This is a genomic window from Edaphovirga cremea, assembly GCF_003332275.1.
Classification (GTDB): Bacteria; Pseudomonadota; Gammaproteobacteria; order Enterobacterales; family Enterobacteriaceae; genus Edaphovirga; species Edaphovirga cremea.
This window is the reverse complement of record NZ_QOVA01000006.1, coordinates 1-57,671: the sequence shown is the minus strand read 5'-3', so window position 1 is coordinate 57,671 and position 57,671 is coordinate 1. Positions and strand designations below refer to the sequence as shown.

The following is a 57,671-nucleotide window of genomic DNA, read 5'->3' as shown; positions in this document are numbered from 1 at the left end:
GACTCCGGCTGGAATGGCCCATTAACTCGATGAGTTTATCCAGCCGGGTCTGCAAGAGTCTTTTGATTTCAGACTCGTTCTCCAAAACACCTCTAAGTGTCAACCGAATCGTCTCCTGCACCCTCACGGACATATCTGTTGAGAGCGGTAACCGTGCCGTAGCCTCGACCATTTTGGCATAGCTGACTTCCTGCTCTACCAACTCATCCCAACGTTCTTCCCGCGCAATCACGAGCATTTGCTCACTCAAACCGAGGATCAACTGATATTCTGTAATAAGGTACTGGTGACGATCCATTATTGCGGGTCCTGAGAGGGTTGATAGTTAGGGCCGATTTGCCGCCAGGCATCGGCTATATTATTCAGCAGTACCTCAACTTCCGTAATGGCCTCAAGGTCGTTATGTAAGTTGGCATGCAATAAACGGCGAGACATATATTCATAGAGCGTTTCCAGATTCCCGGCCAGCTCACCACCTTGTTCCATATTCAGCCCCGCCCGCAAACCGCTATCAATAATATTGATAGCTTTGGACAGCGCATTTCCCTTGCCAGCTATGTCACCTTGCTCCATTAGGATTTTGGCGCGAAGCAGGGCGCTTTGCGCCCCATCGAACAACATGACGATCAGTTGGTGCGGGCTGGCGCCCATGACCGCGCTTTCCAGACCTATCTGTGCGTAGGCTTGTACACCCGAACGGTTATACATGGTCCATCCTTATCAGGAACTCAGCGCGTTGAATTGCTGGGTCAAATATGTTGCCGTGTTATTCAGCTTGGACATCAAGGTATCAAGTTGCGTGAACTGCGCTTTGTAGCGCGCAATATTGGCGGTGATACTGGTTGTAACGGCTGCTGACTGATCGGTGAGTTTTTTTATGGTGCTATTGATACCATTCGTGGCGCTGACAATAGCGCCTTTGTCCGTATCCAGCATTTTGGTCAACAGCGTGTTGTATTGTGTGGCAAAGCCCGTCTCTTTACCGTCACCCGCAAAGAATTCAGTTACGCTGGCGGGCTTTTCATCCAGTGCTTTATTCAGCTTGGTGGTGTCGATTTGCAATTTGCCCTTGATGTCCTGGGTAATACCCAGACTGGCCAATGTCCCATAGTCGCTGACGGCCTGCACATTCGAAAGCTGGGAGCGTAACTGGGTCTGGATAGTGCGCAATGTGCCATCACCCAGTAAAGCCCCGTTGCTGCTCGACTGGTCATCACTGCCTTTGTCGACAGCGGTATACGTGGTTTGCGATGCAATGGTGGTTTGCAGTGAGTTATAGGCATCCACCCAGGCTTTAATGGCGGTGACTGTCGCGGTGCTGTCTTTCCCAATGGTGAGCTGTTCTGGTGCATCTGCCTTGGTTTCGGCTTTTAAATTCAGCGTGACCCCATTGGGTGCATCGGTAATCGTATTGCTGCTGCGTGAGATGGCGACATTATTTACTGTGAGTTGTGCATCTTTTGCTGCAACTTTCTGGGTCATGCCATTGCTGGTATCCGTGGCATCACCGTTGAAACCCATGATCCCCTGCAACGCATCATCACCCGTAACGCTGATGGACATTGCCGATGACACGCCGGTATCACGCGACGTCAACGACAGGTAATAGCTGTTATCGTCGCCCTTGATAATGCTGGCGTTGACATTGCCTTGCTGTTTGTTGATGGCATCACGAATCCCGGTCAGTGAGGTCTGATCGTCGGTTAGCGTCACCGTCAACGGCTTTTTTTGACTGTCTTGCGTAATGGTCAGGGTGCGTGAACCTGTGCCATCCGTTGTTGCGCCAATTTTATCGCTGCTGCTGGCGACTTTTTGTGACAGTAGCGACTGGGACTTTGCCAACTGGGTCACCGCAATGGTGTAACTGCCTGTTGCCGCGGTGCTGTCAATCGTTGCCGTGAATGCGGTGTTAGTGCTGGTCACCGACGTTTTTGCAATGCTGTCCGCTTTCTGCAAGGCAGCCGCAGCAGTCTGAACTTTTTCCAGGGCGCTTTTTACGATGCCAAATGAGGTTAGTTTTGCTTTGTTTGCCGTCTGCTGCGCAGTAATTGGCGTCAAACGCTCCTGTTCGCTGGCACTTAACTGATCCAACAGATTGCTGAGACCGAGATTTGAGCCGACGCCGAGAGCACTGATACTTGCCATTATCTTTCCTTATATTCAAGTGTCACTACGGGGTTTATCGGCAGTCATGGCAGGAAGTTTATACCCGAGTAAAAAAGTTGATCGCCAGAATAGCCTGCCTGGAGGGGGTCTATTTGGGATTTCAGTAAAAGTGATCAGTGAGGAGCGGCGGGCTGGAGAAAATAATTCGCATTCGGACTAAAGGTATTGGGTTTGCCTCCGATACTAGCTTGGACGGTGATGACGCCGTGGGCAGAAAGCCCGAAACCATAAACCAGCGAATTAAGGAATTTATACTATGGCGGTAATTAACACTAACAGCTTGTCTCTGCTGACTCAGAACAACCTGAACAAATCCCAGTCATCCCTGGGCACTGCTATCGAGCGTCTGTCTTCTGGTCTGCGTATCAACAGCGCGAAAGATGACGCTGCCGGCCAGGCGATTGCCAACCGTTTTACCTCCAATATCAATGGCCTGACCGTTGCGGCCCGTAATGCCAACGACGGTATCTCCCTGTCGCAGACTGCTGAAGGCGCGCTGAGCGAAATCAACAACAACTTGCAGCGCGTTCGTGACCTGACCGTCCAGGCACAAAACAGCTCCAACTCTGCTTCTGACATCGACTCCATCCAGTCTGAAGTCAACCAGCGTATGGAAGAGATCAACCGCGTTACCAAGCAAACTGATTTTAACGGCATCAAAGTTCTCGACAACCGTACTGGCGATGCATCTACCTACAAATTCCAGATCGGTTCGCAAGATGGCCAGACTATCGGTATTGATATCGGCGCAAGCGCTGGCTGGAACCTGGCAACTGCCGGTGCCAATGATACTTCCAGCGAAGTTATCAATAACGGCAAGGTCATTGCCACTGCTCAGACTGACTATAATACAGCCGTTTCTGTGGTCAAAAATGCTGCCTTAACCGCTATACCGGCGGCTGCAACAGGCGCGGAAGTCACAACTTCTATCGGAGCATACAAGACGGCCGTTGGCGCTGCGGGTGTGACTGCGGACGACATTAAAACCGCCAACGCGGACCTGCTTACAGCAGCGAAACTGGATGCCAATACCGATATCAGCGCCAGCAGTGATTTAGGCAAAGCGTTGGCCGCATACCAGACTGCATTTGCGGATGGTGCCACTGACATTCCCGCACAAACAGCGGCCAATACTGCATTGGACACGGCTTTAAACGCGGCTGGAACTGCGCAACATGACAAAGCCGTCAAAGACATTGATAGTTCAGCACCCGTACTTGCGGCTAAAACAGCGGCAGAGAAAGTGGCTACTGAAGCTGGTGCAATGGTCAACGGCAACTTCCGTAAGGTTGAAGCTGAGGGTTTTGACGTACTGAAAGGCAAAGTTGATGGCACTACGGGGGTTGCTACGGGCAAACCACTGGAAGTTATCGATGCGGCACTGAAAGCTGTTGATACCCAACGTAGCTCACTGGGTGCATCGCAGAACCGTTTTGAGTCCACCATCACCAACCTGAATAACACCACCAACAACCTGACGTCTGCACGTAGCCGTATTCAGGATGCTGATTATTCAACCGAAGTGTCCAACATGAGCCGAGCACAGATCCTGCAACAAGCAGGTACGTCTGTTCTGTCCCAGGCTAATCAGGTTCCACAGACCGTTCTGTCCCTGCTGCGTTAATTCGCGCTTCTGGTATGGCCTCAACCCTGCTTCGGCGGGGTTTTTTACATCAACTGCCGTTATTCAGGTCACATCTACGCGATTAACCCTGCGGTGGGGTAAATAAGGGCTGTTTTGCACCACTGTTCTACCGATTGCCACCTCAGCGCCCGGCCATAATAGTGCAGACTCTCAAACTGCCAGGTTCAAACTGTGAGTGATCTGTATACCGCCGAAGGCGTAATCGACAAGAATTCCCTGTGGCAACGCTATGTCCCGCTGGTGCGCCATGAAGCTCTGCGCCTGCAGGTCAGGCTCCCGGCCAGTGTGGAACTCGATGATCTGCTACAGGCGGGGGGCATTGGCTTACTGAATGCGGTTGAGCGCTACGATGCGTTGCAAGGGACGGCATTTACCACCTATGCCGTGCAGCGTATTCGCGGGGCGATGCTCGATGAGTTGCGCAGCCGGGATTGGGCACCGCGCAGTGTCCGGCGCAATGCGCGGGAAGTGTCCTACGCCATGCAGCAGACTGAACAGCAGTTGGGACGTCCACCCAGCGAAACCGAAATTGCCCAAACGTTGGCCATCCCGCTGGAAGAGTATCGGCAGATCCTGCTGGATACCAACAATAGCCAACTGTTCTCCTACGACGAATGGCGAGAGGAGCATGGCGACAGCGCGGAAGCGCTGATGGAAGGGCATGAAGAGAGTAATCCATTGCATCATTTGCTGGCAGGTAACTTGCGCCAGAGAGTGATGGACGCCATTGATGCGCTGCCAGAGCGCGAAAAAATGGTATTGACGCTGTACTACCAGGAAGAGCTGAACCTGAAGGAGATCGGGGCGGTACTCAACGTCGGGGAATCCCGCGTGAGCCAACTGCATAGTCAGGCCATCAAGCGCTTACGGGCCAAACTAAATAACGATCATTAAGAGCCCGTCTGATGAGGCTGTGTCCAGCCGCGCATGAATCAGTCAGGTTTTCGAGTCAGTCTGCGTAGCCAGACGCTCATATTCCCCCAGCGTTCCGCCTTGTTTAATTCTAATTTGCGGATCTTTTATCATGCCAGGATTAAGTATGAAAAAGCGGCCTCTGAGCCGTTATCTCAAAGACTACAAACACAGCCAGACCCACTGTTCCCAATGTGCCAAAGAACTTGATCGCATGGCATTGGTATTTCGTGGACAGATCATCAATAAAGAGGCCATTGCGAAAATGGATCAGCTTATTGACGATCAGGTATGGATGAAGTTGCAGAGTGAATTATTGGCTTTGTGCCGTTTTTGCAGCGAAATTTCGTGTAATAGCCATTCCGAATATTTTGATATACAGGCGTTTAAGCAGTATCTGTTTGAACAGACAGAGATGAGCCACAGCACCGTGCGCGAATATGTGGTCCGTCTGCGCAGACTGGACGAAATGTTGGCCGCCTGCAATTATCCCCATGAAAAGATTGAGGGTAATAACATCCATGACCAAATCATTAACGATTTGCCAACGGCTGCGCATAATAACTATCGCATCGCCTTGCGCAAATATGACCAATATTTAGCCTGGCAAAAAAACTGATATTACGTTTTACCCCACCGATTGCGTCTCCCTCGGGTTTTCGAGGGAGATAACTTCATCTGAAAATGCATCAAATATTCTTCTGGCTGATGATTATTTTCATCATATCTGCTAAATCTATAAATATACCCGTCATAATTTCAAATCCCTGAGGATGTCCGGTGAGCAGGCAATACGACTATTTACAGCAGCAACTGGCGCGCCACGATCGTTTGGATCTGGTGGGAACCACGACACCCCTTGAACATCTTTCCCGGCTTTCTGACTACCTTGGTCGCGATATCTACATCAAACGTGACGATCTCACCCCGATGGCGATGGGCGGAAATAAACTGCGGAAACTGGAATTTCTTGCTGCCGATGCCTTGCGTCAGGGAGCGGATACGCTGGTGACCGCAGGGGCAATTCAGTCAAATCATGTGCGTCAGACTGCCGCTGTGGCAGCGAAACTGGGCTTGCATTGCGTGGCGTTGTTGGAAAATCCTATTGGCACTCGACAGGAAAACTATCTCACCAATGGCAATCGCCTGCTGCTGGATCTGTTTAATGTGGAAGTGGTGATGTGTGATGCGTTGCACGATCCCATTACGCAGTTGAACGAACAGGCTGAACGTCTCGAAGCTCAGGGATTTCGCCCTTACGTTGTACCCGTTGGCGGATCGAATTCTCTGGGTGCGTTGGGCTATGTGCAATGCGCGCTGGAAATTGCGCAACAAAGTGACGCAGGTAAAGTGGACTTCAGTTCTGTTGTTGTGGCGTCTGGCAGTGCGGGCACACATGCGGGTTTGGCCGTTGGGTTGCAACAACTCTTGCCTGATACTTTATTGATTGGTGTGACCGTATCGAGAAAAATAGCCGATCAATTGCCGAAAGTAGCAGCACTTCAGCAGCAACTTGCGCGAGACCTTAATTTGACGGACTCCCCGCAGGCCATCACGCTGTGGGACGACTATTTTGCGCCGGAGTACGGTATGCCGAACGAAGAAGGGATGGCAGCCATTCATCTTCTGGCATCGCGGGAGTCTATCTTGCTCGATCCGGTTTATACCGGTAAAGCCATGGCCGGATTACTGGATGGGATAGAACGCGATCGGTTCCCGGATAAAGGCCCGATACTGTTTATTCACACCGGCGGCGCACCCGCTTTATTTGCCTATCATCCTCACGTATAACGGTTTGATGGTTGTTATTCTTTTTGGGTCTATAGTTATTGATTTATATTCCTTTATGATGTTTTTTTGAGCTGTTAACGTACTGATATCACAAGATTAATCAAACTTCTGGAGTGTCTATGAGTTTCTCATTGGTTCGTCGCCGCCTATTAATGGGGGTAATGGCTGTTGCGCTGGTCGCTGGTGCTACAACGCCTTCTTTTGCTACAGAGAATCTGTTGGCTAAAGTCAAAGAACGCGGAACCCTGATTGTAGGATTGGAAGGAACCTATCCACCCTTCAGTTTCCAGGGTGAAGACGGCAAGTTGACGGGGTTCGAAGTTGAATTTGCAGATTCATTGGCCCAACACATGGGCGTAAAAGCCAAACTGACCCCAACCAAATGGGACGGGATGTTGGCGTCGCTGGAATCCAAACGCATTGATGTGGCGATCAATCAGGTGACCATCTCTGATGAACGCAAAAAGAAATATGACTTCTCTACGCCGTATACCATCTCCGGTATTCAGGTTCTGACAAAAAAAGGCAATGAGTCACAATTCACCAAGCCAGACGATCTGAAAGGTAAAAAAGTCGGTGTTGGTCTGGGAAGCAACTACGAACAGTGGCTGCGCGAAAATCAGCCGGGCGTGGATATCCGTACCTATGATGATGACCCAACCAAATATCAGGATCTGCGCGTAGGCCGTATCGACGCTATTTTGGTTGACCGTCTGGCGGCGTTGGATCTGGTCAAGAAAACAGGTGATACCCTGGCCGTTGCGGGTGATGCCTTTGCTCGTCAGGAATCGGGTGTCGCATTACGTAAAGATAATCCTGAACTGCTGGCTGCTATTAATCAGGCGATCGCAGAAATGCAAAAAGACGGTTCTCTGGCCAAAATCTCTGAAAAATGGTTTGGCACTGACGTCAGCAAATAACGCAAAGGCAGTTCTTAATGCAAGAAAGTATTCAACTGGTGCTGGATTCAGCACCATTTTTATTGAAAGGGGCGCTGTTCACTCTCCAGTTAAGTCTGGGAGGAATGGCATTTGGTTTATTGCTTGGTTTTATGCTGGCGCTGATGCGCCTTTCGCGTTTTTGGCCGCTCTCGTGGCTTTCCCGTTTTTATGTCTCTATTTTTCGTGGAACGCCGCTCATTGCCCAACTTTTCATGATTTATTACGGCTTACCGCAATTTGGCATTGAACTCGATCCTATTCCTGCGGCCATGATTGGTCTGTCATTAAATACGGCAGCCTATACGTCCGAAACATTACGCGCGGCAATATCATCGATTGAAAAAGGGCAATGGGAAGCGGCGGCCAGTATTGGCATGACGCCATGGCAGACCATGCGGCGCGTAATCCTGCCACAGGCCGCACGTACCGCATTACCGCCATTGGGTAACAGTTTTATTGGATTGGTAAAAGACACCTCGCTGGCCGCCACGATTCAGGTTCCCGAACTGTTCCGTCAGGCGCAACTGGTGACGTCGCGTACATTGGAAGTCTTCACCATGTATCTGGCCGCCTCTCTGATCTATTGGGTGATGGCGACACTGTTGTCTGCTTTGCAAAATCGGCTGGAAGCCCATGTCAATCGACAGGATCAGGAGTAACGAATGAGTGCCATTGAAGTCAAAAAGCTGGTCAAAAAATTCAAGGGGCAGACCGTTCTCCATGGTATCGATCTGGAGGTCAACTCCGGGGAAGTGGTGGCGATCATCGGGCCAAGTGGTTCAGGTAAAACGACCCTGCTGCGCAGTATCAATCTGCTGGAAGAGCCAGATTCTGGCACGATCAGCGTGGGAAATATTGTCATTGATGGCAGCAAGTCGATCAATAGCCAGAAAAACAGTGTGCGGGCTTTACGCCAACAAGTCGGTTTCGTCTTTCAGAGCTTTAACTTATTCCCCCACAGGTCAGTGCTGGAGAATATAATTGAAGGGCCGGTCATCGTGAAAGGTGAAAAGCGCAGCGAGGCGATCGCCCGCGCCCGTGAGTTGCTGACCAAAGTGGGATTGAGTGGCAAAGAAGATGCTTATCCGCGCCGTCTTTCCGGCGGACAGCAGCAACGTGTGGCGATTGCCCGGGCGTTGGCGATGCGCCCCGAAGTGATTTTGTTTGATGAGCCGACCTCAGCCCTCGACCCGGAGTTGGTTGGCGAAGTGTTGAGCACCATCCGTGCGCTGGCGGAAGAGCGCCGCACGATGGTGATCGTCACCCACGAGATGAGTTTTGCCCGTGACGTGGCAGATCGGGCGATTTTTATGGATCATGGGCGTATTGTCGAACAGGGGCCAGCAAAAGATCTGTTCTCCAATCCACAGCACTCACGCACCCAGCAATTCCTGGAAAAATTCCTCACTCATTGATTTTAATTTATAAAACGAAAGAGGGCACGTTTGTGTGCCCTCTGAATATCAATCTTTATGTGGAAATACGCTATAAATCGTCAGTGAATTTAAGTTTATGTTCAAAACCTTGCTGAGTTTTAACCACGGCTGATGCGGTGGTCTCCGCCACTGTCTGGACTCTTTTTATCCCTATCGATTTACAATAATCCAGAAATATCCGCGTTGCCTGACTACCCGCACCGCGCATCGAGATGGTTGTATAAGGAGTTACCACATTTTGTGGTGCACTCACGATGGCGTGAAGATAGGCAATTTGTTGTTGGGGATCGACTCTGCCCATTAATATCGCTTCGGGTGCTCCTTCGTAAAAAACTTCCACCAAAACCACCCCTGCATTGGCATAAGGCAATGCAATTTGCATATCGTGTGACAATGATGCACCGACACTGGCAAGGCTGTAAGTGGAGGAAGGGTTGGATGCATTGGCCGGTGGTGTACTGCTGCTATCAAAATAGTTACCGTAGGTTGTCTCCCAGGATCGTAGCGTTTGTGTGACATTGAGCGCATGCAACTGGATTTCAAGTGGGGTTGTTGCGATGCTATAAATATAATCCGTTGACGCGGGTTCCCAGGCTGCACCATTCCATTTTCTTGGATTTGCCGGGGTCCCGCCGACATAGTTCGCCATATTAAGTTCGTACTTCCCAATGTTTGCGGTGGTTGACGCTGGCCCCACTACGCCCGCGCTTGAAGTGGAAGGAAAAGAGTCGGGAACAATTTCTTGGTCAAGTGAACTACTGTTGGCAATGCGGTAGGACGTATTGGCTACATGCAGGGCATTGAGGGTGCGCGCTGATTCTCCTGCTTGCTGGGCTTTCTTAATCAAGGCAATAAATGCCTGTTCCATTACCGGATCGCTCACGGCATAGCCGGTCGAATTCGTCGTAATGATATTATTTATGATGGTGTTGAAATGGTCACCGTCCAGAAAAGACTCCCCAAATAGCACAATATACAAATTGATAATTTCTGATGTGTCATAAATACAGTCATTTTCCGTACCGGGTGAACGAATTCTTCTTGGTGAAAGGATGTCATCAATGCTAACGCCACATATTCCACTGGCGGCAATAATGGCCAATGGATTTTCTTGTTTTAGGCTAATAATTCTTTCCAACACTAACGTTGCAGGAATATTTTCTGGCGACGCTGATAGTTTGATTCCCTGGCTGAATTTCCCCGCGACATGAAGCAGGGATTTATTATTGCCATCCCATTGCGCTATACGCTGAACCAATTGTGGCTCGGTACAATTACTGTTCAGAAAATAGTTTATAACAGCAAGCAAGGGGGTGTTCCAGCAACTGGTGGAACGGTTGGGTCTCGGTATCTCAGGTGCGGCAGCAATCGCCGTTGCTGTTAAGTATATAGAAGAGGATTCTGGTTGTTCTTTCCGTACTTCGGCAATTAAATTTTGGTCATCAACGGGAACTGCGAATTGAAGAATTGTCGTTGCTGCGACTAATTGCTTACTGCGATCAGTTTCGATAACCTGAAACAAAACATTACCATTTGCATGCTCTTCAAAGGCCAGCGTGAAGTTTGTGGTTGTATCTTCCAGGGCGGTAGATAATACACTAATTCCTGAATAGATTTGTCCTTCCATGCCCATGACAGTTATTCTATTTGGGTAGGAAAAAGCAATTTTGATATATAACCCATAAGAGAAGGAAAAAAAATTACCTTCTGTTCGTTCGAATGTAAAATGGAAGGTTTTATTCGTATACGTCGCGGGAAGTTGTGTATCTGTCAATGCCCGACTGAAGGTTGTGCCTAAATTCCATGTTCGTGATGATGTTATCGTGCAATTGGAAACACAACGATTCATGGCGATGAGATTAGCCATAAAGTTGTTAAGATTCTCATTGGTACTCTCGCTGGATGAAATATTGCTTGGAGTATTGGTTCCCCTCACGAACTCTTTTGGTTTGGCTGATGCCTGGTTAAACAGACCAGACAAGAGGATCATTGCAAAAACAATCGCTTTCCTCACGTTAAGGTTTTTCATTTTATCTCCATAACCTATTTTATTGATTCTATTTGGCATAATTAAAGAGGGCACGTTTGTGTGCCCTCTGAATATCAATCTTTATGTGAGAATATGCTATAAATCGTCAGTGAATTTAAGTTTATGTTCAAAACCTTGCTGAGTTTTAACCACGGCTGATGCGGTGGTCTCCGCCACTGTCTGGACTCTTTTTATCCCTATCGATTTACAATAATCCAGGAATATCCGCGTTGCCTGACTGCCTGCACCGCGCATGGAGATGGTTGTATAAGGGGTTAATACATTTTGCGGTGCACTCACGATGGCGTAAAGATAGGCAATTTGTTGTTGGGGATCGACTCTGCCCATTAATATCGCTTCGGGTGCTCCTTCGTAAAAAACTTCCACCAAAACCACCCCTGCATTGGCATAAGGCAATGCAATTTGCATATCGTGTGACAATGATGCACCGACACTGGCAAGGCTGTAAGTGGAGGAAGGGTTGGATGCATTGGCCGGTGGTGTACTGCTGCTATCAAAATAGTTACCGTAGGTTGTCTCCCAGGATTGTAGCGTTCGCGTGACATTGATAGCATGCAGCTGGATTTCGAGTGGGTTTGTTGCGATCCTATAAATATAATCCGTTGATGCGGGTTCCCAGGCTGCACCATTCCATTTTCTTGGATTTGCCGGGGCCCCGCCGACATAGTTCGCCATATTAAGTTCGTACTTCCCAATATTTGCGGTGGTTGACGCTGGCCCCACTACGCCCGCGCTTGAAGTGGAAGGAAAAGAGTCGGGAACAATTTCCTGGTCAAGTGAACTACTGTTGGCAATGCGGTAGGACGCATTGGCTACATGCAAGGCGTTGAGGGTGCGCGCTGATTGCCCTGCTTGCTGGGCTTTCTTAATCAAGGCAATAAATGCCTGTTCCATTACCGGATCGCTCACGGCATAGCCGGTCGAATTCGTCGTAATGATATTATTTATGATGGTATTGAAATGGTCACCGTCCAGAAAAGACTCCCCAAATAGCGCAATATACAAATTGATAATTTCTGTTGTGTCATAAATACAGTCATTTTCCGTACCGGGTGAACGAACTCTTCTTGGTGAAAGGATGCTGTCGATGCTAACGCCACATATTCCACTGGCGGCAATAATGGCTAATGGATTTTTTTGTTTTATGGTAATAATTCTCTCCAACACTAATGTTGCAGGAATATTTTCTGGTGACGTTGTTAATTTAATTCCCTGATTGAATTTTCCCGCGACATGAAGCAGGGATTTATTATTGCCATCCCATTGCGCTATACGCTGAACCAATTGTGGTTCGGTACAATTACTGTTCAAAAAACAATTTATAACAGCAAGCAGGGGGGTGCTCCAGCAACTGGTGGAACGGTTGGGTCTCGGTATCGTAGGTGCGGCAGCAATCGCCATTGCTGTTAAGTAGACCGGAGAGGCATCTGGCAGTTCTTTCCGTACTTCGGCAATTAAGTTTTGGTCATCAATGGGAACGGAGAATTGAAGAATTGTTGTTGCTGCGACTAATTGCTTACTACTGTCAGTTTCGATAATCTGAAACAAAACATTACCATTCCCATGCTCCTCAAAAGCCAGCGTGAAGTGTGTGGTGGCATTCTCCAGGTCGGTAGATAATATACTGACATCTGAGTATAGTGGCCCTTCCATACCCATGACAGTTATTCTATTTGGATAGCTAAAAACAACTTTAATATATAGCCCATAAGAGAAGGAAAAAAAATTACCTTCTGTTCGTTCAAATGTAAAATGGAAGGTTTTATTCTTATACACTGCGGGTAACTGTGTATCTGCCAGTACTCGGTCGAAAGTGGCACCTAAATTCCATGTTCGTAATGACGTTATCGTGCAATTGGAAACACAACGATTCATGGCGATGAGATTAGCCATAAAGTTGTTAAGTTGCTCATTGGTACTCTCGCTGGATGAAATATTGCTGGGCGAGTTGGTTTCCCTCACGAACTCTTTTGGTTTGGCTGATGCCTGGTTAAACAGACCAGACAAGAGGATCATTGCAAAAAAAATCGCTTTCCTCACGTTAATGTTTTTCATTTTCTCTCCATAACTTATTTAATTGATTCTATTTGGCATAAGGGCAGAGGGTACATTTGTGTACCCTCTGAATACCCATTTTTTCTGCGGAAATACGACTATAAGTCGTCAGTGAATTTAAATTTGTGTTCAAAACCTTGCTGGGTTTTAACCACGGCTGATGCGGTGGTCTCCGCCACTGTCTGGACAGTTTTTATCCCTAGCGATTTACAATAATCCAGGAATATCCGCGTTGCCTGACTGCCCGCACCGCGCATCGAAATGGTTGTATAAGGGGTCATCACATTTTGTGGTGCACTCACGATGGCGTTAAGATAGGCAATTTGTTGTTGGGGATCGACTCTGCCCATTAATATCGCCTCGGGTGCTCCTTCGTAAAAAACTTCCACCAAAACCATCCCTGTATTGGCTTGAGGCAATGCAATTCGCATATCGCGTGATAAAGATGCACCGACACTGGCAAGGCTGTAAGTGGAGGCAGGGTTGGACGCATTGGCCGGTGGTGTACTGCTGCTATCAAAATAGTTACCGTAGGTCGTCTCCCAGGATTGTAGCGTTTGTGTGACATTCAGAGCATGCAGTTGGATTTCAAGTGGGGTTGTTGCGATACTATAAATATAATTCGTTGATGCGGGTTGCCAGGCTGCACCATTCCATTTTCTTGGATTTGCCGGGGCCCTGCTGACATAGTTCGCCATATTAAGTTCATACTTCCCAATATTCGCAACGGTTGACGCTGGCCCTACTGCGCCCGCGCTTGAGGTAGAAGGAAAAGAATCGGGAACAATTTCCTGGTCAAGTGAACTACCGTTGGCAGTGCGATAGGCCCTATTGGTTAAATGCAGCGCATTCAGGGTGCGTGCTGATTGTCCTTCCTGTTGCGTTTTCTTGATCAAGTCAATAAATACCTGTTCCATTATCGGATCGCTCACGGCATAGCCGGTCGAGTTCGTTGTAATGATATTATTTATGATGGTGTTGAAATGGTCACCGTCCAGAAAAGACTCCCCAAATAATGCAATATACAAACTGATAATTTCTGTTGTGTCATAAATACAGTTATTTACATCACCGGGTGAACGTACTCTTCTTGGTGAAAGAATTTCATCGACGGTAACGTGACATACTCCGCTGGCAGCAATAATGGCCAATGGATTTTTTTGTTTTACGGCAATAATTCTTTCCAACACTAACGTTGCAGGATTATCTTCTGACGGCGCTGTGAGTTTAATGCCCTGGTTGAATTTTCCCGCGACATGCAGCAGGGATTTATTATTACCATCCCATTGCGCTATATGCTGAACCAGTTGTGGCTCGGTACAATTACTGTTCAGGAAATAGTTTATAACAGCAAGCAGGGGGGTGTTCCAGCAACTCGTTGAACGGCTGGGTCTCGATATCTCAGGGGCGGCAGCAATCGCCATTGCTGACAAGTAGACAGGAGAGGCATCTGGTATTTCTTTCTGTACGTAGGCAATTAAACTTTGATCATCAATAGGCGCTGAGAATTGAACAATTGTCGTCGCTGCGACTAATTGTTTGGCACTGTCAGTTTCAATAATCTGAAACAAAGTATTACCATCTTCATGCTCCTCAAAGGCAATCGTGTACTCTGTGGTTTCGTCCTCCAGGTCGAGATAAAATACGCTGATGCCTGATTCTATGCCTCCTTCCAGACCCAGAACGGTGATTGTATTAGGAGCGGTGACGGCAACTTTAAGATAAAGACCATAAGAGAGAGAGAAATAACTATTTGGTACTCGTTTGAAAGTAAAATGGAAGGTTTTATTCTTATATGTTGCGGGTAGTTGTGTATCTGCAAGTGCCCGGCTGAAGGTTGTGCCTAAATTCCATGTTCGTGATGAAGTTATCGTGCAATTGAAAATACAACGATTCATGGCGATGAGATTAGCAATAAAATTGTTAAGATGCTCATTGGTACTCTCAGTGGATAAAATGTTGCTGGGCAGGGGGGTTCCCCGGGTGAACTCTTTTGGCTTGGCTGATGCCTGGTTAAACAGACCAAACAAGAGGATCATTGCGAAAACAATCGCTTTCCTCACGTCAATTATTTTCATTTTTTCTCCATAACCTAATAGGTTTAATACTACAGATGTATTCAAATTGTGATTTGAACAGTTGTCTTGGATTATTTTGATGATGATTTTATTTGCGCATAAATAATGCACAGCTATCCTAGCAGGAGATAAAAGACAATCTATTGGTAATAAAAGGCGATTCGGGATTCAATAATTAAATGAGGGGATGTAATCAGTGGGGCGGAATATATTGAGGAGGCGCATTGCCTCCTCTGGTGAATTATTATAGGTTCAACCGATCGTCATCAAACTGGCGTTCCCACCCGCCGCTGCGGTATTTATGCTGAGCGAACGCTCAAGCAGCAGGCGTTCCAACGCAATAGCCGTTTCTCCGCGGGTGAATCCCTGCACAGAAACTATCGCACCATTACGCTGGGCGATATGTTCACACAGTTCACGCAACTGATCGGAATCACCGTGATAAATCACGGCATCAAACTCAGTCGTTTCAGCACGCCAATCACGGGTAAAATCAATTTGCGTTTGAACGACTGCGGGTAAACGGCGGTGCAGGGCACGATGAGTTTCGGTTTCAGGCCACAAGACCCGGCTACCCACGGCGCTGACGGCTGCCAATTGAACCAGGATATCCTGTTCATTATCCGCCAGGCAAAGCACTCTTTCGCGAGGCAGCAGCGTATAGCAATTGCGCTCCCCGGTAGGGCCCGGCAACAGACGCAATGTTCCACCCTGCGCCCATTCAACAAAGTGTGGGTTTAATGTCGCAAGTACCGTCATTTTTTGCTCGGTTGCCCACTGCTGTAATGCCTGATTGGCGGCGATCAGCGGGAGTCGCGCCTGGGAATCCAGGGGTTGCTCCTGGTCCTGACGGGTCAGTGTTTTTAATACGGCATCATCAGGACGGGTCGCCAGCAAACGGTAAAGATACAGCGGTCCACCGGCTTTCGGGCCGGTACCGGAGAGACCTTCGCCACCGAAAGGTTGTACCCCAACAACCGCGCCAACCATATTACGGTTAACGTATAAATTACCCACTTTTGCCCGCGCAGTGACACGACCGATCGTCTCATCAATTCGGGTGTGGATACCCAGTGTAAGGCCATAACCCGCAGCATTAATGTGCTCGATCAAGGCATCCAGATTCTGGCGTTGATAGCGCACTACGTGCAGAACCGGACCGAAAATCTCTTTTTGCAACTCATCAACGCTGTCGAGTTCAATCAGGGTCGGCTTGATAAACGTGCCTTTGATCCACTCTTGTTCATCCTGAGGATGATTTTTTGCTGCCTGAAAGACTTTGTGTCCCTTGGCCCGCAGGGTTGTAATGTGCTGTTCGATACCCGCTTTGGCGTCACTGTCGATAACCGGGCCGATATCTGTTGAGAGGCGTTCCGGATTACCCATCCGGCATTCGGCCATGGCGCCGCGCAGCATTTGCAGCGTATGTTCAGCGACATCTTCCTGAATGCACAAGAGTCGCAGGGCAGAGCAGCGTTGGCCGGCACTGTCAAATGCCGAGGCAACAACGTCAGTCACGACTTGTTCGGTTAACGCCGAAGAGTCGACGATCATGGCATTGAGGCCGCCAGTCTCAGCGATCAGTGGCGTAGGACGTCCCTGTGGATCAAGGCGTCCGGCAATCGTGCGCTGGAGAATCCCCGCCACGGCGGTTGAGCCCGTAAACATCACGCCCCGTACGCGGGGATCATTGACCAGTTTTGCCCCAACCGTTTCACCTGCACCCGGCAATAATTGGAGCACGCCAGGTGGTACACCTGCTTCAAGCAGGATGCGTACAGCTTGCGCCGCGATTAACGGGGTTTGCTCCGCCGGTTTGGCAAGCACGCTGTTACCGGCGGCCAATGCTGCTGCAATTTGGCCGGTGAAGATAGCCAGCGGGAAATTCCAGGGGCTGATACAGACCACCGGGCCCAGCGGGCGATGCGTGTCATTGGCAAAATCTTCGCGGATTTGGCCGGCGTAATAGTGTAGGAAGTCGACAGCTTCCCGGACTTCGGCAATCGCATTATTGAAGGTTTTGCCTGCTTCCCGAACCAGAATCCCCAGCAGACTTTGCAACTGGCTTTCCATCAACTCCGCTGCGCGCTGCAAAATGGCCGCCCGTTCTTCTGGAGGCGTGGCGAACCAGATTGAACCGGCGTTGATAGAGGCACTCAGTGCCCGGTCAATTTCAGCGTCAGTGGCCTGACGTACATAGCCCACTACATCACCCGGCTCTGCCGGATTGATTACGGGCTGCCGTTCGCCATCGTCGGTGTCGGCATCAATGATGGGTTCAGCCTGCCATGCGTGCGCCGCCCCGCCAAGAAGGGCGCTGGAAAGCGAGGCCAACCGCTGTTCGTTTGAAAGATCCAATCCACTGGAGTTACTGCGTTTTTCACCGTACAGATCGCGCGGTAGCGCAATGCGTGGATGCGGCAACCCAAGCGCACCTTCCTGTGCGGCTAAACGTTCAACCGCACTGACCGGATCGGCAACCAATTCATCCAGCGGCAGGGTTGCATCAGCAATACGGTTAACAAAGGACGTATTGGCGCCATTCTCAAGCAAGCGGCGTACCAGATAGGCCAGCAGCGTTTCGTGCGTCCCCACTGGCGCATAAATCCGGCAAGGGCGGTTTAGTTTGCCGTCGGCGACTTTGCCGACAACCTGATCGTAAAGGGGTTCACCCATACCGTGCAGGCACTGGAATTCATATTGTCCCGGATAGTAGTTATTGCCCGCCAGATGATAAATAGCCGCCAACGTATGTGCGTTGTGTGTCGCAAATTGCGGATAGATCAGATTGGGTACAGTGAGCAATTTACGTGCGCAGGCGAGATAAGAGACGTCGGTATACACTTTGCGCGTGTACACCGGATAACCCTCAAGTCCGTCCACTTGCGCGCGTTTGATTTCGCTGTCCCAATAAGCGCCTTTGACCAGACGAATCATCAATCGGCGGCGGCTACGCTGGGCGAGTTCGATCAAGGAATCAATGACAAACGGGCAACGCTTTTGGTAGGCCTGAATAACGAAACCGATGCCATTCCACCCCGCCAGTTGCGGTTCGAAGCACAGTTTTTCCAGCAGATCGAGGGAGATCTCCAGACGATCGGCCTCTTCGGCATCAATATTAATCCCGATATCATATTTGCGTGCCAGCAACGTCAATGACAGCAAACGCGGGTAGAGCTCGTGCATCACGCGTTCGTACTGCGCCCGGCTGTAACGCGGATGCAAGGCGGATAATTTGATGGAAATTCCGGGGCCTTCGTAGATTCCACGGCCATTCGAGGCTTTGCCAATCGCGTTAATCGCCTGTTGATAGGAGAGCAGGTAAGCCTGGGCATCCGCTTCGGTCAGGGCGGCTTCGCCGAGCATATCGTAAGAGTAGCGGAACCCTTTCTCTTCCAGTTTTCGGGCGTTGGCCAGTGCTTCAGAGATGGTTTCTCCGGTCACAAACTGTTCACCCATCAGGCGCATGGCCATATCGACGCCTTTACGGATCAGCGGTTCCCCGCTCTTGCCGATGATACGGTTCAGGGAATGCGACAGATTGGCTTCGTTGTGGGTGGCGACCAGCCGACCGGTAAACAGCAAACCCCAGGTCGCAGCGTTTACAAACAGGGAAGGGCTGCGGCCGAGATGGGAATGCCAGTTGCCGTTGCTGATTTTGTCGCGGATGAGTGCGTCGCGCGTTGCTTTGTCTGGAATGCGCAACAGGGCTTCAGCCAGACACATTAGCGCCACGCCTTCCTGTGATGATAAAGAGAACTCTTGCAGCAACCCCTGAACCATCCCGGCGCGACCGCTGGCACTCTTTTGGTTGCGCAACTTTTCAGCAATGCCATACGCCAATTTATGGGTGGCTTCGGCGAGCGGCGCGGGTAAGCGGGCTTGTTCCAGCAACATGGGAACGGCGTCTGTCTCGGGTCGCCGATAGGCAGCGGTAATGGCCGCCCGATTTACCGATTGCGGCAAAATCTGTTCGGCAAAATCGAGAAACGGCTGGTGTACCTCGATGACGGCGGGCGGTACTATTTCGTCGGTATCTGCTATCAGGCTAGTGCCCTGGCCGGGGATTTCCGGCAGCTCATCACCGTTTTCCAACCTTTCAAGATAATTGAAAATGGCCTGCTTGATTAACCAGTGTGGCGTGCGATCAATGTTATGCGCTGCGCTTTTGATTCGATCACGCGTTGCTTCATCAAGCTTCACGCCCATCGTGGTAGTGCCCATGCCGTCAGACTCCTGTTGTAATAGAAATAGGCTACTCATTTCGCCACTATGTAACATGTTGCAACTTTGTGCAACCTTGTTAAAAAATGCCGATTTCAGGTCGTGATCAAACTCAGGTTTTTTAACAATTTGCGCAAAATCAAGTCTGAAATTCCTCCTGTTTATGTCGAGGATGCCCGTAGTTTTATTACATCAATAAGTGATTTGCATCACGCTAGTCCCTTGCTTATGAAGGGTTTTCCAATGGAGATCACAGTAGGGGGGTTTTTGTACCAAGTGCAACCAGAAAAGGAAGGTGCAAGTACAACCTTTGCAAGGTGTAAATGTGATGGAGCGTGAATTTTGTGTAGCTTGTTTGTTAAAACCATTGACCTGCCCGGTGCGCTAAATCAGTATCCCGTCGTCGTTATAATAATTTTTTCAATATGAAATGAATAAATTGGCCTGATTAATGCCCCGTTCCGGCATTTGGCAAAGTGAAAACAGCGCTTCTGACGCATCGTGATTCTTCCCTCAGAAGGCGATAAAAATAATGATTACGGAGAATTTGCATGACAATGAATACCCCTATGGTGGTGACATTCCTGGTTTATATCCTGGGAATGATCATTATCGGACTGATGGCCTACCGCGCCACCAATAATTTTGATGACTATATTCTTGGCGGACGGAGTCTGGGCAGCGTCGTTACTGCGCTTTCCGCAGGCGCTTCCGACATGAGTGGCTGGTTGCTGATGGGGTTACCCGGCGCTATTTTTCTCTCTGGGATCTCAGAAAGCTGGATCGCCATCGGCCTCACGCTGGGGGCCTATCTGAATTGGAAGCTGGTCGCAGGTCGATTGCGGGTGCATACCGAGGCCAACAATAACGCACTGACCCTGCCGGACTATTTCACCAGCCGTTTCGAAGATAACAGTAAAATGCTGCGTATCATCTCGGCGCTGGTGATCCTGGTCTTTTTCACTATCTATTGCGCGTCGGGGATCGTGGCGGGTGCACGGCTCTTTGAAAGCACATTCGGCATGAGTTATGGCACTGCGTTGTGGGCGGGTGCGGCGGCGACCATCGTCTATACCTTTATTGGTGGTTTTTTGGCCGTAAGTTGGACGGATACCGTTCAGGCTTCACTGATGATCTTTGCCCTGATTCTGACGCCAGTGATTGTGATCATGGCCGTAGGGGGAATCGATACGTCAATGCTGGTGATTGCTGACAAGAATCCGTCCTATGTCGATATGTTCAAAGGCATGAATCTGGTGGCAATTGTTTCATTGCTCGGTTGGGGATTAGGCTACTTTGGCCAGCCACATATTCTGGCGCGCTTTATGGCGGCAGATTCACACCGCACTATCCGTAGCGCACGCCGCATTAGCATGACGTGGATGATTCTCTGTCTGGCGGGCACTATTGCCGTCGGTTTCTTCGGCATTGCTTATTTCAGCAATAATCCCCATGAAGCGGCTGGCGTGACGGAAAATGGTGAACGGGTGTTTATCGAATTGGCGATGCTGCTGTTCAATCCGTGGATCGCTGGTGTGCTGCTGTCGGCCATTCTGGCCGCGGTAATGAGTACCCTGAGTTGCCAGTTATTGGTGTGTTCAAGCGCCATTACCGAAGATCTGTATAAAGCCTTTTTACGCAAGGGTGCCAGTCAGCGTGAGTTGGTGTGGGTAGGGCGAATCATGGTGCTGGTGGTGGCTCTCGTCTCTATTGCACTGGCGGCCAATCCGGAAAATCGCGTGCTGGGGCTGGTCAGTTATGCCTGGGCAGGCTTCGGCGCGGCATTTGGTCCGGTTATCCTGATGTCAGTCATGTGGTCGCGGATGACGCGCAATGGGGCACTGGCCGGAATGCTGGTGGGTGCCATTACCGTTATTGTCTGGAAACAGTACGCCTGGCTGGATCTGTATGAGATCATTCCTGGCTTCCTGTTTGGTACCGTCGCCATCGTCATCTTCAGCTTATTGGACCGCAAACCCTCAACGGCGATCCAACAGCGGTTTACTGCCGCAGAAGCTGAATTCAATACTCTGTAATTCTATTCAGCCGGAGAATACTCCGGCTGAAACTACCTCTCCAGATCAATTTCCCCGCAATTCTGAAATAACTCGCCACAGTTATTTGATCAATTTTCCGTGTTGAACCCTTGCAATTCTCTTTGCAAGAATGATAATCACTCTCGTTTTGTTTTACCTTTCTTTACAGACTTTGACGTAACTCTCTATTCATTTTAATAGGGCTCACTTGAGGTGACCGCATGTTTGTTCCATTTCTGATTATGTTCCGTGAGGGGCTTGAGGCTGCGCTCATCGTCAGCCTGATTGCCAGTTACCTGAAAAGGACGCAACGCGGCCAATGGCTGGGTGTGGTGTGGGTTGGGGTGATTCTGGCTGCCGCCCTTTGCCTGGGGCTGGGCATCTTTATCAATGAGACGACAGGCGAGTTCCCGCAGAAACAGCAAGAGTTTTTTGAAGGGATCGTCGCTGTTGTGGCGGTTTTCATCCTCACCTATATGGTGTTCTGGATGCGCAAAGTATCGAAATCCGTGAAAGTGCATCTTGAGGGGTCGATTGATCACGCACTCAACAAGGGCAAAGGACAAGGTTGGGCCCTGGTCGCCATGGTATTTTTCGCCGTAGCCCGTGAAGGTCTGGAGTCGGTATTCTTCCTGCTCGCCGCATTTCAGCAGGATGTTGGTATTGCCGCACCGATCGGTGCCGTATTGGGTCTTACCTGCGCCATCATCGTTGGTTTTGCTATCTATTGGGGCGGCATCAAACTGAACCTGGCCAGTTTCTTCAAATGGACCAGCCTGTTCATTCTCTTTGTGGCCGCCGGTTTGGCCGCGGGTGCGATCCGCGCTTTCCACGAGGCCGGTTTGTGGAATCATTTCCAGGACGTAGCCTTTGATTTGAGCAATGTTCTTTCTACCCATTCGTTATCCGGAACGCTGCTGGAAGGCATCTTTGGCTACCAGGAAGCCCCGACAGTCAGCGAAGTGGTTGTCTACTTTATCTATCTGATCCCCGCTTTGATTCTGTTTTCATTACCACAGAACAAACAGCCTGCACCGGCCATCTCGTCCGGTCAGAAAACGCAACGTTAATTCCTTTTCCTGGTCAGGGAGTACTATGAATGTCTGATTCACGCACACATTTCCGCCGTAAGGCGCTGCAGGCCGCCATGCTGTCTCTGCCTGCGCTGGCGCTGAGCGCCAATGTTCTCGCTGCCGATGTCCGTCAGGTAAAAGTGACCGTCAATGACAAGCAGTGTGAACCCATGCAATTGACCATTCCGGCGGGTAAAACACAATTCATCGTGCATAACACCAGTTCCAAAGGGTTGGAGTGGGAAATCCTGAAAGGGGTGATGGTTGTCGAGGAGCGTGAGAACATCGCGCCGGGCTTTACCCAGAAAATGACCGCCAATCTCGAACCGGGTGAATACGACATGACCTGCGGCCTGCTGAGCAACCCGAAAGGCAAGCTGACCGTCACTGCAGAAGGCGCGCAGCAATCAACCAAACCTGATGCCATGGCGCTGGTCGGCCCTATCGCTGAATACAAAGTCTACGTGACCAATGAAGTCAATGCGCTGGTCCTCCAAACCAAAGCGTTTACTGATGCGATTAAAAAAGGCGATCTGGCACAAGCGCGTAAACTCTATGCACCGACGCGCCAGCATTATGAGCGAATTGAACCTATTGCCGAATTGTTCTCCGATCTGGATGGCAGTATCGATGCCCGTGAAGATGACTACGAACAAAAAGCCGCCGATCCGAAATTCACGGGTTTCCATCGCCTTGAGAAAGTGTTGTTTGGTGATAACACCACCAAAGGCACTGAAGAATATTCCGACCGCCTGTATCAGGACACGCTGGATCTGCAAAAGCGTATCAGTGAGTTGACCTTCCCACCGAGCAAAGTGGTTGGCGGTGCCGCCGGACTGATAGAAGAAGTGGCCGCCAGCAAAATCAGTGGGGAAGAGGACCGCTACAGCCGTACCGACCTGTGGGACTTCCAGGCCAACGTTGATGGCGCGCAAAAGATCGTGAACCTGTTGCGTCCTCTGCTGGAAAAAGCCGATAAACCGCTGCTGGATAAAATCGACGGCAACTTTAAAAAGGTCGATGCGTTGCTGGCAAAATACCGCACCAAAGACGGTTACGAATCCTATGACAAACTGACCGACACCGATCGGAATGCAATGAAAGGCCCGATTACCGCACTGGCGGAAGATCTGGCGAAGTTGCGCGGCGTGTTGGGTCTGGACTGAGGCAGCAAGCAATGAGTAACAAGATCGGCCCGCACAGCGGGCTGCATCCTGATGAACAGGCTGCATCACCCTCCCGCCGTCGCTGGCTCAAGGGAATTGGGGTGATGAGTGGGGCGCTGGCCGTTGGCGGCGTGGCGGTGGTAAAAGCCGAAAAGCCGGTGTCAGCGCCGGGTACGCTATCTCCCGATGACCGCTGGAACAGCCAACCTTTTTATGGTCAGCATCAGGCCGGGATTTTAACCCCTCAGCAGGCGTCCGCAATGTTGGTGGCCTTTGACATCCTGGCAACTGACAAAGCCGATCTGCAACGTCTTTTCAGCGTGCTGACCGCGCGTATCGCTTTCCTGACCAGCGGGGGAAAAGCGCCGGAAGTGGATCCTAAATTACCACCGCTCGACTCAGGGCTGATGGGGCCGGAGATTTATCCGGATAATCTCACCATCACCGTTTCGGTGGGCGCGTCACTATTTGACGATCGTTTCGGTTTGCAAGCGCAGAAACCCTTGCGTCTCGAACGCATGACCCGTTTTCCCAATGACTCACTCGACGCCGCATTATGTCATGGCGATCTGCTGTTGCAGATTTGCGCCAATAACAGTGACACCGTCATTCACGCACTGCGCGATATTATCAAGCATACGCCGGATCTGCTGAGTGTGCGCTGGCGCAGGGAGGGCTTCATTTCCTCACATGCTGCGCGCAGTCGGGGCAAAGAGACGCCGATCAATTTGCTTGGTTTCAAAGACGGCACGGGCAATCCGGATACCCAGAATTCCTCATTAATGGATCATGTCGTGTGGGTGGGTGCCAATCAGGGTGAACCTGCGTGGGCGGTAAACGGCAGTTATCAGGTTGCCCGAATTATTCGTTTTCACGTTGAATTTTGGGATCGCACACCGTTGCAGGAACAACAAACCATTTTCGGTCGTGACAAACACAGTGGCGCGCCTTTAGGCATGAAGCTGGAACACGATGAACCTGACTACAGTAAAGATCCTCAGGGAAAAGTGATCCGCATGGATGCGCATATCCGTTTGGCAAATCCGCGTACGCCGCAAACGCAAAGTAGTTTGATGCTGCGCCGGGGTTACAGTTATTCACTCGGTGTCTCTAACTCAGGGCAACTGGAGATGGGATTGCTGTTCGTTTGTTACCAACATGACCTGGAAAAGGGCTTCATTACGGTGCAGAAGCGCCTAAATGGTGAAGCGCTGGAAGAGTATATCCGTCCGATTGGTGGGGGATATTTCTTTGCATTATCGGGCGTTGCTGATGCCAATCACTATCTTGGGCAATCTTTGCTGCAAGCCTGATCACATTTATTGCACTTTTATGACGAGCCATCAGCAGGTGGCTCGCTTTATGCTTAATGATACTCAGGAGCTACTGTAATTGCGGCGATGGGCAGTGTGAATGCGGTGAAAAAATAGACGAATGGGATTGGGAATAATCTTTTTTTACATTTTACTAACGCATTTATTAACACTGTCATTATACTGTAATTAGCTGGCGGTAGTTTCACACGGTGTACAGCCTGGTGCTGTAATATATCACTGCGAGGATCGCTAATGAGTGAATCCAGATTTGGTCTGGTACCAAAAAATAGTTGTCACTCTCCCTCTGAAAATGTTTATGAGGGTGATGTCCTCACCCCTCCAATTGTTGTTAACTCTCTCTCTTTGTCCCACTGGTTATCCACTCCTACGTTATCCGTTTTAAAGGATGGCGGCTTATTCTCAAATAGGACTCCATGCGAACAACAATTAACCAGACAGGTTTTTTCTGTCGGTCAATTCTCTGGTTCGCATTTTTCATTGGCTCCACAAGGTCTGAAAGGGGACCAACCTCATCTGTATGTGAATCCTGGATATTGTTAAATCGCTGATGGCCTAAAAACCCCGCGGTAGGTGAAACAAACTGTAAGGTGCCAAAATGGGAAGACAAAAAGCAGTGATCAAAGCTCGTCGTGAAGCGAAACGTGTGATTAGGCGTGATACGCGTAGTCATCGTCAACGTGAAGAAGAAACGGTCACCTCCCTGGTTCAAATGGGCGGTGTTGAATCCATCGGTATGGCACGTGATAGCCGTGATACCTCCCATATCGAAGCGCGAACGGAAGCTCAAGGTCATTACTTACTCGCCATAGAGAATAAACAACTCATCTTCGCGACAGGAGAAGCGGGTTGTGGCAAAACCTTTATTAGTACAGCCAAGGCAGCGGAGGCGTTAATTCATAAAGAGGTCGATAGGATAATTGTTACCCGCCCAGTATTGCAGGCCGATGAAGATCTCGGTTTCCTTCCTGGCGATGTGGCGGAAAAGTTTGCGCCGTATTTCCGCCCGGTCTATGACATTTTGCTGCGTCGTTTAGGCTCTTCATTCCTGCAATATTGCCTGCGACCAGAAATAGGTAAAGTAGAAATTGCACCTTTCGCTTATATGCGCGGGCGCACTTTTGAAAATGCGGTAGTGATTCTTGATGAGGCGCAGAATGTTACCGCCAGCCAAATGAAAATGTTCCTGACGCGATTGGGTGAAAACGTCACTGTTATTGTGAATGGCGATATAACCCAATGCGATCTACCCCGCGGAGTAAAATCGGGATTAAGTGATGCACTTGAACGCTTTAAGGAAGATGAGATGATCGGCATTATTCGTTTTAATAAAGACGACTGCGTGCGCTCGGTATTATGCCAACGTACGCTGAATGCCTATTCCTGATAGCCAACCGATAACCGTAATGAAGACAAAGGCCGCGAACGCGGCCTTTGCTTTATCTGATACCTGCCGCTGTGACCTTCTGGGCGTCTACGTGGCGCATTCCGTAGTTTACATCTCTTGGCGTACTTACCATGGAGTTTATCGTCAATGCAGTGCTGATTGTCTTCGCTGCGTATACAAAAAAAGTGGAACAAATTGACTGATAAAATCATAAGAGCAGGTGGTTCTCACCATACGGCTAATAGCCGTATGGCTTGACTAAGCATTCTCCTTAGAGTAGATTATGGTCATACGGTTGATAGCCGTATGCGGAATGAATGAGAAATGAACACCCGGTCGATTGGGAAACGGCCTAAATGAGATGGCGTAAGAAACACGCCCATGAGTATCAAAAAACTGGAGATTAACAATGAAATTTACCGCTAACGTATTCAATCTAAATAGATTTAGATGCATATTTTAACACTCATAGAAGGAGATGTTGGCAAATTAAAAAGCGAAAGCGAGGTAGTAACTATGTCTAAAGTAACTGAGTTTCCTACAGAAGTTCGGTGTGTAAAAAATGCCAGGGTTGAACTAAAAACGAGCCCCGACTTAAAAAATGTACTTCGTGAAGCGGCTGCTGCCACAGGATTAGATTTGAGTGCATTTATCTTGAATGCAGCTTTGGAACGAGCGGAAAGCGTGCTGGACAACCAGCGTCGCCGCCAGCTTTCTTCACAAAGTTGGCAGCAAGTAAATCAACTCCTTTCTGAACCTGCTACACCAACGCTGGCTTTACAAGCGTTAATGAGGAGAAAGAAAGATGGTGGATACACTAAGTGAGCAGCAACATGTAATGGTTTGTGCATATCAAGCAGATATCACTTACCCGGGTAATAAGAATTTCGATTGCGGCAACAGTGTGATCAACGCCTATGTGCGCGGTTCGCTAAAGAAGGGCGTAAAAGATGGTTATTGTGCAGCCAAGGCGTTGATTGATTCAAAATCGGGTGAGTTATTAGGCGTATGTACATTTTCTGGCTACTCTCTCGATAAGGCGAAGTTAGCGGGAGTGGTAACTGGTTCAGTGCCAAATGACATAAGTGTCGTTCGCCTGATTATGTTAGGCGTAGTCACGAAAGAACAGAAAAAAGGCTACGGACAAGATTTGCTCCTTGTGTTTTTTGAGCAAGTAAAACTTATCCATGAATCACTTCCTATTAAAGGGGTGTATCTGGATGCAGCTCCAGCGGCGGTTAATTTTTATGCCCGCTTGGGGTTTGTGGAACTTAATGAACCACCGAATGCTTATGGGGCGGTTCCAATGTTTCTGGCTATTCAGCACATCCTTGCTGCGTAGTCTGAGGCGGGAGTGATCCCGCCTACTACTCGATTATTATGAAAGGAAAAATATCACAGGAAAATCGTCAGGAGATAGGCGCCGAAAACAGCCAGATGCGCGGTGCCATTGAGCACGTTGGTTCTGCCGGTAGAGAACGAGATATGGCAGAGCATCAGCACGGTGAGCATTACCACCATATGCGGTGACTCAAGGCCGAATATCAGCGTCTGTCCGGTGAGCGTGGCAATCACTGTCACGGTAGGTACCGTCAGGGAAATCGTTGCTAACACCGAACCAAAAAACAGATTCATTGCGCGCTGAACCTGATTGTTCAAAACCGCTTTCATTGCCCCCAAACCTTCGGGTGACAAGATCAACAGTGCGACCAGGAAACCGGTAAACTGCGCAGGTGCGTTCATCTCGGTAAGCAGGCTTTCCAAGGGATTTGCATTAAATTTGGTCACCGCAATCACAGCCACCAAATGTACCAATAACCAGAGGGTATGCCAGAGGCTGCTATGTGAGGAGGGTTTGCCGTGATGCGGATCGTCGCCCTCATCTTCATGCTCATACACAAACAGACTCTGGTGGGTTTTGGTTTGAATCAACAAAAATACCCCATACATCGCTGCGGAAATCAATGCGACGACCAATGCCTGTGCCGTGGTGAAATTACCGTTCGGCAGCGCTGCCGGCAGAACCAGGACAATCACGGCCAAAGGGAAAATAGCCATTAAATACTGTTTGATCCCAGCGAGATTCACGTATTGCGTGGCAAATTTTCTCCCGCCCAACAGCAAAGCCACACCGACCAGTCCGGCAGAGACAATCATAATGATCGAATACAGCGTATCGCGCATCAGTGCTGGTGCGGCGTCACCCGTTGCCATCAGGGCAGAAATCAGGCTGACTTCAAGTATCACCACCGACAGGCTCAGAATCAGGGAGCCGTAGGGCTCACCCAGGCGATGTGCCAGCACGTCGGCATGGCGGACAACGCTGAATGCGCTGCTGAGAATACCCACCAAGGCCAATAGATTGATGGCAATAATGGCGGGGAAATTGCTGGTGTTACCCCAGATGATCAATACACCAAGGGCGATAATAGGTAAAAATAGTGAGTATTCTTTATGACGGGACTTGGAACCGCCTGGTTCCTGATGAGACTTTATAATGGTCATTCTCCTTCTAAAACTCACGAATTCTTCGCGAAAAGAGAGCTGCACTGAGTGATAACGGGTGCAGTCACATGGCGCTAAGTATAGTATTTCCTTGCAAAATAGGGGCTACATTAGCAAATTTTTCATGTTGACACGTTGTCAATTTACTTATTTTTACCATATAGCGCGATTTTGCTCATAACATTGGACATAAAAATTTGCTATGTCATCCAGGATGTGGTTCGTTTTGCTCATTGTTGGCTATTCTATTTGTCGCTTTTCATTGATATTTAATGTTTAAAAATCATAAATATCAACTTATGAGGCTTAGATTTGTATAACAATAAATATGAGGTATTTCCCTGTGTTATAACGGGTTTTTTACTCGGATAAACGTCCTCATTTTATGGCGGCTGATGGCATGTTGTTCTAGGCTTATTTATACGTTGTGAGCTCAAAATCTGGGACAGGAGATGAGAACATGCCTTATAAATCGCGTGCGTCGTTACCCGATAACGTAAAGAATGTGCTTCCTGCCCACGCGCAGGATATCTATAAGGAAGCCTTCAACAGCGCGTGGGACGAATATAAAGACAGCGACGATCGACGTGGGGACGATTCCCGCGAAGAGACTGCCCATAAAGTTGCCTGGGCGGCGGTTAAGCACACTTATAAGAAAGGGGAGGATGACAAATGGCACCCGAAGTAGGGGCCTGATTTCCACCTTAACGCGTCAGTATCAAAATGCGATCCACATTGACCTCTCCCCGGCGGGTAAATCCCGCCGCCTGTTCTCATGCAATAGCTTTTTAATGAGCTATCACCCACTCTTCCATGTGTCGCAGAAGGGGGATTGTAATTATTTCCCGATCCTCACCTTGCCTATTTTCGTGCTGAAAGCTCTTTGAACGAGTCTAATTTTTTAGAAACTTGTCAAATATTGGTAATATTTTGTTTTGTGATCCACTTCAAACTTGATTGCAAGCCCAGAAACGAATAATGTTTAATCTATCAACGTGGTCAATGTAAGGATTTTGAAACCCTCATTGAATCTATCATTTTTGTGAATATTTTTTGAAGACATTATGGTTCTTTAGTTCGCGTCAGGGAGTTATATCCAGCGACTTATTGGGGGTAGTTACAGGTGATAACACGAGATTTTCTGCAAAATGCAGATTGCAAAACAGCTTTTGGTACCATTGAAGAGTCGCTGTTATTGTCACCTGAGCAACGTTCTGCGTCACTTGACTGCACGTTGCGACGTCGACCAGACAACAGTCCAGTATGGATCTTTGGTTACGGTTCCCTGATGTGGAATCCGGTTTTTGATTCAGAAGAAGTGCAGCCTGCCACACTGTTTGGTTGGCACCGCGCATTTTGTTTGCGGCTGACCGCCGGGCGTGGAACGCACAGCCAACCGGGGCGCATGCTGGCGCTGAAAGAGGGCGGAAAAACCACCGGTCTGGCCTTTCGTCTGCCGGAAGAAAAGTTGCGTGAAGAGCTGGAACTGCTGTGGAAGCGCGAAATGCTGACCGGTTGCTATGTGCCTACCTGGTGCGAGCTCACGCTGGTGTCGGGGCAACAGGTGACGGCGTTGGTCTTTATCATGGATTCCGCACACCCCTTATTTGAAGCTGATACCCGTTATCAGGTGATTGCCCCGTTGATCGCCAATGCCAGTGGCCCGTTGGGTACCAACGCCCAATATCTGTTTGCGCTGGAGCAGGAGCTGCGAAACCATGGTATGCAGGATGATTGCCTGCATGAATTGGTTGATCAGGTGCGTCTTTTACAAAAGGCAGCCAACGCTGATAATTGCGACCCCGATAGCCAGGCACGCTGAGGCCCTTTACGTCGTTATCGCGTCAGGATAACCCTTGCCTGACGCGATAAAATGTTCCTGGCTGCTGTCACTGCATTCAAGATCATCCTTTCTGTTCCGTCAATATGCTGATTTCTTTCCCTTATCCCGCATTTTCCCAGCAAAATTGGTTGCAGTCGGATTGCGCATCCGCATAATAGGCAACACGAGTCAGAATGATAATTATTAATATTCTTGCATTGATTGGAAGCACGCCAACTCGGCTGTGACAAACGATCGTTGCCTATGGGAAAATTTTGTTCGCATCAATAATGCGACCACGCCAGAGCTCATTATCACCATGTTTACACCGCCTTTGGATCACCGCCGCCGCCGAATGTTACAGGCGTTGGTACTGTCACCGTTGTGGTTCCCCTTGATAAGCCACAGCAATGTGCCTCCCGATTTGCGCCGGATCATCTCTTTGGAATGGCGACCTACCGAGCTGTTGCTGGCGCTTGGCGTTGTCCCGCTGGCGGTGGCAGATATCCCGAATTACCATCGTTGGGTTGCAGAACCGGCGTTGCCTTCGACGGTCATTGACGTCGGCCATCGGATTGAACCCAATATTGAATTGATGCAGCAACTGAATCCTTCCTTGTTTTTACTCTCCAAAGGGTTTGGGCCGAGTGCTGCGTCGCTGTCCGTTTTGGCACCGACCATGAGCTTTAGTTTCAACGATGGCAGTGGCAAACCGCTGGAAACTGCCCGTCAGGCGGTAAGGGATTTGGCGGAGCGGCTGGGGTTACAGGCGCAGGCGCAACGGCATTTGCAGGAGTTTGATACGCTGCTATCTGAAACGGCCAGCCGGGTACGGGGTGAGGCAAAGGAGCCGGTACTGCTTTTCTCGCTGATCGACAGCCGTAGGGCATTGGTGATGGGCAAGGGGAGCCTGTTTGATGACGTGCTGCGGATGATGCAGATAGAAAATGCCTGGCAGGGTGAGACCAATTTTTGGGGGAGCAGTGTGGTAGGGATTGAGCGATTGGCTGAAATCCCGCACGCCCGTGCACTCTATTTCGATCATGGTGATCAATTGCTGAATGTTGCTGTGCGATCTCCGTTGTGGCAAGTGATCCCTTTTGTGCGCGAGAATAAATTGCAGACGTTGCCTGCCGTATGGTTTTACGGCGCTACGTTGTCAACCATGCGTTTCTGCCGCCTGTTGGAACAGGCTCTGGGGCGCGGACAATGAACCGCATTGCGCCACTTCCTTTACTCCTAATCTCTACGCTGACTTTGCTGGCCTGTGGAATGACGCTGTGGAATTTTACCCAGCAACTGTTACCCGGCGACTGGTTCCAGGCGGCATTCTCCCCGCAGGTAACGGATATAAACCAAATGCTGTTCCATTTCAGCCTGTTGCCGCGCACGGTAGTGTCATTGTTGGTGGGTGCAGGGCTTGGGCTGGTGGGTGTTATGTTCCAACAGGTTTTACGCAATCCCCTGGCAGAACCCACTACGTTGGGGATTTCAGCCGGTGCGCAACTTGGTTTGACCATTGCCATTTTGTGGACCTTGCCTGGCGGTGAACTGACCCGGCAATTGGCATCGTTGGTGGGTGCGGTCATCGTAGGAGCCGTGGTATTTGGGGTCTCCTGGGGCAAGCGCCTGTCACCGGTTACCCTGATTCTTGCGGGGCTGGTGCTTGGCATGTATTGCGGTGCCATCAAGAGCCTGCTGGCGCTTTTCAACTACGAGCGATTGCAGGGACTGTTCCTGTGGAGCAGCGGGATGCTGAATCAACAGGATTGGTCGACCGTTAATCTGTTGCTGCCACGATTACTGATCGGTTTTCTGCTCGCGCTGTTGCTAATCCGCCCCTTGACGTTGCTGGGGCTGGACGATGGCGTGGCACGCAATCTGGGGTTGGGTCTCAGCATCGCCAGACTGGCTACGTTGGGATTGGCGGTTTTGATCAGTGCGCAATTGGTGAATGCTGCCGGTATTATTGGTTTCATTGGTCTTTTTGCCCCGTTGCTGGCGAAAATGCTGGGAGCACGCCGTTTGCTGCCGCGTATGCTGCTCTCAACCTTATTGGGTGCATTGCTGCTGTGGCTAAGCGATCAGAGCATGATTCTGTTGACCCGACTCTGGCGGGAAATACCTACCGGTGCGGCAACGGCGCTCATCGGTGCACCGCTGCTGCTGTGGCTGTTGCCGCGTTTGCGCAGTGGGGCAAAACCGTCGTCAATGCATTCGCCCGCGACGCTGAATGAACGCACGTTGACCCCCGCGTGGCTTCTCGGCGTATTTGCTGTTCTGTTGGTTGGCATCGCGCTGGCATTGATGCTTGGGCGGGATAGCGAAGGGTGGCGCTGGGTAACCGGTGACGCACTCAATGGTTTGCTGCCGTGGCGTTGGCCGCGCGCGCTGGCGGCACTTTCTGCCGGAGCGATGCTGGCTGCGGCTGGAACATTGGTGCAGAAACTGACCGGGAATCCGATGGCCAGTCCAGAAGTGCTGGGCATCAGTTCCGGCGCGGCTTTTGGTGTGATTTTGCTGCTGCTGATTATACCGGGCGATGCCTTTGTCTGGCTTCTGCCAGCGGGGAGTCTGGGGGCGGCGTTGACCCTGCTGGCGATTACGTTGCTGGCAGGGCGAAGTGGTTTTTCGACCGGACGATTACTGCTGGTGGGTATTGCACTCAGCACGCTGTTTGGTACGGTCATCACTCTTTTGTTGGCGAGTGGCGATCCGCGCATGGGCGGTGTTTTGACCTGGTTGGCTGGATCAACCTACAGCGTTACTGCCGGGCAGGCGCTAAGAACGGCGGCGATCGCCATTGTATTGCTGCTATTGGCCCCATTTTGCCGCCGTTGGTTGAGCATATTGCCCCTGGGAAGTACCACCGCCCGCGCGGTGGGTGTGGCGCTGACACCCTCTCGGCTGGCCATTCTGCTTTTGGCTGCGATGCTCATTGCGGCAGCAACGCTTAACGTCGGTCCGCTGAGTTTCGTTGGGCTGATGGCACCGCACATTGCCAGAATGCTCGGGTTTCACCGGCCTATCCCGCAACTGGTCATTGCGAGCCTGTGCGGCGGAATGCTGATGTTATTTGCTGACTGGTGTGGCCGCGTCCTGATCTTTCCTTATCAGATTCCTGCCGGATTATTGGCGACGTTCTTTGGCGCACCTTACTTCATCTATTTGTTACGTAAACAGGTGAAGTAATGATTTGGCGGCTGCGTCCTGCCACCAAACCGGCGTTCCTAAAAACGGCATAACGGGAAATTCGTTATATCCGTTCTCTATATTTAATAACCTGATAACAATTCAGCGCGGCATCAATCGGCGCAGTTGATGCTACGCCTGTGGATGACTTTGCTTTAACATAATGAATAATAAGGTTTAATTTTTATTTTTAACGTTGTGGGAAAGTTGAAGATATTTCATAGTGTTAAAAAGAATAACTAAATAGATTTTCTTATTTGTCGCCCCCGTTGTTCCTCCGTATGAATATCGTTATTCAAATTAGAGAGATAGGGGAGGCAAAGCGTGAACTTTCAACAGCTAAAAATTATACGGGAGTCAGCCCGCTGTAAATTTAACCTGACGGAAGTGGCCAATACGCTGTTTACCTCGCAGTCGGGTGTCAGTCGCCATATTCGTGAGTTGGAAGAAGAACTGGGAATTGAGATTTTTATCCGTCGCGGCAAGCGCCTTCTCGGGATGACCGAACCCGGTAAGGAGTTGCTGGTTGTGGCAGAGCGAATACTCAATGATGCGGGAAACATCCGTCGTCTGGGCGATGTATTCAGCAGTACCGACAGCGGGCAATTGCATATTGCTACGACCCATACGCAAGCGCGTTACAGCTTGCCAAGAGTGATCAAAGAGTTCCGCGCACTCTATCCCCGGGTACGTCTGATCCTTAATCAGGGTAATCCGGAAGAAATTGCCGCCATGTTGCACTCGGGTGAAGCCGATATCGGCATTGCCAGCGAACGGTTGTTTAATGACGATTCGGTGGCGGCTTTCCCCTATTATCGATGGCATCATTCGGTGGTGGTTCCCCAAGGGCATCCATTGACCACGCAGAAAGAGATCACGCTGGAAACACTCAGCACGCTGCCCCTCATTACCTACCGTAAGGGCATCACTGGCCGTTCCCGGGTTGACAATGCGTTCCAGGTCGCGGGCTTGGCGCCTGAAATTGCCCTCAGTGCGCAAGATTCCGATGTGATTAAAACCTACGTTGAGCTGGGGTTGGGAGTCGGCATTCTGGCTGATGTGTCGCAAGATACCCAGCGCGACCAAGGGTTGGTGTATCTCAATGCGGAACATCTGTTTGAAGCCAACACGGTTTGGCTCGGGTTGAAACGCAGTCAGTTACAACGTAACTATGCCTGGCAGTTTATTCAGTTATGTAATCCAACGTTGACGCTGGCTGAAATCAAGGACAAGGTCTTTTCCGAGCAGATTGATCAACAGGTGCTCGACTACCAGATTTAAATCTGCACCTACGCCAAACTCTCTCTTGATTCGCCGGTGTAATAACCAAAATCTCCGGCTCATTGCCAAATAAACGTTCGCGCAGCGGATCCACTCGCGGCGGGCTAAGACCATGATCGGACGCATTTCTGCGTCCGATCCAACCCATTACCAGCCAACACCCACACCCATGGTGTACAGCGTGTCATCAATACTGCCGTTTTCACTGATTACGCGGTCTCTGGTGACTTTCATGTTCATTGATGCCCAATCGGTCAGCTTGTAGCGCAGCCCCAATTCAGCATCCAAATCCATTGATGACGTTTCATCAAAGGAGCGGCTGATGGAACCGTTGGTGAACACCTGTACGGTCTTGGCCCAGACATATTTGTTGTAGGCCCATTTGCCCCCGAAGGTATAGAAGTTCTCACGTTCCAAATTATCTTCGCGGTAGGTATAACTCTGACGGCTAATCAGGCTGGTAAGGGAGAATGCACCCAATTCATCGTCCCAGAACTGGTAACCCGGACCGACACCGTAGCTCTGGTTAACTTTGATCTCTTCGATCCAGTCATGTTTGTAGGTCGCAGAACCCTGAATAAACAGTTGCGAGCTAACGAATTTATCCAGCGCATAGCCCGCGTTATAATTATTGGTACTTACGATGCCATCATCTTTCTCATAATGGTAATCGCCTTTCAGGTTATGCCGCAGCGTGCCATGACGGGCATTGGTATTGACGCTGACGTCATAGTTATCCGTTTGGGTGCTGCTGTCTTTATGCGACAGGCCGACGTCAATATTCCCCCTCCAGCTAAAGTCGCGAATCATCGGCTTGGGAACCATGACCGCACTGATACTGCTCAGTGGCATGCTGCGATCTACCCCATCCTTGTGGACAATAACTTCACCAATGTTCCCGGGCTTTACATTGGCAAACATTTCGCTGTCTTTATATTTTTCCTGACTGACAATTAAACTTTTCTCGGTCTGAAACGTTTTTACTTTGCTCCAATCAAGAGAGATCGTGCCTGCGTAATCCGTCTTAACAAAAAGTTTATTATTATCCAGAAGTGTCACCGTGCCCGTAACCTTGTCACCATTGAGCAACCAAACGGTGTCAGCCAAGGCATGTGAACTATAAGCGGCTGCGGTAAAAAGAAGTAAATAAGTGGGAGAAATCAAAGATTTTACGTATGTCATGTTTTAAACGTGTAGGTGCAATAGCTGCAACACCCGCTCTCGCTAAGTTGGTTGTTAAAGATAGGTTTTGGCCTGCCTGGCCTGAAAAGGCTCTGCACATTAACAGGAAATATGAAAAGCCACTAGCGATATTCTCGGTGAATATTTTAAAGGTCTATTACCGCAGATTTACCCATATTTGTGAGTATATAGCGATGGCGTAAATAGAATTTCGAAAAATCAGATTGGTTATTTATTAGGCGATAATGTTTATATTTAGTGACTAATTTATGTTCGGAATTATATTAGTTTTATTCATAAAAAGCGGGGCCTGCCCTAATGCCTGCACAGCGAGCGGTATTACGCACATGGGGGAGTTTTCAGGGGCAAAATGTACGGGTCGGAATTCTTCGAAACAGAATGTCCGACCCGTGATTTTTTACGCGTTGGCGTTGTTGTCGCCAGTATTGCTCATCATCCGACGAATAGGGATGATCAACAGCGAGAGCACGACCGCACAAATCACCAGCGCGATTGAGCAGCGGGCAAACAGTTCAGGCAGACTTTCCAATTGGTCAGCTTTAACGTGTCCACCGATCAAACCAGCGGCCAGATTACCCAGCGAACTGGCGCAGAACCACAATCCCATCACCTGACCACGCAGCTTGGCGGGAGCGAGCAAGGTCATGGTTGCCAACCCGATGGGGCTGAGGCAAAGCTCACCCAGCGTCAGCATCAATATACTTCCTACCAGCCACATGGGGGATACGCCTGCGTTGGTGGCGAGAACGTGCTGGGAAGCGATCATCATCAGGCCAAAACCCAATGCAGCAAACAGAATACCAATGACGAATTTGGTGATGCTGCTCAATTCGACTTTATTGCGTGCCAGAGCAGGCCACAACCAGCTAAAGATCGGTGCCAGGATAATGATAAACAGGGCGTTGATCGACTGGAACCAGACGGTGGGAATTTCAAACCCACCCAGCATACGGTCAGTATAATCGTTGGCAAACAGGTTGAATGACGTAGGTTTTTGTTCGAAAGCAGACCAGAAGAAGGCAGCCGAAACCAGCAAAATGAAGCAGACCAGTACCCGTGCCCGTTCATCTTTGGTCAGTCCGGCAAACGCAAACAGGTAAACAAAATAGAGCGTCACTGAAGCCGCAATGACATAAACCAATGTGCTGGCAACCAGTACCGGCTTGATCACGATGACACCGGCCATTACCAGTCCACAGATCGCGACAATCAGCGCGGCAACGGCTGTCACCCAAAGTCCGACATTCTTGCGCACGACCATCGGGCTGTTCCAGCTGGAATCCAGGCCGAATTCGCGGTCATAACGTTTCATGGAAGGGACTGCGTAGAAACGGAAAATCAGCAGCGCAACCAGCATACCGATTCCACCAATGCCAAAACCCCAGTGCCAACCGTGGGAACGAACCAGCCAGCCGGAGATCAGGGGCGCAATGAATGACCCCATGTTGATCCCCATGTAAAACAGGGAGAAACCGCCATCACGGCGCGCATCGCCTTCTTTATAGAGCGTACCGACCATGACCGATATACAGGTTTTGAACAGACCCGAGCCCAGCACAATCAGCACTAAGCCGATAAAAAACAGGCTGTTGCCCATGATGGCGGACAACGCGATAGATAAGTGGCCAAGCGCAATCAAGATCGACCCGTACCAGACGGCACGTTGCTGCCCGAGCCAGTTGTCGGCCAGCCAACCACCGGGGAGGGCGGCCAAATACATCGAACCAGCAAATATCCCCACAATGGCTGACGCATTCTCTCGCGCCAGTCCCATTCCCCCGTCATAAACCGTCGCGGCCATGAACAGAATCAGCAGGGGGCGGATACCGTAGAAGGAGAATCGCTCCCACATTTCGGTAAAGAACAGGGCACTGAGTGGATAAGGGTGGCCGAAGAAAGTTCGGCCTTCTGTGTGTGTGGCAGAGGATGACATGTTGAACCCCGTTAAATGGTTTATTCAAATTAGACGTGAAACTGCGGGTAACAGCAGAAGTCACGTAAAAAAAGGATTTCTCACGACAAAGCCCCTGATTTTATGACGTATTTGACATACGAATATGGAGCGTAACTGGACAGTTTTATGACATTTATCACCCCTAAAGTCTACAAAAATCGCATTGCACAGAGTCTTGATCTGTTCATCCTTCTGAATGTGACATGGGGAATTTTCTGAGTATACGAGAGATTGATCTCATCTGATGGAGAGTATAACCAACATCAACCTGTTAATTCATAAGACATATTTATGTATTTTCGGATTATGCAGGGACGACAGGCAATTTTGAGTAGGGTTTCAATAAAATGCATCACGCCAGATGCGAATATCCTTGTTGGCATGCATTATCTGCGCGTTGCGCCAGAACCTGATAATCGACAGGATCGGGAATGATAAATCCTTTGAGCAGTAACGCATTCAGCAAATTGGCGACGCGGGGATCGTGCTCAAGACTGAGAAATATCTGTTGCAGCGCCGTGCGTTTTTCAGGGGGTAATGTCGCCGCCGAGACCAGCAAAGGCATCGGGGCGGATGCGGTGCTGTCAATAACGCGTACTTGCCGCATGAGTTCAGGCTCATAGCGCGACAAAAGTTCAAACGCGTAGCCATCAACGGGCCCGATATCCGCTGAACCGCTGACGATGGCCTCAACCACCCGCCGGGGGGTGATCAGGGGGCCGAGGGCAGTGGCGTAAAGCTGATGTTTTCCGGTTGCAAGGAAAGGCAGCAAGTGGTGGCGTAATGCGCTGTAACCGGAATGGGATTCTGGATTGGTAAATGCCAGACGGTGGCCAAACGTCTCTTCGAGGCGTTGGAAGGGGGAATCCTGCGCGACGATTAAACGGCTGCGATAAGTGCCTGCCCCCTCGCCCAGCGAATGCAACGGCACAGGAGCCACCAAAGGCGCGACGGGAAATAGGCCCAGTGAAAAGGGCAGTCCGCACATGAAAACGCAACCGAGATCGGCACGCTGCCACAGGGCTTCCAGAGGCGCGGGTGCGGGATAATCAATCACTTCGCCACCCATTTTCGCCCGCAGTAGTACCTCCTGCAACAGTGCCTTCCACGCGGCAGCAGCTTCTGGCGTCACCGAATACATGCGGGCATTGGCAATCATGCGTAACGTAATATCGTCGACAGGTTTGGGTGCCGGGCGCATCAGCCAATCTCCAGCAGGCGTTCACCCGCGGTCAGCCAGTCTGGCGAAGCAGTGGCCTCAGCCAGGCGCTGAATGTCGGCAGCACTGGATCGATCCTCATCCAGCGGGGCGACCAGGTTGCGTATCCGCTGATGAATGACTGTGCTCCCTCTCCCGAGCGTGATTTCACCGCGCAGATCCACCGCCTGCGCGGCAACCAGCAGTTCAATGGCAACCAGATAACGCAGGCTATCGACCAGCCGGGACGTTTTGGTCACGACGGCCATCGCTTGCGAAGCGTAATCCTCAACCCGATCGGCGACCGGCACAGTAATTGCTGACATGGGGTTGGCATGATGCACAATGTCGCTGGTCAATGCCGAAATGGTTTTTTGCAGGGTGGCAAAACCGGTTTGTCCGACATGAGGGGTCAGAAAGCGCGGCAAGCCGCTGGCGCTGCCTGACATCAATTTCATGATGCGTTCGGCGGTGCAACTGGCCTGACGGGCCAACGCCAGCCCCAGGGACTCGAAAGACAGCGCCAGATGGGTACCGTCAAAATTCGCATTGGCCAAAACCAGATTGGCCTCGGGGAGAAGTGCGGGGTTGTCATCGGCGCTGTTCAGTTCCAGTTCTGTGGCCTGCCGCGCGGCAATGAATGCCTGACGCACGCTGGCGAGCACCGAGGCTGCGCAGCGAAAACTGAGCGGATCCTGTAACTGGCGTGCGCCCTCAGGCTGGCACAGCGCGCCCTCCTCAAGTAGACCAAGGAGATGGGCCGTCGTTTCAGCACTGCCTGGAACGGCGCGGATCCGGCTTACCCACGGCGAGAGGGGGGAGATATTGGCGCGAAATGCTTCAAATGACAGCGCGATGGCTCCCGATTGCGCGTTGATCAGTTGCGCTACGTCAGCCAACACCAGCGCCGCCATCCCGACGCTGGCCGCATTCGATGAAACCAGGGCGAGTCCGTCTTTGCCGGTCAGCGTAGGTAACCTGAAATCAATTTTTTCTGACAGCGCAGCCATTGAATAGCGTTCACCCTGATATTCCGCCTCACCGTTGCCCGCCAGCACCTGCCCGATGTGCGCCAGCGGGGCCAGATCGGCTTCCCCGATTGATCCTATAAGTGGTACCAGAGGATGAATGCCCTGATTGAGCAGCGCAAGCAGCGCCTGCGCAGTAGGTAATGAAATCCCTGAGCACCCTTCGGCAATACCGGCCAGCCGCGCAGCCATCATGGCCCTGACCTGTTCACGGCTGGCGAGTTGACCGACACCTACCGCCCGCGCCAACGGAATACGTTGCTGGATCTGGTGCAGGCGAGAGGGATCACATTGACCATCAGTGGTCGTCAGCACCGACGTATCGACGCCAGCACCCAGACCGGTAGTGACCCCGTAGATCTGCTCCCCGGCATCAATACGCTGATACAGAAAGGTGAAGCTGTCCTGTATGCCATCCTCAACAGACGCGCTGAATTCCATCGTATCGCCATGACGCGCCACAGCAAGAATGCTCGCTATCGTCAGCGGATTTCCGTCGCCAATTATAAAGGTCATAAATAGGTGCTCGCTTAAAATCTGACGCACAAAGGGTGCATTGCTCTCTCTTTGTGCAGGGGCAAAGGGAATTAGAGCAAAAACAGGAGAATGGGCGAAATTCGTTTTGGTGCTAACTCATAACCAAATCTCTGGTCGACTTTGGATCTGATTATTGTTTTCACCAGCAAGGAAATAATAAACATAATAATTACTGCCTGCACTCATTTAGCAATAAATATTCAGTAATAGCCCGTGAGAAATCTTTTAATACATTCGATTAAATGACGTCAAAATAGTATAAATCTCGCGGGCTTACCCTATTGGAAATGCCTAAGCACAAAGTGTAATTAACTGGATGAGAATGTGATAATCATGATAATTATAAATCGACGCGAAAAATTCAATAAATTTAATATTGGGAAAAAATTGGCAATCACCATGTTGATTTTATTCCCCACCATCACAATGGCCAATAATATGTGGCAAGAAACGCCGGGTGAATTTATCCCATGGGATGGCGAGCCAAGTGGTGCCTCTGCCTGGGGGCAGCCTGTTTGGGTCGCCAATGAGGTGGGAAAGGATACGTGGTTATATGATCTCAGTTCAGCGATAACTAATGGTTGGGAAAATTATATTAGTTGGAGTTTCACTCCGGAAGGGTTATTTAAATCACTGCCGCAAGGAACATGTGCAGAAGCGACAGGAAGTGATGGATATATAGCAATGGACTATTGTTCAGCGAATACAGTTGAACAGAAATTTAAATACAGAATTGACGATCATAAAGTTGAGTCGATCGCTTACCCGGGTTATTGCATAACATTTGGCTATACCACCCTTTACTGGGGAATGGCCTACGGCAGCCCTTTTCTGACTGATTGCGTATCGAATAGCTCTTATACCCTATGGGGCTATGGTTTTGCCGGTATACCTGGGGCGGGCACGGGTGCGCAAGAGGCCAATGGTCTGAAAGTAACTGATTTACCTGAAATTAGTGTTAATGGGAGAGTTTTTGCCAACGACAGTGCTTTTTTTGCGTACATTCCTGATTATCGTTACGCACATTTCACGGTGCCGCAAACAAATACTTCAGCAATAGATTGCAATAAAATTGTCAATCCACAAAGCCCTATTACGCAAGAACAGTGTCTGGCGATGGAGGTAAAACCAACATGTAATGATTATAATCAAGCCTGGTCAACGGCGGCCCATAAAGAAGGCGCTTACACGAATAAATTTCTTAATATCAAAGAGTGGTGGAATGAAAAAGACAATTACCTGAAAGGGGCTGATATCATCATCAATGGCAGTTGGTTCGGTGTTAATTTTACCGATTTCCGCAGTTCCCCCATACCCTATTCTGAGGTGTGTTCTGACGTATATGGTTTATATTCAAGTGATGGGGAAAATATGTCTGTCACCAATACAGCACTGGATAGAAATGGGGGGGCGCTAGGGCAGTTGGATGCGATAATGTTCAGTATGAGTAAAGGGGAGCGTACTCCTGGATATGTTGAGAAAATCACCCTGATTAGACGTAATGAAATACAGTATTTTATCCCGGAGAAAAAAGCATTCCTTGACCGGCATGTCAACGCATTGTCAGGGGTTATCCTCGCTGAAAATGGTGTGAAAGAGACGGAAATAAATAGTTTGGCCTCACCCGATTTAGACGTTGCCAGAACAGTTATCGCTATAACAAATAAGAGAGAGTTGCTTATTTTTGTCATTCAAAACAGCAAAAAATCCAAGCATACGGGAATTAATCTCTATTCATTGGGGGATTACATTATGCAAACCTATCCGAATGTTATGGATATTATTGCGCTGGATGGCTCTGGTTCCTCACAGTTCGCGGTTCGAGCAGATGCTAACGTCGATCCCGGCTTTTCTACGTGGAATTGTTTCGAAGACAACAATGGCGAGAGAGTATGCACCTCACTGCCGGCAGATCTTATTGGTAAGGAACGGAAATTGCGCCCTGTTCCCGCCGTGTTGATGATTGATGCCGTGAGGTAAGATTTTAAGCTCACTGCCAGAATGTGCTGGCAGTGGGCGCTTTACTTTAGCTGTCTTCCATCAAAATATGTATTTCTTCGCCTATCTTCGCGACCGCATGCTCAACGTCTTTGGTCAAGGGATGGGCGTAGTTAATCCGCAAGCAATTGCGGTATTTGCCTGATGCAGAGAAGATCGACCCTATGGCAATCTGCACCTTATGTTTTTCAAGATTACGGTTGAGCCGTTGGGTATCTATTTTTTCATCGAGTTCCACCCACAGCAAAAATCCCCCTTGCGGACGACTGACCCGTGAGCCATGCGGGAAATATTTCATCACCCAATCGGTCATGATATCCCGGTGACGCTGATACTGGGCGCGCATGCGGCGAATATGCTGTAGATAGTGCCCCTGTTTGATGAAGTCCGCGATGGCCAATTGTGGCTGTGTGGCGGTCGCACCCGTGCCGATATATTTCATATGAATGGCGCGATCCAGATAGCGCCCGGGGGCGATCCAACCGATCCGCAGGCCGGGAGCCAACGTTTTGGAGAACGAACTGCACAGCATGACCCGACCATCATCATCAAATGACGTAATGGTCGCCGGGCGTGGATACTGGTAAGCCAGATCGCCATACACATCATCTTCAATAATGGCGATGTCATAACACTGCGCCAATCGCAACAGCGCTTTTTTACGCTCGTCAGGCATATTGTAACCCAACGGATTATTACAACTGGGCGTCAATTGAATGGCTTTGATTGGCCACTGCTCAAGCGCCAACTCAAGCGCTTCGATACTGATACCGGTCACCGGATCGGTGGGGATCTCCACGGCTTTCATACCGAAACCCTTCAATGTCTGCATTGCGCCGTGAAAACTTGGCGAATCGACGGCAACAATATCACCGGGTTCGCACGCCGAACGAATCGCAATGGCAAGCGCTTCATGGCAGCCGGTGGTCACCAAAATATTCTCAAAATCCATGTGACTGCCGCTGTCGATCATCAGGCGGGCGATTTGCTCACGCAATTCAACGACGCCATTAAGGTCGTCATAATAGAAAGCCCGATGATCGGTGCGCTGGCTGACCCTGGTCAATGCGCGACTCAGGGGCCTCAGGCTGCTGCCAGTGACATCGGGTACACCCCGGCCAAGCTGGATAAATCCTTCCCTATGCGGCGTGCGCACCAGATCCAGAACCTGATCCCATTGGGAAATTTCTACTGGCCGCTGGGCAGGACGGCAGACCGCTGGCAGCGCGGGCAGCATTTTTTTTGCGCTGACGAAGTAACCGGATTTAGGACGCGCCTCGACCAACTGCCTATCTTCCAGGACTCGGTAGGCTTGCTGAACGGTACTGATACTCACGCCGTGTTCGCTGCTGAGAGCCCTGACCGAAGGCAAACGTTCACCTGAAGGGTACAGACCCTGTTCAATACGCTGGCCTAGCACAATAGCCAGATGATCATAACGCGTCATAGCCGTTCTCCGTGTGAGGAGGGTGGAAAAACCAGTACAGATGGCGAAATTTGTGAAGGCGAATTGTCATTTTCACGCAATCTGTATTGAATAAATAACAATAGACTGAATCTGTCATGTTTTCAGCGAATATTTCATCCTGTTGCCATCCAGTCGAAGGAGCAAGCACGATGAAACAGACACCAGAAATTCAGCAGTCACTGTGTGGTGTAACTCAGGGTTATGTGACGCAACATTGCATTCTCCCCGCCACGACACAAACCAGTGAGATCACCCATGAGTCCCTGTGGCAAAAAATCTGCACGCTCTACCAATCCTGGCATTTACGCTATACCAGCCGCCGGGTGTTGCAGTCCTTGTCCGACGATCAGCTTCGGGACATCGGGCTGACGCGTGACGATGTAACGCACGAGAGCAGGAAAAACTTTTGGCAGTAATGCAGATAAGTATTTTGGAGACTAATCCGAATTTACGTTCAGGTTATTTAATACACTATAAAAATTATGTGTATTTGAAATTTTAATAGAAATTAGCGAAATTGTTAAAAAATAGGAAATTTCTGCATTCATTAAAAAATTCATATAATTCAGTAGGATAGGTGGTTTTTTATTTAAACCAGATAGGGATGTCTAAAGCCTCAAAGTTCATATGATTTACTTATAATTTTAGTTAAGGTATATTTTGGCATACTAGTGTAGTGAGGGCTTGGCGCTTGTGTTTGTAGGAGCATAAGTACACAGTCGGTAGTTTTTAAAGGTGAAGGTTTTGAGAAAGGATGTCGTTTCAAATGCATTTTGGATGATGAGCGAAAAATTAATCGCAATATTCGGGTTGATTTTTGTAACATCCTATGTTGCTAAATACATTGGGCCAGCTAATTTTGGCAAAATTTCTTTTGCAGCGGCTATCTTTGTCATTATACAGTCGATCTCTCTTTTTGGTTCTGACAGTATTATTTTCAAAAGAATTAGTAGAAATAAAGAGTCAGGTGTTATTTTAATGACATCGACGAAAAAAACCAGGGCTATTTTTTTCTGTGTTCTCTCCATTCCTGTCATGTTTTATCTTTACCTCACTTCGGACTTTTTGACGGTATTATTTGGTGCTGTTACATGTTTAGCTTCTTATTTTACTACGCTTGATGTTTATTCAATATATAATAATGCAACATTGAGTTCAAAAATAAATACCGTATGCAATACAGTTGGTTTGATGGTCGGTTTACTTGTGAGATTTTTAGTTGCCAAGTTTGATATTGGTGTTGAATATTTAGCCATTCCTATAATATTAACTTCTGCAATACCTTACTGGATGAAAAGAGTTAATTTTCGAGTGACATGGTCTCATATTGAAAAAAGTGTGATACAAAAAAGGAAACGTAAGAAATACATTAATTATTTAGTCGGTGCTGGATTACCTTTAGCCATATCAGGTGTTTCTATAACTCTCTATACTCGATTGTCTCAATTATTCCTTATGAAATTTGGCGGGGATGTTGAACTTGGGATTTTTTCAGCAGCGAGTTCATTAGCAACAGCATGGACCTTCGTTACTCTATCAGTAATTACTTCTTATTACGCGAAAATATATAATTGTACCGATAGAAAAATTGCACTTAAAATGGCATCAAAATTGAATGGATTAATTGCAGTTGTTGCTCTATTGGCTGTTATAGGGATATACTTATTTGGTAAATTTGTAATATTTCACTTATACGGTAATGCTTATGAAGCAGCATACAATATTATGCTCATTCTAAGCGTTGCTACCTTTTTCGCTGCTATGGGGCCAGTCGCTTACAGATATATTGTCTATGAGTCAGGGTATAAGTATCTATCCTATAAAATGTTTATCACTTTTTTAGTCAATCTACCACTAGCTTTCTTTTTGACTAAAAAATATGGAATGTATGGTGCTGCGTACAGTACTCTTCTAACAGAATTACTATCCCTTACCATCCTGAATTATTTCTTCAAGAGAGGCGTGATCTTAAAAATGCATATTTTATCTACAATGCCTAAAACGTATATGTGAGGGACTGATGAAAATTATAAAGAAAATAGTTAGATATGGTGTGAGCCTTCTTCCTTGGGTTTATCAGGATTATATTGATTATTATAAACATTTTGGTAAGTTCCCGAACATTAAAGAACCAAAATCTTTAAACGAAAAAATCTTATTTAGAAAACATCACAAATGTAAAGGGAATGAAAGATTCACGGAGCTTGCAGATAAATATCTTGTGAGGGACTATATTACTAGTTCTATCGGTAGAGAGTATTTAATACCGCTAGTTTATGTTACAGATAGAGCAGAATCTCTTTTCTCCTTAACTAATCTTGAGGACGTAGTAATTAAACCTAATCATGGTGCAGGTATGGTTAATATTATTAAGGGGGGAATAGATAAAGAACAACTTACTGAGATCGTAAACAATTGTGACAAATGGTTGAAAATAAATTTTTCCGCTGTTGGGAGAGAGATTCATTATAAGAATATCAAGCCGCTTATTTTAGTTGAGAAGTTGATTGGGGATGGCAAAGAAGCATTGACTGATTATAAATTCCATATGTTCAGGCAAGATGATGGATCGTTTAAATATATATTGCAAGTTATTACGAACCGATTTAAAGGTGACTTGATTCGTCGCTTTTATATGGATAATTTTAATGAAGTTTTTGATGGCGAGAATATGGTTTATGGCGAATTCTTCGAACCTGAAACATTGCTCAATTTGGAAAAAGCGCTTGAGCTAAGTAAAAAACTAGCGCAAGAATTTGATTATGTTAGAGTCGATTGGTATATCGAAGGTGGGAAATTATATTTTGGTGAATTAACGTTTACACCCGCTGCCGGTTTATCTACTGGATATGGTGAAAAGCTCGATCACATTATGGGTAATATGTGGATTACAAGCTAGTCAAAAAATTGTCAATCAGTATTCATCTATGATCAGGGAAATTTCAATAGCCTGATCATAGGAAGATCAATTATTCATTCTTACTTAAAAATGCAATGTGACGAAATAGTGCAGCCCACTAACATTGAATTCTCAGCCTCAGGCGTTAGACTACTAGGTTATCGAAGCAACGAAGACGGTAATGAAGTACGCCAGAGGTCAACACCACACTGCGCCAGGAAGGTTAGTGCGCAACGTGCGCACCTCCTTGCTGGCGATAACCGGAATTCTCTATGCTGGAGGCGCTTGTGCGCTGACGGTAAACCCCGCTGAATCTGGCGTTCCGTCCACGGCGGCGGTCGATGAATCAGCGCCTGCCAGCGATCGGCATTCCCTTTTTAACGCCCCCGTCCAGCCCCATCCAGCAGACACGCTACCCGATCTGGGCAGTTCAGCCGTTACGCCAAAATACAGTGAGAAACAGTTGGCGACGATTGCCAGGAATTTTGGTGAAGAGCATCTCGGCAACGTCACCAGCGGACAATTCCGCGAGCAAGCGGAAACCCTGGCGCTGACGCAAGCCGCACGTCTGGTTCAGCAGGAAGCGAAAGCGTTGCTCTCACCACTCGGTACCGCCAATCTGGCCTTTACGGTTGAAAATGGCAGTCTGGCAGGTAGTACGGGTCAACTGTTCAGTCCGCTTTGGCAGTCCGGCACTATGACGACGTTCAGTCAAATCGGCGTGATCGATAAAACCGACACCACGCTGGGGAATATGGGGCTGGGACAACGCTGGGCGTAGGGACAATGGCTTCTTGGCTACAATGCCTTCCTCGATCGCGATTTTGAAGAGGCGCAAATGCGCGCAGGCGTGGGAGCGGAAGCCTGGAGCGATTATCTGCGCTTTTCTGCCAATTACTATCATCCGCTTTCGGCCATGGCTGCCGTACCGGGCAGTGCCACCCAGTTACGGCGACAGGCGAGGGGCTATGACATCACCACCAAAGGGTACCTGCCTTTCTACCGTCAGTTGGGTGCTTCGCTGAGCTATGAACAATATCTCGGCGATCAGGTGGATCTAATGGGTAATGGAACACATCAGAGCAACCCTGTCGCGATGTCGCTGGGGGTGAATTACACGCCAGTGCCGCTGGTTACGCTAACGGCCCAGCATAAACAGGGTGAAAGCGGCACGAGCCAAGAGCAGGTCGGATTATCGCTGAATTACCGTTTGGGGGTGCCACTCAGTAAACAGCTCACGGCAGAGAATGTCGCTGAAACCCGCTCTTTGCGCGGCAGTCAGTTTGATGGGGTCGGGCGCAACACGACGCCGGTTCTGGAGTTCCGTCAGCGTAAAACCCTCGGCGTCTTTCTCGCGACGCCGCCATGGACCCTGCAGGAGCGTGAAACCCTGCCGATGAAGATCCAGATCCGCAGCAGCAACAGGATCACTGGCGTAAGTTGGCAAGGTGATACGCAGTCGCTCAGCCTTACACCACCGGCGAATAATAGAGATCCGCATGGTTGGAGCGTAATTATGCCAGCTTGGAATCCGACGTCCGGTGCCAGCAACAGCTATCGTTTATCCGTAACGGTTGTCGACGACCAACAGCAGCGTGTGACCTCCAATTGGATCATACTGACGCTGGCGCCGCCGCTGAATGCTGAAATGAATGCCAACAGTGGTCTCAGTTTCAGTGAATGAAGGGCGTAGACCGAGTGCTAGAATACGTTGCTCTGCAACACCCATACGGCAGCTTCGACCCGCGATTTCAGTTTCATCTTTTTCAACAGATGCTTGACGTGAACTTTCACCGTGCTTTCGGTAATGGTCAATTTGCGGGCAATCATTTTATTGGGTAAGCCTTGGGCGATCAGCTTGAGGATATCGCGTTCGCGAGGCGTGAGCAGTTGGACATCCCGCTCAGCGCTGGGACGGTTTTCGCGTAGGCTGGCGGCCAGAATGGGCGTCAGCGTTTCGCTCAACACCATTTTTCCTGCCGCCGCCTGATGCAAGGCCGCCAGCAGGTCTTCAGGCTCCATGTCTTTCAATAGATATCCGTCAGCGCCGCGCTTCAACGCAGTGACTACGTCATCTTCATGGTTCGACACACTGAACACCACAATGCGCCCCGACAGGGATATCTGGCGCATTTTGTCCAATGTATCCAAACCATTCATCCCAGGCATATTCAGGTCGAGCAGGATCAAATCCGGATCGAGTTCTTCAGCCAGACGCACGCCTTGTTCGCCATTGCTGGCTTCCGCAATGACTTTCAGGCTGCTGTCGATGCTGATCAACTGCTTGACGCCGGTCCGCAACATCGGATGGTCGTCTATAAGTAGAATGGTTGAGAATTCTTGCTCGGACATGGTCGGCTCCTGTTAATGGGGGACGGTCTGTTCTGGGCGAAATTGAACCCGGACTTCGGTGCCGCCAGTCTGGCGACGTTTCACCTGACAACTCCCGTGCAGACTGTGGGCGCGATCCTGCATGATGATCAGGCCATAATGATTTAGCCGTTGATGTTCCTCCGGCAGACCACATCCGTTATCCGCGATGCGCAATACGATTTCACCTTGTTGGTAGTCAGCGACAACGTTCACCTGACTGGCGTGGGCGTGTTTGAAGATATTGCTCAGTGCTTCACGCACGATCTGCACGACATGAATCGCCTGATGTGATCCGACAGATTTGGCAGGGAGGTGATAGTCAAACTGGATGGGGAATCCCAGCCTTGCAGAGAACTCATCAACGGTTGCCTGCAAGGCCGCGCGCAAACCCGGCTCTGTAAGCCGCAGGCGGAACGTCGTCAGCAGTTCACGCAGTTGGCGGTAAGCGGTGTTCAGCTCTTCACGCATTTGCTGCATCAATTGTTTATTCTCAGGTGTCGCATTCTGGCTCTGCATTTGCAGACAACTGATCTGAATTTTCAGGCAGGAAAGTGATTGGGCAATGCTGTCATGGAGTTCGCGGGCAATCGCTGAACGCTCCTCCATCAGCAAAAGCTGTTGTTGGTGCTCTGATTGCCGCTCCAGTGCCAGCGTCGTTGTTAACTGCTCAACCAGCGTAGTCACCAACTGCTGTTGATCGCGATTGAGCGGATGTTGAACTGAATGTTGCGCCAGCACCAGGCCATATTTGCCGAGTTTGTCATGCAGGCTCCAGCTCAAAGGCTGCAAATTGCCACTCTGCAACGGAGGGGACGGTTGCATGCAGGTGACACAGGTTTCTTGCGGACAGTATTCCGGCCGCCGACCAGCATGCGAACCGAAGTCGCGGAACTGTTCGTCGTTATTGTTTTCGTACAATCGGATTTGAATTTCTTTTAGCGGTGTGAGGGTTTGCAATTCATTCAGCACCGGCAACAACCGGCTACATAAAGGCACAGTGGTATGCAACTGTCGGCTGGCGCGGTAGAGAAAATCCAGAACCTGATTTTTTTGCTGTAAATCGAGCGTTTTTTCAGCGACCCGTTGTTCAAGCTCGGCATACATCTGGGAAAGAGACTGCGACATGGTGTTCAACGTCATGCCGAGCGTATCCATTTCGTGGTGGCTCTGGCGTTCGCGTCCTTCAGGCAGCGGATAGCGATGGCTGAAATCGCCGGTTGAAACCGCGCGTGCCTGAGCGAGGAGTCTGCGCCAGGGATGCAACAATCGACGGCGAAGGTACCAGATAGTCCCAACCAGCAACAGCAAAGTGAGCACGATCACCACCTTCTGCACCATCGCCACCATCATTAAGCGGTGCTCGGTTTTCTGGTCGATTGAGGAGACCAGCAAATCCAACTGCTGCACAAAATTCGCTACGCTCTCCGCCGCGTCTGCCGGTTGCCGGGCCTGCTGCAATTGCGGCTTCAGCGTGTTCAGCCAGTAACTGCGCAATGCATCGAACTGGGGAGTCAGATTTTCCCGACGAACGGATTGTTGCAAATCATCACTCAACTCATCCTGTTCCAATCCGGTCAGGAAAGGCTCGCTTTGTTTATCCAGAGGCACCCGCGACAGCAAGCGGTAGCTTTGCATCCGCAGCGAACCGGCTTTATTGATCGCATGGGCATTGCCCTGCATGCTCTGCGCCATCCACAGCGACAGACTCATTCCGCCAAAACCCAATAGCCCGAGCAGAAGCATCAGCAAGGCAACCTGATGCACGATGGACAGGGGGGCAAAAGAGCGAGTGGTCATGGGATTGCGTGTCTCCTTTTCAATCGTATTCAGGTGCGGGCAAAAAGTGCAACCTCTGCCAGATAACAACGGATGGGGCGAGGCCATTAATGGATATGGCTATTTTTCATTATCCGCACCCATAACCCCATACCCCAAACGAAGTACTCCTTAATTTCCGGATGAATAAGCGTTAAGAGGGGATGAACGGGAAGCGGAGCGTAACTGGTTATTTTAAAACGATTTCACTTTGTGAAATCACCTACTCACAAAGGATCTCAATGCCATTTTGGCCGATTTACTACCGCAGTGTCTGTTGATTTGCATCAATTCTGCGGACGGGCGGGTTGCCTAGGGTGTGCTGCATAACCCGCTTTTCTAATCCGTATCGAGGCTTCTATGACCCAATCTACAACGTCAGTCCGCACGAGCAACAATGCCGTGATCCAGGACTGGCAACCGGAACACCCAGAATTTTGGCAATCCCAGGGCCAGTGCATCGCCAGACGGAATCTGTGGATCTCTATTCCCTGCCTGTTGCTCTCTTTTTGTGTCTGGATGCTCTTTAGTGCCATCGCGGTAAATCTCAACAAAGTGGGTTTCAATTTTACTACCGACCAACTCTTTCTGCTGACCGCATTACCGGTGGTATCGGGTGCGATTTTGCGTGTTCCCTATTCCTTTATGGTGCCGCTTGTCGGAGGACGGCGCTGGACGGCGATCAGTACTTTTTTCCTGATCATTCCCTGCATTTGGCTGGGGTTTGCCGTGCAGGATACGGGTACGTCATTCCACGTATTTATCGCGATTTCATTACTGTGTGGTTTCGCCGGCGCAAATTTTGCCTCCAGCATGGCAAACATCAGCTTTTTCTTCCCCAAATCGAAGCAGGGCGGTGCGCTGGGATTGAATGGCGGGCTGGGTAATCTGGGGGTAAGCGTGATGCAATTGATCGCCCCCCTGGCTATATCCCTCTCGATGTTTGCAGTTTTTGGCGGTACTGGACAGCAGCAGGCTGACGGCAGTCAGATGTGGCTCGAAAACGCCGCCTGGGTGTGGGTACCTTTCTTGCTGGTAGCCACACTGGCGGCATGGTTTGGCATGAACGATCTGGCGACCTCCAAGGCGTCGCTGAGCCAGCAATTACCCGTACTCAAACGCGGTCATCTCTGGATTCTCAGCGTGTTGTACCTGGCGACGTTTGGATCATTCATCGGTTTTTCTGCGGGTTTTGCCATGTTGTCCAAAACGCAATTTCCCGAGATACAAATTCTGCATTACGCCTTTTTCGGCCCCTTCTTTGGCGCGCTGGCCCGTTCGGCAGGCGGGGCATTGTCTGACCGCTTTGGCGGGATTCGCGTTACGTTGGTCAATTTTATTTTGATGGTACTGTTCGCTGCTTTGTTGTTCCTGACGCTGCCGGTAAACGGCGTCGGCGGTTCGTTCATTGCCTTCTTCGGTGTGTTTATGATGCTGTTCCTCACGGCAGGCTTGGGAAGTGGATCAACATTTCAGATGATAGCGGTGATTTTTCGCAAATTAACCCTTGATCGGGTCAAGGCGCGTGGCGGGAAAGATGAAGACGCCCAGCGGGAAGCCGTCACCGATACTGCGGCGGCATTGGGTTTTATCTCTGCTATCGGCGCTGCGGGCGGATTCTTTATTCCCAAGGCTTTCGGTACCTCCCTCGCCCTGACGGGTTCCCCGGCTGGGGCAATGAAGCTGTTTCTTCTGTTCTATGTGATTTGTGTGGTCATCACCTGGTTTGTCTATGGGCGCAACATCAACAAAGGTTTAGCAACCAAAAAATCGAGATAAGTACTTGATAATATTACCGGGCACAAACAGGGTGCCCGGTAAATGGCTATTTTCAGTAAAAACCCCGCTATTCGCCGCAGTACGTGCAATAATCAACCTTTCTAAGACAATTCAGAAAAGTGAATTAGGAATGCAACAAATGCTACCAATTTGGGTATGATATGTTGCAATATAGTTAAAGATTCTATACGTGCCTTTAAGAAGAATAAGACTGATGACCTTCAACGCTTTAACATTGTGGCAAAAAAGCGATGCGGTGAGTTTGTTGATAGCCATTCCAGCAGGCATTCTTGCTGCTTTGGTGACTATCATTTTTCGTGAAGCAATCAGTGGTATCAATGGATTGATGTTCAGTGATGGCAGCGATATCACTCGTGCATTCTATGAGTTCCCAAGATTTTTCTGGCCAGTGATCACCGGGTTCGGTGGCCTGCTGGCCGGGCTGCTACTGCATTTGTGCCTGTCCTATGAGAAGAAAGCAGGCACTTCACCTGACTATCTTGACGTCATTGATAAAAAGCTGCCGGGGATCCCAGTAATAAGCACAGTTTTGCGTGCTTTATCGTCATTGGCCAGTATCGCCAGTGGTGGCTCAATTGGCCGGGAAGGGGCGATGGTGCAACTTTCCGCACTTAGTGGCAGTCTGCTGGCAAAAGTTGCGCGGTTTGAATCGGTGCGTCATGCCGACGTCATCGCCATGGCCGCAGCGGGCGGACTGGCGGCGGTCTATCACGCGCCGCTGGCTGGGGCGTTATTCATTGCAGAAATCGCCTTCGGCGTAACCGCCGTGCAGCGATTGATACCCCTTTTTATCTCTGCATCCGTTGCTGTGTTGACGGTGCGATCCATCAGCAGCGATGCTCCCCTTTACCTCTACTCCTCTGCCAGTTTTGCCCCCACCCCCGGTGCCATAACCACAGTATTGGTCATCGGTATTGTCGCGGGGATCGCCGGGTCACTGTTTCTGGCTGCGATAGATTTTTCCCGAAAACTGTTCACCCCGATTGTCCACCCAGCCTGGAGACTCGGGCTGGGTGGAGTGCTGGTGGGGCTGGTGGCGATGGTTTCGCCGCTGGTGTTGGGGAATGGGTTTGAGGTGATTGACCTGATTTTGAATGATGGTGCGTTGCAAACCTCATTGCTGGCGCTGTTAATTCTGAAAATTCTCGCCACAGCACTGACTGTGGGCTCTGGGGCTGTCGGCGGCCTGTTTACGCCTTCTTTGCTGATTGGCGCAGCCGCGGGTGCCCTGGTTTGTCTGGTGCTGCAATCGCTGGGTTTTGATCCCGGCCCTGTTGGGCTATATGCCGCTATCGGTATGAGCGCACTTCTTGCCGCAACCAGTCATGCCCCTTTGATGTCAATTATGATGGCGTTTGAAATGACGCTGAACAGTTCTCTTCTTTTTCCCTTGATGCTGGCAACGGCACTTTCCTATGTCGTCGCATCCCGTTTTAAAAGCACTGGAACCTACCCGGTGCTTAATCGCTTGAATGCCCGTTTTGTGGCAAAAAGCGAGTTTGATACCAGTTTCGTTACGCCATTGATTCAACCTTGCTCCAAGGTGCTGAAAACAGCCACTGCCTCGCAAGTGATGAGTGAGGGATTAAAACAAAAAACACGTTTCGTTTATGTAGTTGATCACGATGATTGTTTCCTTGGCGTCGTCGCGACCAGTGACATGGCCACAGGAATTATTGAGGGGACTTTATCTCCCGAAGCCACAATTGAAGCCTTTATTCAAACGGATTTCACAATAATTTATAAAAACACTCGTTACGAGCAGGCATGGGCATTATTTGCCACCTTGCCGCTTGAGCGTTTACCTGTGCTGGATCACCCCGATTCACGGCGATTACTTGGCGTTATCACCAAAGCATCATTGTTGAATAAGGCCAAAGACTTCATTTAAGTTGAGTAATGAAAATTTATTTTACGCTGGGAAAAACTCGGTATTAAGGTGTTTTTTTTATATAATTTCACTTAAGTCGGGGATTTCACAATGTGAAATGTTTGGGTGAAAAATTAAAATAATAAGAAATATCATTGGTAGGGCGATATAAGTATCAATGATTTGCAAGGAAATTATATTTTATGTAATAAAATTTTATGAAATTAAAAGTGTAGTGGGTTATTTTTTTCACGGAAGAATATTAACCATGGGATTATTCTTATTTATCCCTCCATCATTTTCATTAGTGGACGGTTGCTATATTATCAGCTTCGTTATTCATAAACATTTTTGAAGATATAAAAAAGCAAAACTCCTGATGTTAAAGGGAGTGCTTTGGTGAGTGACAGGCAAGTGCTTAAATAATTGACCTTCACCACGTGAAATAAAGATGGAAAATTGTGGTTATTAGCATACCAGGAGAAATACTTTCAATGGTTACCTTATGTAAGCACTGTGAAATATTTAATCGCAGTGTTTACCATGGGGTCAAATATTATGGGATGTGAATGGCGAGGTTTTTCATAACATGTACGACAATAAGAAAATCAAAATAGACCAACTTGAAGTCACTATTTCTTCTGGTAAGGTCAGCCAGTTACGCTGGAAAGAGTATCAAATTCTAACTTTATTGACTGCCAGGGCACCAGAATTGGTGACTCGCGCAGAAATTATCGACAGCATCTGGAAAGGTACTTACTGCTCTGATTCAACAATTAATCAGACTATCAAGTCGATTCGTCAGAAAATTGGCGACGACGAACATGAAGTGATCCGCACAATTCCGCGTGTGGGCTACAAGATTGAGCACAAGGAGCGCTTTGAATTTATAGAAGCCGAGAGTGCAGGAAACGAAATCTCAACTGAAAATGAGCTCGAACAGTCAGAGGTCATTTCCGAATCCTTTCTTGAACAAGGGGGTTTTGCTTTATCCCAGAACTCTTCTGTGTGCGAATCCTATGATTTTTCAATAAAAACTGACCAGAAGAAATTTCTTCATCGACGTGGGGGTTTTAAGAAATACTTTGCACCATTGAAACAGCATGAAACATGGAAGTATGCCGTTATCCTCGCACTGTTATTAGTCATTCTCATTAAAATAAGTTATCCGCAAAATAACCTGCCTTCACGCGCCAGCGAACTCAAGCAGGATGCCATGTTCTTCGTTCTGCGTGTCACACCTGCAGGCGTTGGTTTGGTGATGGGCCGGGCAGGAGAAAACGGGCAATTGCCCGGTGTGGAAAAAATCGATTTACAATGTGAAATCGACTCACAAAAGCAAAATGTTGTCAGTACGCAGAAAATGCAGCAAACGATGAAAAATGGCTGCATGGTCTACAAAGACAGTGTTGTAGCCTGGGTTGATAACCGTGTGCTTTAAAAAACGAAACAAGAAGTAAATTTCACTTATGGTAGCAGGATATTTCACTAATAATCATTTGCAAACCACCCAGTGAGAATTGATTATTCCTCTCATTGATTTGGAAGCTTTCTCCTGAACTGAATAGGGTGTCAGGAAATGATGCAGGCTAATAAACCATTAAACAAGAATTGGGTGCAATGAAGTGATTTTCAAAAAACTCTGGCGGTTGGAGCAAGTGGCATGATAGCAGTCATAAAGAACTCACTCTGGTTGATGCTGGAAAAAGTGCTTTTTGCCCTGGCGGGGATATTCATCTCCGTATATGTAGCCCGTTATTTACAACCAGAGAAGTTTGGCGTTATTACTTACTTACTGGCAATAGTCGCCATTACCGTGCCGCTAATACAACTTGGCGCAGATAATGTTATTTTTAACCGTATAGCGCGACGTGAATCCGCCGGTATACGACTTATGTTAATGTCAGCCAAATTAAGAGGGTTCCTGTTCATTTTTACCAGTATCGCAATTCTGCTGTGGGGGGGGATCTATTTGCCTGCGGAACAGAAATGGATGTTGGTACTGGTGCTGGCGAGCTCCTGGTTTTCGATTCAGGATGTCTACCGAATCTACTACGATGCAACACTTCGTTCGAAGAAGAATACTTTCATCAACAATGCAGGGATGATGCTATCAATGTTGCTGAGGGTCGTTCTGGTTAAAGCATCAATGGGCATGGCATGGTTTATTATTCCCTACATCGTGAGCAGCGCTGTACCTTACTTTATCCGCAGGAGGATGTTCAAACGAAGCCATCCTCCCACGATGAAACGCAAACGTTGGAAGAAGCGGCAGGGACGCTACAACAGTTATATGTTCAAGATACCGTCTTGTCACCTTAGTTGGCAAGACGGATTTCTGCATTGAATTTCATTCCTGACTTCAATACTCCATAGGCCAATTGCAAGAGTTTCCTCATTGCCGCGCAAATCCCTATTTTACCCCCTTTGTTGC

The 57,671-nt window shown here is 49.2% G+C and carries 42 protein-coding genes and 1 pseudogene (1 of these 43 running past the window's edge); 28 read left to right on the top strand and 15 right to left on the bottom strand.

Features of this window, described 5'->3' with window-relative positions; genetic code table 11:
* The 3 genes in view from fliT to fliD are tightly spaced (at most 12 nt apart) and all read right to left on the bottom strand, a layout consistent with a single transcriptional unit that may run on beyond the window.
* Positions 1–298, bottom strand: the 5' portion of a protein-coding gene (gene fliT, locus DRI82_RS10445) for a flagella biosynthesis regulatory protein FliT (protein ID WP_114193444.1). 65 nt of this gene lie to the left of the window's left edge; 298 of the gene's 363 nt are visible here — the first part of the coding sequence; it begins with the start codon at positions 296–298; its stop codon lies beyond the left edge, outside the window.
* Positions 298–708 (bottom strand): flagellar export chaperone FliS, encoded by a 411-nt coding sequence (gene fliS, locus DRI82_RS10440; protein WP_114193443.1) that lies wholly within the window; start codon positions 706–708, stop codon positions 298–300. Before fliS ends, fliT begins: the two co-directional genes overlap by 1 nt.
* A gap of 12 nt (positions 709–720) precedes the next feature.
* Positions 721–2,145 (bottom strand): flagellar filament capping protein FliD, encoded by a 1,425-nt coding sequence (fliD, locus tag DRI82_RS10435; RefSeq protein WP_114193442.1) that lies wholly within the window; start codon positions 2,143–2,145, stop codon positions 721–723.
* A gap of 277 nt (positions 2,146–2,422) precedes the next feature.
* Between fliD and DRI82_RS10430 the strand changes: the two genes are divergently transcribed.
* The 7 genes from DRI82_RS10430 (at position 2,423) to tcyN (ending at position 8,870) form a co-directional block, all read left to right on the top strand.
* On the top strand, positions 2,423–3,790 hold the full coding sequence (locus tag DRI82_RS10430; RefSeq protein ID WP_114193441.1) for a flagellin N-terminal helical domain-containing protein: 1,368 nt from the start codon (positions 2,423–2,425) through the stop codon (positions 3,788–3,790).
* Between the two features lie 192 nt (positions 3,791–3,982).
* A complete protein-coding gene (locus DRI82_RS10425) occupies positions 3,983–4,705 on the top strand; it encodes an RNA polymerase sigma factor FliA (protein WP_114193440.1) in 723 nt (240 codons plus the stop codon).
* Between the two features lie 130 nt (positions 4,706–4,835).
* Complete coding sequence (gene fliZ / locus DRI82_RS10420) at positions 4,836–5,342, top strand: flagella biosynthesis regulatory protein FliZ (protein WP_114193439.1); 507 nt, start codon at positions 4,836–4,838, stop codon at positions 5,340–5,342.
* Positions 5,343–5,503: 161 nt separating this feature from the next.
* Positions 5,504–6,514, top strand: coding sequence for a D-cysteine desulfhydrase (locus tag DRI82_RS10415; protein WP_114193438.1), 1,011 nt, complete (start codon positions 5,504–5,506; stop codon positions 6,512–6,514).
* A gap of 119 nt (positions 6,515–6,633) precedes the next feature.
* Positions 6,634–7,434, top strand: a complete 801-nt coding sequence (gene tcyJ, locus DRI82_RS10410) for a cystine ABC transporter substrate-binding protein (protein WP_114193437.1) — start codon at positions 6,634–6,636, stop codon at positions 7,432–7,434.
* Positions 7,435–7,451: 17 nt separating this feature from the next.
* Entirely contained in the window at positions 7,452–8,114 is a 663-nt protein-coding gene (gene tcyL, locus DRI82_RS10405) for a cystine ABC transporter permease (protein WP_114193436.1), read from the top strand.
* A 3-nt stretch (positions 8,115–8,117) separates the two neighbouring features.
* Entirely contained in the window at positions 8,118–8,870 is a 753-nt protein-coding gene (tcyN, locus tag DRI82_RS10400; protein ID WP_114193435.1) for an L-cystine ABC transporter ATP-binding protein TcyN, read from the top strand.
* A gap of 70 nt (positions 8,871–8,940) precedes the next feature.
* Here tcyN and DRI82_RS10395 read toward each other — a convergent pair whose 3' ends face one another.
* The 4 genes from DRI82_RS10395 to putA form a co-directional block, all read right to left on the bottom strand.
* Positions 8,941–10,920: a hypothetical protein gene (locus DRI82_RS10395; RefSeq protein ID WP_157968049.1), complete on the bottom strand. Its 1,980-nt coding sequence runs from the start codon at positions 10,918–10,920 to the stop codon at positions 8,941–8,943.
* A gap of 96 nt (positions 10,921–11,016) precedes the next feature.
* Positions 11,017–12,996 (bottom strand): hypothetical protein, encoded by a 1,980-nt coding sequence (locus DRI82_RS10390; RefSeq protein ID WP_114193433.1) that lies wholly within the window; start codon positions 12,994–12,996, stop codon positions 11,017–11,019.
* 98 nt (positions 12,997–13,094) lie between these two features.
* Positions 13,095–15,074: a hypothetical protein gene (locus tag DRI82_RS10385; protein ID WP_114193432.1), complete on the bottom strand. Its 1,980-nt coding sequence runs from the start codon at positions 15,072–15,074 to the stop codon at positions 13,095–13,097.
* A 252-nt stretch (positions 15,075–15,326) separates the two neighbouring features.
* Positions 15,327–19,298: a trifunctional transcriptional regulator/proline dehydrogenase/L-glutamate gamma-semialdehyde dehydrogenase gene (gene putA / locus DRI82_RS10380; protein ID WP_114193431.1), complete on the bottom strand. Its 3,972-nt coding sequence runs from the start codon at positions 19,296–19,298 to the stop codon at positions 15,327–15,329.
* A 551-nt stretch (positions 19,299–19,849) separates the two neighbouring features.
* Between putA and putP the strand changes: the two genes are divergently transcribed.
* The 7 genes from putP (at position 19,850) to DRI82_RS10345 (ending at position 27,636) form a co-directional block, all read left to right on the top strand.
* Positions 19,850–21,334, top strand: coding sequence for a sodium/proline symporter PutP (putP, locus tag DRI82_RS10375; protein WP_114193430.1), 1,485 nt, complete (start codon positions 19,850–19,852; stop codon positions 21,332–21,334).
* A gap of 221 nt (positions 21,335–21,555) precedes the next feature.
* Complete coding sequence (efeU, locus tag DRI82_RS10370; RefSeq protein ID WP_114193429.1) at positions 21,556–22,404, top strand: iron uptake transporter permease EfeU; 849 nt, start codon at positions 21,556–21,558, stop codon at positions 22,402–22,404.
* 29 nt (positions 22,405–22,433) lie between these two features.
* A complete protein-coding gene (gene efeO, locus DRI82_RS10365; protein ID WP_114193428.1) occupies positions 22,434–23,573 on the top strand; it encodes an iron uptake system protein EfeO in 1,140 nt (379 codons plus the stop codon).
* An 11-nt stretch (positions 23,574–23,584) separates the two neighbouring features.
* A complete protein-coding gene (efeB, locus tag DRI82_RS10360; protein WP_114193427.1) occupies positions 23,585–24,886 on the top strand; it encodes an iron uptake transporter deferrochelatase/peroxidase subunit in 1,302 nt (433 codons plus the stop codon).
* A 619-nt stretch (positions 24,887–25,505) separates the two neighbouring features.
* On the top strand, positions 25,506–26,294 hold the full coding sequence (phoH, locus tag DRI82_RS10355; RefSeq protein ID WP_114193426.1) for a phosphate starvation-inducible protein PhoH: 789 nt from the start codon (positions 25,506–25,508) through the stop codon (positions 26,292–26,294).
* Between the two features lie 516 nt (positions 26,295–26,810).
* Entirely contained in the window at positions 26,811–27,119 is a 309-nt protein-coding gene (locus tag DRI82_RS10350) for a type II toxin-antitoxin system TacA family antitoxin (RefSeq protein ID WP_114193686.1), read from the top strand.
* Positions 27,100–27,636: a GNAT family N-acetyltransferase gene (locus DRI82_RS10345; RefSeq protein WP_114193425.1), complete on the top strand. Its 537-nt coding sequence runs from the start codon at positions 27,100–27,102 to the stop codon at positions 27,634–27,636. Before DRI82_RS10350 ends, DRI82_RS10345 begins: the two co-directional genes overlap by 20 nt.
* A 53-nt stretch (positions 27,637–27,689) precedes the next feature.
* On the opposite strand, the gene chaA is transcribed toward DRI82_RS10345, so the two are convergent.
* The gene (gene chaA, locus DRI82_RS10340; RefSeq protein WP_114193684.1) at positions 27,690–28,790 is read right to left on the bottom strand and encodes a sodium-potassium/proton antiporter ChaA; all 1,101 of its coding nucleotides are present in this window, start codon (positions 28,788–28,790) and stop codon (positions 27,690–27,692) included.
* Positions 28,791–29,259: 469 nt separating this feature from the next.
* Here chaA and chaB point away from each other — a divergent pair, with 469 nt between their 5' ends.
* The 5 genes from chaB (at position 29,260) to cbl (ending at position 35,094) form a co-directional block, all read left to right on the top strand.
* On the top strand, positions 29,260–29,487 hold the full coding sequence (gene chaB / locus DRI82_RS10335; RefSeq protein WP_114193424.1) for a putative cation transport regulator ChaB: 228 nt from the start codon (positions 29,260–29,262) through the stop codon (positions 29,485–29,487).
* Positions 29,488–29,922: 435 nt separating this feature from the next.
* Positions 29,923–30,621, top strand: a complete 699-nt coding sequence (locus DRI82_RS10330) for a gamma-glutamylcyclotransferase (RefSeq protein WP_114193423.1) — start codon at positions 29,923–29,925, stop codon at positions 30,619–30,621.
* 319 nt (positions 30,622–30,940) lie between these two features.
* Complete coding sequence (fhuD, locus tag DRI82_RS10325; protein ID WP_114193422.1) at positions 30,941–31,834, top strand: Fe(3+)-hydroxamate ABC transporter substrate-binding protein FhuD; 894 nt, start codon at positions 30,941–30,943, stop codon at positions 31,832–31,834.
* Positions 31,831–33,813 (top strand): Fe(3+)-hydroxamate ABC transporter permease FhuB, encoded by a 1,983-nt coding sequence (fhuB, locus tag DRI82_RS10320; RefSeq protein ID WP_114193421.1) that lies wholly within the window; start codon positions 31,831–31,833, stop codon positions 33,811–33,813. Before fhuD ends, fhuB begins: the two co-directional genes overlap by 4 nt.
* Before the next feature lie 324 nt (positions 33,814–34,137).
* The gene (gene cbl, locus DRI82_RS10315) at positions 34,138–35,094 is read left to right on the top strand and encodes an HTH-type transcriptional regulator Cbl (protein WP_114193420.1); all 957 of its coding nucleotides are present in this window, start codon (positions 34,138–34,140) and stop codon (positions 35,092–35,094) included.
* A 147-nt stretch (positions 35,095–35,241) separates the two neighbouring features.
* Here the strand turns inward: cbl and DRI82_RS10310 are convergent, their stop codons facing one another.
* The 4 genes from DRI82_RS10310 to DRI82_RS10295 all read right to left on the bottom strand — a co-directional run bounded on the left by DRI82_RS10310 (position 35,242) and on the right by DRI82_RS10295 (position 40,993).
* Positions 35,242–36,276: a DUF481 domain-containing protein gene (locus DRI82_RS10310; RefSeq protein WP_114193419.1), complete on the bottom strand. Its 1,035-nt coding sequence runs from the start codon at positions 36,274–36,276 to the stop codon at positions 35,242–35,244.
* Between the two features lie 418 nt (positions 36,277–36,694).
* Positions 36,695–38,230 carry a peptide MFS transporter gene (locus tag DRI82_RS10305; RefSeq protein WP_114193418.1) on the bottom strand — a complete coding sequence of 512 codons (1,536 nt, stop codon included), beginning with the start codon at positions 38,228–38,230 and terminating at the stop codon, positions 36,695–36,697.
* Positions 38,231–38,603: 373 nt separating this feature from the next.
* Positions 38,604–39,452: a phosphate/phosphite/phosphonate ABC transporter substrate-binding protein gene (locus DRI82_RS10300; RefSeq protein ID WP_114193417.1), complete on the bottom strand. Its 849-nt coding sequence runs from the start codon at positions 39,450–39,452 to the stop codon at positions 38,604–38,606.
* A complete protein-coding gene (locus tag DRI82_RS10295; RefSeq protein WP_114193416.1) occupies positions 39,452–40,993 on the bottom strand; it encodes an HAL/PAL/TAL family ammonia-lyase in 1,542 nt (513 codons plus the stop codon). Before DRI82_RS10295 ends, DRI82_RS10300 begins: the two co-directional genes overlap by 1 nt.
* Positions 40,994–41,347: 354 nt before the next feature.
* Between DRI82_RS10295 and DRI82_RS10290 the strand changes: the two genes are divergently transcribed.
* On the top strand, positions 41,348–42,994 hold the full coding sequence (locus DRI82_RS10290) for a phosphodiester glycosidase family protein (RefSeq protein WP_114193415.1): 1,647 nt from the start codon (positions 41,348–41,350) through the stop codon (positions 42,992–42,994).
* Between the two features lie 46 nt (positions 42,995–43,040).
* On the opposite strand, the gene DRI82_RS10285 is transcribed toward DRI82_RS10290, so the two are convergent.
* On the bottom strand, positions 43,041–44,459 hold the full coding sequence (locus DRI82_RS10285; protein ID WP_114193414.1) for an aminotransferase-like domain-containing protein: 1,419 nt from the start codon (positions 44,457–44,459) through the stop codon (positions 43,041–43,043).
* A 170-nt stretch (positions 44,460–44,629) separates the two neighbouring features.
* Between DRI82_RS10285 and DRI82_RS10280 the strand changes: the two genes are divergently transcribed.
* The 4 genes and pseudogenes from DRI82_RS10280 (at position 44,630) to DRI82_RS10265 (ending at position 49,063) form a co-directional block, all read left to right on the top strand.
* Positions 44,630–44,896, top strand: a complete 267-nt coding sequence (locus DRI82_RS10280) for a DUF1127 domain-containing protein (protein ID WP_114193413.1) — start codon at positions 44,630–44,632, stop codon at positions 44,894–44,896.
* 319 nt (positions 44,897–45,215) lie between these two features.
* A complete protein-coding gene (locus DRI82_RS10275) occupies positions 45,216–46,493 on the top strand; it encodes an oligosaccharide flippase family protein (protein ID WP_245956814.1) in 1,278 nt (425 codons plus the stop codon).
* Between the two features lie 7 nt (positions 46,494–46,500).
* Positions 46,501–47,379, top strand: coding sequence for an ATP-grasp fold amidoligase family protein (locus DRI82_RS10270; RefSeq protein ID WP_114193411.1), 879 nt, complete (start codon positions 46,501–46,503; stop codon positions 47,377–47,379).
* Between the two features lie 181 nt (positions 47,380–47,560).
* Positions 47,561–49,063 (top strand): annotated as a pseudogene (locus tag DRI82_RS10265) (YchO/YchP family invasin).
* Between the two features lie 17 nt (positions 49,064–49,080).
* Here DRI82_RS10265 and narL read toward each other — a convergent pair.
* Both narL and narX read right to left on the bottom strand, forming a co-directional pair.
* Complete coding sequence (narL, locus tag DRI82_RS10260; RefSeq protein ID WP_114193410.1) at positions 49,081–49,731, bottom strand: two-component system response regulator NarL; 651 nt, start codon at positions 49,729–49,731, stop codon at positions 49,081–49,083.
* A 12-nt stretch (positions 49,732–49,743) separates the two neighbouring features.
* Positions 49,744–51,549 carry a nitrate/nitrite two-component system sensor histidine kinase NarX gene (gene narX, locus DRI82_RS10255; RefSeq protein ID WP_114193409.1) on the bottom strand — a complete coding sequence of 602 codons (1,806 nt, stop codon included), beginning with the start codon at positions 51,547–51,549 and terminating at the stop codon, positions 49,744–49,746.
* A 378-nt stretch (positions 51,550–51,927) separates the two neighbouring features.
* Between narX and DRI82_RS10250 the strand changes: the two genes are divergently transcribed.
* From DRI82_RS10250 to DRI82_RS10235, 4 genes are all read left to right on the top strand, one after another.
* A complete protein-coding gene (locus DRI82_RS10250) occupies positions 51,928–53,346 on the top strand; it encodes a NarK family nitrate/nitrite MFS transporter (protein ID WP_114193408.1) in 1,419 nt (472 codons plus the stop codon).
* A gap of 214 nt (positions 53,347–53,560) precedes the next feature.
* Entirely contained in the window at positions 53,561–55,258 is a 1,698-nt protein-coding gene (locus DRI82_RS10245) for a chloride channel protein (RefSeq protein WP_114193407.1), read from the top strand.
* Positions 55,259–55,826: 568 nt separating this feature from the next.
* Entirely contained in the window at positions 55,827–56,678 is an 852-nt protein-coding gene (locus DRI82_RS10240; RefSeq protein WP_114193406.1) for a winged helix-turn-helix domain-containing protein, read from the top strand.
* Positions 56,679–56,900: 222 nt separating this feature from the next.
* The gene (locus DRI82_RS10235; RefSeq protein ID WP_114193405.1) at positions 56,901–57,584 is read left to right on the top strand and encodes an oligosaccharide flippase family protein; all 684 of its coding nucleotides are present in this window, start codon (positions 56,901–56,903) and stop codon (positions 57,582–57,584) included.
* The last annotated feature ends 87 nt before the right edge of the window (positions 57,585–57,671 follow it).

Excerpts from the sequence above, each read along its gene's own strand:
- fhuB (WP_114193421.1), top strand. The coding sequence starts at position 31,831 with ATGAACCGCATTGCGCCACTTCCTTTACTCCTAATCTCTACGCTGACT.
- fhuD (WP_114193422.1), top strand. The coding sequence starts at position 30,941 with ATGTTTACACCGCCTTTGGATCACCGCCGCCGCCGAATGTTACAGGCG.
- DRI82_RS10300 (WP_114193417.1), bottom strand. The coding sequence starts at position 39,452 with ATGCGCCCGGCACCCAAACCTGTCGACGATATTACGTTACGCATGATT.
- fliS (WP_114193443.1), bottom strand. The coding sequence starts at position 708 with ATGTATAACCGTTCGGGTGTACAAGCCTACGCACAGATAGGTCTGGAA.
- DRI82_RS10345 (WP_114193425.1), top strand. The coding sequence starts at position 27,100 with ATGGTGGATACACTAAGTGAGCAGCAACATGTAATGGTTTGTGCATAT.
- narX (WP_114193409.1), bottom strand. The coding sequence starts at position 51,549 with ATGACCACTCGCTCTTTTGCCCCCCTGTCCATCGTGCATCAGGTTGCC.
- narL (WP_114193410.1), bottom strand. The coding sequence starts at position 49,731 with ATGTCCGAGCAAGAATTCTCAACCATTCTACTTATAGACGACCATCCG.
- efeO (WP_114193428.1), top strand. The coding sequence starts at position 22,434 with ATGTCTGATTCACGCACACATTTCCGCCGTAAGGCGCTGCAGGCCGCC.
- DRI82_RS10285 (WP_114193414.1), bottom strand. The coding sequence starts at position 44,459 with ATGACGCGTTATGATCATCTGGCTATTGTGCTAGGCCAGCGTATTGAA.
- efeU (WP_114193429.1), top strand. The coding sequence starts at position 21,556 with ATGTTTGTTCCATTTCTGATTATGTTCCGTGAGGGGCTTGAGGCTGCG.
- DRI82_RS10250 (WP_114193408.1), top strand. The coding sequence starts at position 51,928 with ATGACCCAATCTACAACGTCAGTCCGCACGAGCAACAATGCCGTGATC.
- DRI82_RS10295 (WP_114193416.1), bottom strand. The coding sequence starts at position 40,993 with ATGACCTTTATAATTGGCGACGGAAATCCGCTGACGATAGCGAGCATT.
- phoH (WP_114193426.1), top strand. The coding sequence starts at position 25,506 with ATGGGAAGACAAAAAGCAGTGATCAAAGCTCGTCGTGAAGCGAAACGT.
- putP (WP_114193430.1), top strand. The coding sequence starts at position 19,850 with ATGACAATGAATACCCCTATGGTGGTGACATTCCTGGTTTATATCCTG.
- DRI82_RS10280 (WP_114193413.1), top strand. The coding sequence starts at position 44,630 with ATGAAACAGACACCAGAAATTCAGCAGTCACTGTGTGGTGTAACTCAG.
- putA (WP_114193431.1), bottom strand. The coding sequence starts at position 19,298 with ATGGGCACTACCACGATGGGCGTGAAGCTTGATGAAGCAACGCGTGAT.
- tcyN (WP_114193435.1), top strand. The coding sequence starts at position 8,118 with ATGAGTGCCATTGAAGTCAAAAAGCTGGTCAAAAAATTCAAGGGGCAG.
- tcyJ (WP_114193437.1), top strand. The coding sequence starts at position 6,634 with ATGAGTTTCTCATTGGTTCGTCGCCGCCTATTAATGGGGGTAATGGCT.
- chaB (WP_114193424.1), top strand. The coding sequence starts at position 29,260 with ATGCCTTATAAATCGCGTGCGTCGTTACCCGATAACGTAAAGAATGTG.
- DRI82_RS10385 (WP_114193432.1), bottom strand. The coding sequence starts at position 15,074 with ATGAAAATAATTGACGTGAGGAAAGCGATTGTTTTCGCAATGATCCTC.
- fliD (WP_114193442.1), bottom strand. The coding sequence starts at position 2,145 with ATGGCAAGTATCAGTGCTCTCGGCGTCGGCTCAAATCTCGGTCTCAGC.
- efeB (WP_114193427.1), top strand. The coding sequence starts at position 23,585 with ATGAGTAACAAGATCGGCCCGCACAGCGGGCTGCATCCTGATGAACAG.
- DRI82_RS10350 (WP_114193686.1), top strand. The coding sequence starts at position 26,811 with ATGTCTAAAGTAACTGAGTTTCCTACAGAAGTTCGGTGTGTAAAAAAT.
- DRI82_RS10430 (WP_114193441.1), top strand. The coding sequence starts at position 2,423 with ATGGCGGTAATTAACACTAACAGCTTGTCTCTGCTGACTCAGAACAAC.
- fliZ (WP_114193439.1), top strand. The coding sequence starts at position 4,836 with ATGCCAGGATTAAGTATGAAAAAGCGGCCTCTGAGCCGTTATCTCAAA.
- DRI82_RS10390 (WP_114193433.1), bottom strand. The coding sequence starts at position 12,996 with ATGAAAAACATTAACGTGAGGAAAGCGATTTTTTTTGCAATGATCCTC.
- DRI82_RS10245 (WP_114193407.1), top strand. The coding sequence starts at position 53,561 with ATGACCTTCAACGCTTTAACATTGTGGCAAAAAAGCGATGCGGTGAGT.
- DRI82_RS10395 (WP_157968049.1), bottom strand. The coding sequence starts at position 10,920 with ATGAAAAACCTTAACGTGAGGAAAGCGATTGTTTTTGCAATGATCCTC.
- DRI82_RS10305 (WP_114193418.1), bottom strand. The coding sequence starts at position 38,230 with ATGTCATCCTCTGCCACACACACAGAAGGCCGAACTTTCTTCGGCCAC.
- DRI82_RS10240 (WP_114193406.1), top strand. The coding sequence starts at position 55,827 with ATGTACGACAATAAGAAAATCAAAATAGACCAACTTGAAGTCACTATT.
- DRI82_RS10310 (WP_114193419.1), bottom strand. The coding sequence starts at position 36,276 with ATGACATACGTAAAATCTTTGATTTCTCCCACTTATTTACTTCTTTTT.
- DRI82_RS10235 (WP_114193405.1), top strand. The coding sequence starts at position 56,901 with ATGATAGCAGTCATAAAGAACTCACTCTGGTTGATGCTGGAAAAAGTG.
- DRI82_RS10270 (WP_114193411.1), top strand. The coding sequence starts at position 46,501 with ATGAAAATTATAAAGAAAATAGTTAGATATGGTGTGAGCCTTCTTCCT.
- DRI82_RS10290 (WP_114193415.1), top strand. The coding sequence starts at position 41,348 with ATGATAATTATAAATCGACGCGAAAAATTCAATAAATTTAATATTGGG.
- tcyL (WP_114193436.1), top strand. The coding sequence starts at position 7,452 with ATGCAAGAAAGTATTCAACTGGTGCTGGATTCAGCACCATTTTTATTG.